Origin of the sequence: Lactobacillus sp. ESL0791 (assembly GCF_029433255.1) — a bacterium.
Lineage (GTDB): Bacteria > Bacillota > Bacilli > Lactobacillales > Lactobacillaceae > Lactobacillus.
This window is the reverse complement of record NZ_JAQTHU010000001.1, coordinates 1556523-1614193: the sequence shown is the minus strand read 5'-3', so window position 1 is coordinate 1614193 and position 57671 is coordinate 1556523. Positions and strand designations below refer to the sequence as shown.

46 protein-coding genes, 2 pseudogenes and 1 CRISPR repeat array (1 of these 49 only partly in view) are annotated in these 57671 nt (G+C 35.7%); of the genes and pseudogenes, 44 read left to right on the top strand and 4 right to left on the bottom strand.

Annotated features, from left to right (window positions below):
* The first annotated feature begins 156 nt into the window (after positions 1 to 156).
* The 5 genes and pseudogenes from PT285_RS07820 (at position 157) to PT285_RS07800 (ending at position 6539) form a co-directional block, all read left to right on the top strand.
* Positions 157 to 2091 (top strand): P-loop NTPase fold protein, encoded by a 1935-nt coding sequence (locus PT285_RS07820; RefSeq protein WP_277149383.1) that lies wholly within the window; start codon positions 157 to 159, stop codon positions 2089 to 2091.
* Between the two features lie 50 nt (positions 2092 to 2141).
* Positions 2142 to 3491: a 23S rRNA (uracil(1939)-C(5))-methyltransferase RlmD gene (gene rlmD / locus PT285_RS07815; RefSeq protein ID WP_277149382.1), complete on the top strand. Its 1350-nt coding sequence runs from the start codon at positions 2142 to 2144 to the stop codon at positions 3489 to 3491.
* 153 nt (positions 3492 to 3644) lie between these two features.
* Positions 3645 to 4984, top strand: a pseudogene (locus PT285_RS07810) (transposase).
* A 270-nt stretch (positions 4985 to 5254) separates the two neighbouring features.
* Complete coding sequence (locus PT285_RS07805; RefSeq protein ID WP_277149380.1) at positions 5255 to 5386, top strand: hypothetical protein; 132 nt, start codon at positions 5255 to 5257, stop codon at positions 5384 to 5386.
* Positions 5387 to 5624: 238 nt separating this feature from the next.
* Complete coding sequence (locus PT285_RS07800; RefSeq protein ID WP_277149378.1) at positions 5625 to 6539, top strand: LysR family transcriptional regulator; 915 nt, start codon at positions 5625 to 5627, stop codon at positions 6537 to 6539.
* 43 nt (positions 6540 to 6582) lie between these two features.
* Here the strand turns inward: PT285_RS07800 and PT285_RS07795 are convergent, their stop codons facing one another.
* Complete coding sequence (locus PT285_RS07795) at positions 6583 to 7767, bottom strand: NADH-dependent oxidoreductase (protein WP_277149376.1); 1185 nt, start codon at positions 7765 to 7767, stop codon at positions 6583 to 6585.
* An 889-nt stretch (positions 7768 to 8656) separates the two neighbouring features.
* Between PT285_RS07795 and PT285_RS07790 the strand changes: the two genes are divergently transcribed.
* The 4 genes from PT285_RS07790 (at position 8657) to PT285_RS07775 (ending at position 17032) form a co-directional block, all read left to right on the top strand.
* Positions 8657 to 11620, top strand: coding sequence for a hypothetical protein (locus PT285_RS07790; protein WP_277149374.1), 2964 nt, complete (start codon positions 8657 to 8659; stop codon positions 11618 to 11620).
* Positions 11617 to 14484 (top strand): DEAD/DEAH box helicase, encoded by a 2868-nt coding sequence (locus PT285_RS07785; protein WP_277149372.1) that lies wholly within the window; start codon positions 11617 to 11619, stop codon positions 14482 to 14484. The genes PT285_RS07790 and PT285_RS07785 overlap by 4 nt, the downstream gene beginning before the upstream one ends.
* Positions 14481 to 16298, top strand: a complete 1818-nt coding sequence (locus tag PT285_RS11385; protein WP_277149370.1) for a helicase-related protein — start codon at positions 14481 to 14483, stop codon at positions 16296 to 16298. Before PT285_RS07785 ends, PT285_RS11385 begins: the two co-directional genes overlap by 4 nt.
* A gap of 461 nt (positions 16299 to 16759) precedes the next feature.
* Complete coding sequence (locus PT285_RS07775; protein ID WP_277149368.1) at positions 16760 to 17032, top strand: type II toxin-antitoxin system RelB/DinJ family antitoxin; 273 nt, start codon at positions 16760 to 16762, stop codon at positions 17030 to 17032.
* An 86-nt stretch (positions 17033 to 17118) separates the two neighbouring features.
* Here PT285_RS07775 and PT285_RS07770 read toward each other — a convergent pair whose 3' ends face one another.
* Positions 17119 to 18306, bottom strand: a complete 1188-nt coding sequence (locus tag PT285_RS07770; RefSeq protein ID WP_277149366.1) for an NADH-dependent oxidoreductase — start codon at positions 18304 to 18306, stop codon at positions 17119 to 17121.
* Positions 18307 to 18767: 461 nt separating this feature from the next.
* On the opposite strand from PT285_RS07770, the gene PT285_RS07765 reads away from it, so the two are divergent.
* The 17 genes from PT285_RS07765 to PT285_RS07685 all read left to right on the top strand — a co-directional run bounded on the left by PT285_RS07765 (position 18768) and on the right by PT285_RS07685 (position 39062).
* Positions 18768 to 19610, top strand: coding sequence for a MurR/RpiR family transcriptional regulator (locus tag PT285_RS07765; RefSeq protein WP_277149365.1), 843 nt, complete (start codon positions 18768 to 18770; stop codon positions 19608 to 19610).
* A gap of 2 nt (positions 19611 to 19612) precedes the next feature.
* Positions 19613 to 21049 (top strand): 6-phospho-beta-glucosidase, encoded by a 1437-nt coding sequence (locus tag PT285_RS07760; RefSeq protein ID WP_374211470.1) that lies wholly within the window; start codon positions 19613 to 19615, stop codon positions 21047 to 21049.
* Complete coding sequence (locus PT285_RS07755) at positions 21030 to 22325, top strand: PTS sugar transporter subunit IIC (protein WP_277149361.1); 1296 nt, start codon at positions 21030 to 21032, stop codon at positions 22323 to 22325. The genes PT285_RS07760 and PT285_RS07755 overlap by 20 nt, the downstream gene beginning before the upstream one ends.
* A gap of 561 nt (positions 22326 to 22886) precedes the next feature.
* On the top strand, positions 22887 to 23618 hold the full coding sequence (locus PT285_RS07750) for a gamma-glutamyl-gamma-aminobutyrate hydrolase family protein (protein ID WP_277149359.1): 732 nt from the start codon (positions 22887 to 22889) through the stop codon (positions 23616 to 23618).
* Entirely contained in the window at positions 23619 to 24896 is a 1278-nt protein-coding gene (locus tag PT285_RS07745; RefSeq protein ID WP_277149358.1) for an APC family permease, read from the top strand.
* A gap of 103 nt (positions 24897 to 24999) precedes the next feature.
* Positions 25000 to 26181 (top strand): amidohydrolase family protein, encoded by a 1182-nt coding sequence (locus PT285_RS07740; RefSeq protein ID WP_277149356.1) that lies wholly within the window; start codon positions 25000 to 25002, stop codon positions 26179 to 26181.
* 197 nt (positions 26182 to 26378) lie between these two features.
* Positions 26379 to 26957: a hypothetical protein gene (locus tag PT285_RS07735; protein WP_277149353.1), complete on the top strand. Its 579-nt coding sequence runs from the start codon at positions 26379 to 26381 to the stop codon at positions 26955 to 26957.
* A 560-nt stretch (positions 26958 to 27517) separates the two neighbouring features.
* Positions 27518 to 28222, top strand: a complete 705-nt coding sequence (locus PT285_RS07730; RefSeq protein WP_277149352.1) for a hypothetical protein — start codon at positions 27518 to 27520, stop codon at positions 28220 to 28222.
* Entirely contained in the window at positions 28219 to 28965 is a 747-nt protein-coding gene (locus tag PT285_RS07725) for a hypothetical protein (protein ID WP_277149350.1), read from the top strand. The genes PT285_RS07730 and PT285_RS07725 overlap by 4 nt, the downstream gene beginning before the upstream one ends.
* A gap of 27 nt (positions 28966 to 28992) precedes the next feature.
* Positions 28993 to 30375: an AbiH family protein gene (locus PT285_RS07720; protein ID WP_277149348.1), complete on the top strand. Its 1383-nt coding sequence runs from the start codon at positions 28993 to 28995 to the stop codon at positions 30373 to 30375.
* Positions 30375 to 30983, top strand: a complete 609-nt coding sequence (locus tag PT285_RS07715) for a hypothetical protein (RefSeq protein WP_277149346.1) — start codon at positions 30375 to 30377, stop codon at positions 30981 to 30983. Before PT285_RS07720 ends, PT285_RS07715 begins: the two co-directional genes overlap by 1 nt.
* Positions 30977 to 31312, top strand: a complete 336-nt coding sequence (locus tag PT285_RS07710) for a hypothetical protein (protein ID WP_277149344.1) — start codon at positions 30977 to 30979, stop codon at positions 31310 to 31312. The genes PT285_RS07715 and PT285_RS07710 overlap by 7 nt, the downstream gene beginning before the upstream one ends.
* Positions 31313 to 31389: 77 nt before the next feature.
* Positions 31390 to 34050 (top strand): DNA methyltransferase, encoded by a 2661-nt coding sequence (locus PT285_RS07705; protein ID WP_277149342.1) that lies wholly within the window; start codon positions 31390 to 31392, stop codon positions 34048 to 34050.
* A gap of 18 nt (positions 34051 to 34068) precedes the next feature.
* A complete protein-coding gene (locus PT285_RS07700) occupies positions 34069 to 34794 on the top strand; it encodes a hypothetical protein (protein ID WP_277149340.1) in 726 nt (241 codons plus the stop codon).
* 10 nt (positions 34795 to 34804) lie between these two features.
* Positions 34805 to 36754, top strand: coding sequence for a DEAD/DEAH box helicase (locus tag PT285_RS07695; protein ID WP_277149338.1), 1950 nt, complete (start codon positions 34805 to 34807; stop codon positions 36752 to 36754).
* The gene (locus PT285_RS07690) at positions 36747 to 37943 is read left to right on the top strand and encodes a GIY-YIG nuclease family protein (RefSeq protein WP_277149336.1); all 1197 of its coding nucleotides are present in this window, start codon (positions 36747 to 36749) and stop codon (positions 37941 to 37943) included. The genes PT285_RS07695 and PT285_RS07690 overlap by 8 nt, the downstream gene beginning before the upstream one ends.
* Positions 37944 to 38135: 192 nt before the next feature.
* Positions 38136 to 39062, top strand: coding sequence for a hypothetical protein (locus PT285_RS07685; RefSeq protein WP_277149335.1), 927 nt, complete (start codon positions 38136 to 38138; stop codon positions 39060 to 39062).
* Between the two features lie 89 nt (positions 39063 to 39151).
* On the opposite strand, the pseudogene PT285_RS07680 reads toward PT285_RS07685, so the two are convergent.
* Positions 39152 to 39382 (bottom strand): annotated as a pseudogene (locus PT285_RS07680) (transposase); the annotation flags it as partial.
* 24 nt (positions 39383 to 39406) lie between these two features.
* On the opposite strand from PT285_RS07680, the gene PT285_RS07675 reads away from it, so the two are divergent.
* A complete protein-coding gene (locus PT285_RS07675) occupies positions 39407 to 39730 on the top strand; it encodes a hypothetical protein (RefSeq protein WP_277149333.1) in 324 nt (107 codons plus the stop codon).
* A gap of 42 nt (positions 39731 to 39772) precedes the next feature.
* Positions 39773 to 40729 carry an HNH endonuclease family protein gene (locus tag PT285_RS07670; RefSeq protein WP_277149332.1) on the top strand — a complete coding sequence of 319 codons (957 nt, stop codon included), beginning with the start codon at positions 39773 to 39775 and terminating at the stop codon, positions 40727 to 40729.
* A gap of 36 nt (positions 40730 to 40765) precedes the next feature.
* Here PT285_RS07670 and PT285_RS07665 read toward each other — a convergent pair whose 3' ends face one another.
* Complete coding sequence (locus PT285_RS07665) at positions 40766 to 41527, bottom strand: phospholipase D-like domain-containing protein (protein WP_277149321.1); 762 nt, start codon at positions 41525 to 41527, stop codon at positions 40766 to 40768.
* A 415-nt stretch (positions 41528 to 41942) separates the two neighbouring features.
* Between PT285_RS07665 and PT285_RS07660 the strand changes: the two genes are divergently transcribed.
* The 16 genes from PT285_RS07660 to PT285_RS07585 all read left to right on the top strand — a co-directional run bounded on the left by PT285_RS07660 (position 41943) and on the right by PT285_RS07585 (position 57178).
* Entirely contained in the window at positions 41943 to 42581 is a 639-nt protein-coding gene (locus PT285_RS07660; RefSeq protein ID WP_277149319.1) for a 3-keto-L-gulonate-6-phosphate decarboxylase UlaD, read from the top strand.
* Between the two features lie 73 nt (positions 42582 to 42654).
* On the top strand, positions 42655 to 43536 hold the full coding sequence (locus PT285_RS07655) for an L-ribulose-5-phosphate 3-epimerase (protein WP_277149317.1): 882 nt from the start codon (positions 42655 to 42657) through the stop codon (positions 43534 to 43536).
* Between the two features lie 12 nt (positions 43537 to 43548).
* Positions 43549 to 44244 (top strand): L-ribulose-5-phosphate 4-epimerase, encoded by a 696-nt coding sequence (locus PT285_RS07650; RefSeq protein ID WP_277149315.1) that lies wholly within the window; start codon positions 43549 to 43551, stop codon positions 44242 to 44244.
* 140 nt (positions 44245 to 44384) lie between these two features.
* Positions 44385 to 45899 carry a PRD domain-containing protein gene (locus tag PT285_RS07645; RefSeq protein WP_277149313.1) on the top strand — a complete coding sequence of 505 codons (1515 nt, stop codon included), beginning with the start codon at positions 44385 to 44387 and terminating at the stop codon, positions 45897 to 45899.
* Between the two features lie 81 nt (positions 45900 to 45980).
* Positions 45981 to 46436: a transposase family protein gene (locus PT285_RS07640; protein ID WP_277148811.1), complete on the top strand. Its 456-nt coding sequence runs from the start codon at positions 45981 to 45983 to the stop codon at positions 46434 to 46436.
* Positions 46433 to 46819 (top strand): transposase family protein, encoded by a 387-nt coding sequence (locus tag PT285_RS07635; RefSeq protein ID WP_308203026.1) that lies wholly within the window; start codon positions 46433 to 46435, stop codon positions 46817 to 46819. The genes PT285_RS07640 and PT285_RS07635 overlap by 4 nt, the downstream gene beginning before the upstream one ends.
* Positions 46785 to 47285, top strand: coding sequence for a PTS sugar transporter subunit IIA (locus PT285_RS07630; RefSeq protein ID WP_277149311.1), 501 nt, complete (start codon positions 46785 to 46787; stop codon positions 47283 to 47285). The genes PT285_RS07635 and PT285_RS07630 overlap by 35 nt, the downstream gene beginning before the upstream one ends.
* A 23-nt stretch (positions 47286 to 47308) precedes the next feature.
* The gene (gnd, locus tag PT285_RS07625; protein WP_277149309.1) at positions 47309 to 48199 is read left to right on the top strand and encodes a phosphogluconate dehydrogenase (NAD(+)-dependent, decarboxylating); all 891 of its coding nucleotides are present in this window, start codon (positions 47309 to 47311) and stop codon (positions 48197 to 48199) included.
* A 318-nt stretch (positions 48200 to 48517) separates the two neighbouring features.
* Positions 48518 to 48970, top strand: a complete 453-nt coding sequence (locus tag PT285_RS07620; protein WP_277149307.1) for a PTS sugar transporter subunit IIA — start codon at positions 48518 to 48520, stop codon at positions 48968 to 48970.
* A gap of 2 nt (positions 48971 to 48972) precedes the next feature.
* Positions 48973 to 49290, top strand: coding sequence for a PTS fructose transporter subunit IIB (locus PT285_RS07615; RefSeq protein ID WP_277149305.1), 318 nt, complete (start codon positions 48973 to 48975; stop codon positions 49288 to 49290).
* Between the two features lie 34 nt (positions 49291 to 49324).
* The gene (locus tag PT285_RS07610; protein ID WP_277149303.1) at positions 49325 to 50398 is read left to right on the top strand and encodes a PTS fructose transporter subunit IIC; all 1074 of its coding nucleotides are present in this window, start codon (positions 49325 to 49327) and stop codon (positions 50396 to 50398) included.
* A 186-nt stretch (positions 50399 to 50584) separates the two neighbouring features.
* Positions 50585 to 51502 (top strand): PRD domain-containing protein, encoded by a 918-nt coding sequence (locus PT285_RS07605; RefSeq protein WP_277149302.1) that lies wholly within the window; start codon positions 50585 to 50587, stop codon positions 51500 to 51502.
* A gap of 97 nt (positions 51503 to 51599) precedes the next feature.
* Positions 51600 to 53486 (top strand): beta-glucoside-specific PTS transporter subunit IIABC, encoded by a 1887-nt coding sequence (locus PT285_RS07600; RefSeq protein ID WP_277149300.1) that lies wholly within the window; start codon positions 51600 to 51602, stop codon positions 53484 to 53486.
* A 5-nt stretch (positions 53487 to 53491) separates the two neighbouring features.
* Positions 53492 to 54541, top strand: coding sequence for an alpha/beta hydrolase fold domain-containing protein (locus PT285_RS07595; protein WP_277149298.1), 1050 nt, complete (start codon positions 53492 to 53494; stop codon positions 54539 to 54541).
* A 368-nt stretch (positions 54542 to 54909) separates the two neighbouring features.
* Positions 54910 to 56376 (top strand): DASS family sodium-coupled anion symporter, encoded by a 1467-nt coding sequence (locus tag PT285_RS07590; protein WP_277149295.1) that lies wholly within the window; start codon positions 54910 to 54912, stop codon positions 56374 to 56376.
* 385 nt (positions 56377 to 56761) lie between these two features.
* Positions 56762 to 57178, top strand: coding sequence for a GNAT family N-acetyltransferase (locus PT285_RS07585; RefSeq protein ID WP_277149293.1), 417 nt, complete (start codon positions 56762 to 56764; stop codon positions 57176 to 57178).
* A 249-nt stretch (positions 57179 to 57427) separates the two neighbouring features.
* A CRISPR array of direct repeats spans positions 57428 to 57671; the repeat unit is 29 nt; unit sequence GTGTTCCCCACGAGTGTGGGGGTGATCCT (it continues 2044 nt past the right edge of the window).

Here is a 57671-nt window from a genome sequence, read left to right as displayed (position 1 = left end):
TTCAATGTTTTATTGATATCGTGTATTTTATTGTCACTTTTATGATGACTATTAAAAATCTATCTTTATGTGGAAGCAAGAATTCCAGAGTAAAATTAAGGAGTAAATAATTATTGCAAATTTGGTTTACATTTTTAGTTGAATGGAGGAGTAATTTTGTCAAAAAATTCAATGATTGAAAGCCTGAGAAACTATGTCAATGGTAATGATGATTTTGCTATTCTACTTAATGGAGAATGGGGTACTGGAAAAACTTATTTTTTAAAACATGAGATTGATAATAAGGAAGAATCTAGAATTTTTAAGGATAAGATACCAATATATCTTTCTATTTTTGGCTATGACTCATTAGATAGTTTGAAAAAAGATATTACTGACAAAATATATATGTCTTGTTTTAATATGGGTAATAAAATTGGTAAGGAACTAAAAAAAGTACTAAAACCGATAAGAAAAGAATTAAAAGCTATGGCTGGAAATCATGGTGATTTATTTGATATTGGTAATAAATTGCTCGCAGATATAGGCTCTACTTTTATGCGAAAACGAATTGAAGAAAGAGCGGGGAAAATAGTTGTTGTCATAGATGATATTGAAAGAATAAGTGAAGAAATTAAATTAGTAGATTTTTTAGGTTACATCTTAACAGATTTAATTGAAGATTTAAAATGTCGGGTGATTTTGGTAGGTAATGTTTCAAAAATTCAAAATGTAAAAAATGATTTTAATAAGATAAGTGAAAAGATAGTCAGTAGAGTTATACCTTTTAGTATTGACTTTTCTACTATAAAAGATAGTTTTCTAGATAAAAGCGATAATCAATTTGTTAGAGCTAATTCTGATTGGATTGGGAAAGTATTATTGATACAATTTAAAACCTCTACTTTAAATTTACGAACACTTAAGTTTATATTCTCTACTTTTGAGATTGTTGATCAAGAACTACGAGAATATTTTGAAAATCATAAAGAGTCAAGTGATGATAAAGTAAATATTGAAAGATCCGCGTTTTTAAATATATTTGTCATAGCAATAGAACATAGAGAAGGAAGATTAACTAAGGAAAATCTGCAAGAATTAAGGCCATTGATGAATACCAGAAATTTTATTCGATTTACTTTAAATAAAGGTATCTGGAAAAATTCATCTACTAATACAAAGAATAATGATCATCTTGCAAAATATATAGTAAAAAAATATCATTGTATCAATAGGGCATGCTTTGATGATTATATTTTTTATGATGAACAAATAAATCATATTATTTTTGATCTTACTTTTGATAGTGTGGCTTTTATAGATGATTGGTACAAATTATTCAAGAGTGACATCAAAGCAAGCCAGGTTTTGGTAGATAAAACAAATTATTTTAGAGATATTGATGATGATGAATTTGAAAATTTGCAAATTAAGGTTTTAAAAAATATAGATGAACATAAAATGTCGTTTGATCAATTAATTAATGTGTACGACAATTTTGATTATTTTGAAAAAATTAATCTGCTAATGATACATGAAGATTATCAATCTAAAATATTACAAGAAATAGAATGGATAATAACGAAAAATTGTAAAAATTTTGAAATATTAGATGATTATCAGGAAAAATGGGAGATGAAGAAAGACATTGGGCTTATTTCAGTTGATATACAGAAAAAAATTGATGAAATATTTAATAAGTTTGATGAAAAAGCAAATAGAAAAAGGAAATTAGAATTTTTAACTAGCATTTTTGAAGGTAATTATAGAAGAACAGAAGAATTGTCTGGAGTGAATACAGGAATTGATTTTTTTGAAACCCTTTTGGATTCTGGTCTATTACAAAAATATGTTTTAACTGCTCATCCTAGATCTGAAAAGTTTACACAGTATATATATAATCATTTTGTCAATAATAACTATAAAAAAATATATCCCTATAAAGAAAAGAACATAACAAATCTATGCGAGAAAATTAAAGAATTTATGCGTGAGAATAATAGCTTAGGCAAGATAGGTATGTTTAATTTAAATGAATTAATTGATAAACTAAACTTGCTTATAGAAACTGATCAAAAAGACAAGATGAATAGCAATTACTTTTTCCCGTAATTTCCTGTAAAATAGAATAGTTAATTAGTGTTTGTAAAAAAGGACGAAAAATGGAAAAGAATCAAATTATCGATTTAGAAATTACCGACTTGTCTTATGAAGCGATGGGCGTTGCCCATCACGAAGGCATGACGGTTTTTGTTAATAATGCTCTGCCTGGCGAAATTGTCAGTGCAAAAATCTTGAAGGTTAAGAAGAGCTTTGCCTTCGCTAAGATTGAAGAGATCAAGAAAGAAAGCCCGGATCGGGTGGATATCAAGCTCAACCAGTGGGTACAGACGGGCCTGGCTTCGCTTGCGCACATTAAATATGATAAGCAGCTTGAATTTAAACGCAATCAGGTGGTGAATCTGCTTAAAAAGGCTCATCTTGAAGATAAGGAAGTTGGGCAAACCTTGGCTAGTCCGGAAGAAACAGGCTACCGCAATAAGGCGCAAGTGCCGGTGCGGGAAGTTGATGGTCAACTGGAGATTGGCTTTTTCAGACGGCATTCCCATGATTTGGTGCCGCTCACTAATTTCTTTACCACTGATCCGGAAATTGATCGGGTTTTGGTTGCCGTCCGCGATATTCTGCGTGCGCACCATGTTCCTGCCTATGATGAAATTCATAATCAGGGTGAGGTGCGCTACCTGGATGTTCGCCGTAGTAAAGACAGCGGCGAAATTATGGTGATTTTGGTTTGTTTGCACAAGGACTTTGACCAGTTGCCAGCCGTTGCCGATGACATTAAGAAGATTGACAAGGTGGACAGTCTGGTTTTGAACCACAATCCAAAAAAGACCAATGTAATTTTGGGTAAAACCGATTATCTGATCTTTGGTAATCCGCAGATTGTTGACAAGATTGGTGATGTTAAGTTTCGGATCTCACCTGAAAGTTTCTTCCAGATTAATTCGCTGCAGACTCCGCGTCTGTATGACTTGGCAATCAAAAATGCGGATCTAAAACCAAGTGATGTGGTTGTTGATGCCTACTCCGGGATCGGGACAATTGGTTTAAGCGTTGCCCGGCATGTGAAGAGTGTGCGCGGGATTGAAGTTGTGGGGGATGCGGTCAAGGATGCCAACGCCAACGCTGAACTCAACGGGATTTCTAACGCCAAATATGTAACCGGTAAGGCCGAAAAGGTGATGCCGCGTTGGGCCAGTGAGGGTATGAAAACCGATGTCATCTTTGTTGATCCACCAAGAAAAGGGTTAACCCCGGAATTTATTGATGCGGCTGTAACGACAGGTCCCAAGAAGATCGTGTACATTTCCTGTAATCCGGCAACGCTTGTGCGTGATCTGCAGGATTTCCAAAAGCACGGTTATGACTTTGACCGCATTGATCCGGTGGATATGTTCCCGCAAACCCCGCACGTTGAGGCGGTCACGGTGTTAACAAAAGAAAATTAACAAGCGTTAAATCTTATAAAACTGAAACTTGAAAGCTAGAAATTACGCAAAAAGGGCGTGATTTCTAGCTTTTTTAGTACAAAAATAAAAACGCAAGACCTCCCTGCGTTATACTTTAAGTGTCAAAATCAAAGTTAAAGGAGATCTCACGCTATGAAAAGTATATTGCAAATCAATCAAGAAAAGGATACTTGTTCTTTAATTTCTGCTTTTGCTAAACTAATTGGTCTAGCTGATCTGAGCAAGAAAGTTAACTTTAAACGTCATCCCTTAGTTAGCCTGCTCATGGTGATTAATTGGATGATCCAATCACGCTTTGCCAGAAAGTCTCTGTATCGTTTCGATCAACCTGCAGAATTTATTCTAAAACTGGCAGAAATGTTCTCAATGATGGTCGCATCAACTGGCAAAAACTGCTTTGCTTAGCTACTGTCAATTTGATTACTGCGCTCAAACCCGCAATTGATAAGCGTAGAAGATTAGCCTTGATCGTTGATGATACTTTGATGTCACGCTCCTATTCTAAGAAAACGGAATTGCTTGCTAGAGTTTATGATCATAATGAGCATGAATATGTTAATGGTTACCGTGGCCTAACTGTTGGCTGGAGCGATGGCAATACTTTTTTGCCAGCAAATTTTGCTTTAATGTCAACTAAGAACAGACAAAACATGATTGGCAGTAAAGCCATTACTACTGATAAACGTTCCATTGCAGGCAGAAGAAGAAATCAGGCTCAAAGACAGATGAATGATGTTACAGTTGAATTAATCAAACAAGCTTTAAACGAAGGCATTCCAGCGAACTATGTGCTGTTTGACAGTTGGTTTGCATCACCCAAAATGTTCTGGCGGTTAAAACAGCTAGGATTGAACAGCGTATCTATGCTTAAATTAAGCAAAAAAGTATATTATCGGTATCGTGGCCGGCTCTATGATGTAAAAAGTCTGTACGAAAGATTGACGGCATCGAAGATGAAGTTAAAAAACGATTACCTTTATAGCTGCGTGGTAGAAGCTGAATATCAAGGAAATAGCTTTCCGCTCAGATTAGTATACGTTACTAAGCGCGGTAATAAGAGAAAATACTTGGTTTTGGCCACTACAAGATACCAGTTGCAGCCAAAAGAGATTATTCAGCTTTATGGCCGTAGATGGCAGATAGAGACTTTCTTTAAAGCAACCAAGCAGTATCTGGCTTTAGATAAATCACAGATCCAAAACTATGACGGGCAAAGTGGCTATTTTGCCATCACTGCCTTAACTTATGAGCTGCTAGCTTGGCAGGAAAGACAAGCAGTTGATGAGCGAACAATTGGAGATTTGTTCTACTTAATGAATGACGCGTTGCCAGATTTAGCTTTCGAAAAAGCATTGGTCTACCTGTTATCGGCATTGGAAGAAGTCAAGGAGCAAATTACAGAAGAGGTAGACCAAATAATAAGCAAATTTATTAAGCTATTACCTAGCTTCATTCAAAAATATTTGGCATGAACCAAATAAAACACAAGTGGGCATTAAAAAAGTCAGAGCCCACAAGGAATTTGACTAGTTTTATTGCTTTCAAGTTTCAGTTATAAAAGTTGAAAGTGTGCTTTTTACCTGCATCTGTTGGGTGAAGAGTATACTTTTTTACTTGAGATTAGTTTTAAATAGTCCAAACAGTGAATTTTTAGATAAGCTAAGTCTATATATTAATCAAGATTTTCCCTTTTAAAAAATCACCTATCATTATATACTTATAAATATTAAGGGGTGATTTTTATGTTAACACAAGGACTTGATAATCCGTGGTTAAATGGTGAGTATGATAAAATTGACTTTCAATCCGAACTAGCAGATGTTGGTAATTATGCGAATGATAAAGCAGTTGGAAAAGAAAAAGTTGAATGGTAATTTTGCGCTAATACGATTTAATATATATTGATGCTGAATTACATGCTGGTCATGAAGCGGGTAGATATGATTTTAAAGCGCGACATGGCAAAATTATTGGACATGTATCTCAGAATATTCTTAATGAACTAGTTATACGTGCAAAAAGTATTTTTTAATTTTCAAATTTACTAGAAAATCTAAAAGTTATAAAATAGCAGTGGAAAAACATTAGCCTGGACTAGTAAGCGGCGTAATTATGAATTTTGAGCAATTACTTTATACTGAAGTTTTATCACATTATAGTTCTCTGCAGGAAGCGGCCGATAATCTGCATATCAGCAAGTCGGGCCTGAGCCTTGCACTCGATAATTTGGAAAAAGAGCTGGGCGTTAAGATCTTTGAGCGAACAAGCAGGGGAACTAAACTTACACCTGACGGCCGGCAGTTATTATCGTCAATATCAGATATTCTCCGCTATAAAAATAAGCTTGAGACTACGGCTGCGGTGCTGGCCAACCCTGGGCATCACCCAAAAATCACCCTTTATTACATGAATACGATGCTCAAGCCGTTTATTGATGTGTTTTTAGCAAATTATAAGCAGGATTATCAGGATACAGAATTGGATATCAGCTGTCATGAATTTGAATCGATTGTTCAGCGGGTACGCAATCAGGAAATTGATGCGGGCTTTGTTGCCACCAATGATATTAATGATAAGGAGTTTGCAAACCTAACTTTTAAAACTGTTTGCACTAGTAAATTGATGTTGCTTTGTTCTCCCGAAAATCCACTGGCACAGCTTAAAAGAAAAGTTACTTTAGCCGATCTCAAACAGCAAAAATTTAGTCTGTTCAATGATCATTTCCATGACATGTTTTTTGAGAGGCTGCAGTTTTTAACTGGCCCCTTGAACCTTGTTCTGAGGGTAGATGATCCGTGGGCGATGAAAGAGGCAATTATGAATCTGCACACTGTTTCGTTTGGCCGCTTGGTTCAGGATAAGTTTGCCAGTCATGATGCTTTTAAAAAATTGGTAAGGATTGATATTGGTCATTTGCTTGATGATCACTTTGTTTTGGGCTGGTTAACTAACCCTAATCATATGAGGTCTGACAAGACGACCGAATTGCTTAGAGCGATTGATGACACAATAAAAAGGGGATGCTGAAAAGCATCCCCTTTTTCATAGTGGACTTGGACATTAGTAAATATTATTTTGTACCATCGTGGGTAACAACGTCGTCTAATTTAACGTTTGATAAAGACTTGAGGTAATCAATTCCTGGCATATCAAAATACGGTGTGTTTGCCAGTAATTCAACCAGTCCTGGTGTTAGGTGTCCTTCCTTGACGGATTCTTCATCAAATTTAAGGTGAATATCTTTGGCCTGATTGTTTAAAATTTTGTAGGCGATCCGGGGATCAATCAGGGTGGCCCGGCCTAAGCCAACAAGGTCAACGTAATTAAGTGCATCATTCATCTTTTCGACGGTATGAATGTCACCGGAAATCAACTCTAATGTTGGTGCTTGGATTACTTTGCTTAACAACTGGGCATAATTTTGGTTAGAATCCTTTGGTGTAGCCTTGTAATTGTTGGTTGAAATGTTAATGTAGTCAAATTCAAAGTCTTCCGTTAACTTCTTGAGCAATTGCTGTGATTCGTGCCAAGTATAACCGATATTGTCACCGTGAATTTCTTCTGGGCTAATCCGGTAACCGATGATGAAGTCTTTAGGTGCGGCCTCTTTAACGACTTTGAAAACTTCTTTAGAGATTTCCAAGGCAAAGTTCATCCGTTTTTCCAAGCTGCCACCCCAGTAATCGGTCCGCTTATTGGAAAAGGCAGAGAAAAATTGTTGGATTAGGTAGTGGTTGGCGCCATGAATTTCCACACCGTCAAACCCGCAGTCAATTGCCCGTTTAGTAGCAGTACCAAAGTCCTTAACGATTTGCCAAACTTCATCTTCTGTTAGTTCGTGAAGCGGGTAGTCAATCCACGGGAAGTTCATTTGTGATGGCACCTCAACTCTGCCGCCGAGAGTGTCGCGGTATGCTGCTTCACGTCCCGAATGTACTATCTGTAAAATGGCTTTGTTGCCGTCTTTTTTCAATGCAGTTGCCACTTTGGTTAAGCCTGGTTTAAAATCATCGTTGTAGATTGCTAATTGCTCACGATCAGGAGCCCACGACCGTGATGGCCCGCCGTTCGGACTAACGCTGGTATATTCTACAATCACCATTCCGGCTGACTGTGAACGTGCTCCGTAATAATCAACTGTGTCCTGCGTTGCTTTCTCATCTAAGCCGCTGTTAGTGAGCATTGGTGATTGAACAATTCTTGTCTTAATTTGTGCGCCATGGCGCAATGTGATGTTATCTGTTAACTTCTTCATAATAAAACTCCTCTCGCTTGTAAAAATTAATTTTGTTTACGTTTACAAGTATATCATTTCACAAGCATATGGGAATTTCGCAAAAATCAACGCACTGTTGAGTTTAAGTAAACAAATAAAACAAGCTTTATAATAGTCTGTGAGACAATAATTTTAATTTTGCTTGTTAATGCTCAATGGATTACAAATTTAATAATTAAGATAAAATTATTATTGATTATTTGATTGAGGATTGTCTTATAAAGATGAATTATTTTTATAATATGATAAAATAAATTAAAATTTTATGAAAGATAAGTAATGTTATGAAGTCGCTTGATGATGTTAGAGAAATTTTTTATCAAAAAAGAATCAATGAAAGGTTGAATAAAGATGATTACATATGTTTCATATTCGAAGAACAGCTAGGCAAAAATTGAAGAGTTTGCTTGGAAAAAATTCTAGATAAATGTTTGGCGAAGTTGGAATGATGGGTTGTTGTCATGAAAATCTTTTTAACGCGTTTTGTGATTATGGAAAAATTTCCATTTGAAACTGTAATAGTCTAGGATCAGTTTGATGAAAAAACGCGGCAGCTATACAAAAATATTTTAAATCATTTAATATAATAATATACATAGTTATTTTGCTTGCTTATGTTAGAAAAAAATCGAAAGTACAACGGAGTTTGGACATTCTTGGATAATTTTAAGTGATGTGGAAAAGCTTACTAATTCTCGTGTCAAGCAAGGGAAATAAAAGGTATGGTGTAATATGCAGGATTTATTTGAGCAAGGTCAATAATAAACTTTTTCGAAAGTTAAACATGTTTATATTAAGATTCGTTGGTTATAAGAAACTTGATTTTAGGTAATTACTGAAGAAGTTTAATACAAGAGGGGGTGTCATCATGCAAAATATTTATGAGCTGCTGGGATTAATAGAAGATATAAACTTTGACGATGTTGCTAATGAAGAGAAAATTCATGAACTTTGTCGGTGGGTTAAAGAAAATGGAGATATTATTCGTAGACGTGAACACGGTGAAGAAATTCTAGACAAAGTAAAAAGTATCCTTAAGGATGGTACAGTTACAGAAAAAGAACAAGGTCACTTACTGAGCTTATTAAAGAATATAATTCAAGGTGCACAGCTAAAAGTAAAAATAGAATATTTAAGAGACAAAGTTAAACATCATCAAAACATTGGCCTTGACTTGATAGATATTTTGGATAACGAAAATGCGATAAACGTAATCCATCATGAAGCAAAGCAACAATTAAATTTAGCTCTGCAATCATATACCGGCTTTCTGATGAATCCAGAAATAGTATTCATATCACTATGTCTAATTGGAATGCTGCAATATAATGGTAATTTTTACGAAAACGTGCGAATAACCTATAAAAGTTTATACGTTAGATATTCGGAGCAAAAGATTGAAGGTACTATAAGGTCTATATTAAGTGAGTATCGTACGAAAAAGGAAAACAGACAAGGCAAATCAAGAATAATAAATGTTGTACTTTCGAATGCAATTGTGCCTGTGTATTACCTTCCTGCATTTTTTGATTTTATTTACGATATATATAAATTAAATTTTGAATATGATCTTCCAGAGAATCTTTCAAAGGAATTTAGATTTGTTTATGAAGGCCTTCGTGACGTAATGCTTTCCGAGGGAGATGATATAAAGGTAAATGTTACCAAAAAAAGTTATAAGTTGATTAAAACAACAAAGCAGTTAATAATAAATGAAAACTATTCTGATGTCGTTATCGGACTCAGCATAATCATTGTCAAACTTATTGATAAACGGGTATGGAATAAGAAAATAAAAATATTTAATCCTTATTTAAAGATAGGTTTTGAATCTTGGGAAAAGACGTTTCGGGATGCTTCTGAAGGAAAAAGTCACCGAATTGTTTCATCAGAATTTCGCTCAAGATGGGAACCTAAATTTAAACTATACCAAAATAAACTTTATCTGGTACCACCTATTCATCGTGTAAAATCCCAATATAACTACTACGATATAAAAATTATTCTCAAAAATGGGAAGCATGTTCTATACACTAATGATCAGCCTTGTATCAAAGAAATTATTGGAGGCTATCAGGTTTCACTCAATAAAATAAATTTACTTGATCCTCTAGGCAAATTACAGTATTTGCTTATTGCTGGAGACGAAATCATATACGATAGTAGAAGAAAGTTATATCGCGATTATCTAGTATTTGATAATGCTGGAAATGAAATATCGAATAATACAGATTATAAGGGGACTGCAATTTTATGCACGTCTGGGGCAGATAATAGAGGAACTGTATTTTTTAAATCAAATACATTTATTCTTTCATCGTTAACTGTAGATTATGATGACACCCTTTTTTTGAGCGGAGATATATTTAGCTTTTCTTCCCTTATGAGGCCAGGGATATTTGGAAATGAATTACAGCATCAATATCTTAAAAAGCCTGAAAATGATGAGCTGATACCTGTATTTTTGGAAGTGAAATTTCTTGTTTTTGAGAGTGTAAATGATACGGAAAAATATGAGTTTGATATTAACAGTTATTTATATAAACTTTCTGATTTTAATTATACTAAGTCTGAGAGGCATGCAGCTTGGAAATATGTTGTTGATTTAAATATTGATAATCCAGGTATATATTTTATTTCTGTATATGAGTGGTATAAAGGAAAGCGAACTAAGATAGCTACTTTTCAGTTTGGATATGATCCTTCTTATAACAGTAAAGTGTCAAAAATAGATGATTTTAATTATGAACTGATAATCAACTCATCATTACGTTCTGGTACTGTACATAGTAATATTAATATTGAGTCTTATTCTGAGGACTGGTTAAGAATTCAATTAAATAATGAAGAATATATATATTACCTTTCGCTAAATTTAGAGATGTATCGGCTTCAGGGAAACGGATGGAAATCATATAGAGATAATTTATGGATTGGAGATATTGATCAGGATTCAGTGCTCGAAACGTGCGCTTTTGATTATGATAGGTTGGACGTTTGTTCTAGTTCAGGCCAACTGTTACAGGAAGATGTTCCGATTAACGACTGCAAAAATCATATAGAAGTGTCTATTGGATTTTTGCAGTCGTTTAAAGAGGCAAATGATTTTGTGATCTTGCTCTTTTCGAAGAATGGACTAATTAAAAAAGGTATATATTGTTATAACCGCTGTGTAATTGATAAAGGAACTACAGAAATTTACTTTGATCCAGTTAGCAAAATTTTGTCTGTAAGACCTCAATATTTTGGAAAAGGCAATGTGATTTTTGAAATTATGAATGAGAATGGGAAGTTGGTTTATAGCAGCAGTCAGATAAAATCCGGCGCTTGCTTTAAAGTGAGAGGTCTTGAATCTTTCATCAAGTATCAGTTTTTCTTTTATGAGAAATCTAAAGGATTGGTTATAAAAAAGGCGAGAGAGCTTATGAAGCAAACGTCAATATTTTATGCGCTTGATGATTTTGTAGGTAGATATTTTAAAATCAAGGAAGTTTTGTACGATCAAAGAGTTCGCGGAGAATTTTTGAGAAAAATGCAATATTTTAATAGAGTGTATATTTATTTTACGGATAGAGTATCTAATGACATCTTTAAAGGAGATATTATTATAAAAGCAGGGGCTCGGCCTTTTAGGTTAGCAAACGTTAATCCGGTTGAAATTGAAATATGTGGAAATATTGTTAATAATGAACTTGAACTGGCAATAACAAAAGCTGGAGATGGGCTCCTTTTAGATTTTAAGCATCACGGGATAATGAATACCTTAGATGATAATAAAGCAATAGATATTTATTCATATTTTATAGACATAAATGGAAGGAAATCTTTATGACAAAATTAAATCCGATTGAACGTTCGAAATATATTAATGCGCGATACAAAGAATATTTGAGGTCCACCTTTCAGTTTGGAAATGGTGAATTGCAAACTTTGTTTGAGAACGAACTTAAAAAAGAAACCTTGTTTAAGGGGCCTTATGTTGCGTTAACTCTCCCGTTTCAGAGGGGAAAGAGCGTCAAATCACTTATTAAAGAGGGCATAGTTTGTAAATCGTTTGCTAAACTTGATGATGTTAACTTTGAGAGGCCACTTTATTCTCATCAGGAAGAAGCAATTAGGAGAATTGGGGCGGGACACAGCGCAATTGTAACTACAGGTACCGGGTCGGGAAAAACGGAGTGTTTTCTGTATCCGATATTGAACGATTTGATGAACGATGTAGAGGGTGGTAATAACGAAGTTGGAGTCAGAGCTGTTTTCCTTTATCCAATGAATGCTCTTGTAAATGATCAAATTGATCGTGTTCGTAAAATTCTTCGTAACTGTCCAGATATAACTTTTGGGTTCTTTACCGGAGATACAAAAGAAACAGTTCCGCAAAATTACAGAGAAAAATATAATAAAGAAACTAGCGTCTCCATACCAAAAAATGAATTAGTCTCCAGAGAAGAAATTCGACAACACCCACCACACTTATTATTTACTAACTATTCGATGCTAGAGTACCTTTTGATTCGACCCAATGACTATGAAATTTTTTCACCAGAAAGACTTCGTAATTGGAAGTATGTGGTGCTTGATGAAGCTCATACGTATTATGGTTCTCTGGGAATTGAATTATCAATGCTAATGAGAAGATTCACCGCATTAGCGGAAAAAAAGCCAAGGTTTATAATAACTAGTGCTACTTTGGGCAAGCAGGGAAAATCAGAGCAGGATATTGTAGATTTCGCCAGAAATTTGACTTCGACCCACTTTGACAAGAGAGACATTATTTTCTCAAAGAGAGTTCCTTTGACTCAGGATAGTAACATATCAGTTGATGGGGCAGACTACATAAAGCTTAAGAAGAACAGCAATAATTATACGTTAGTTAAAGAAGTGTGTGGTAGATATGACATCAAATCAGGGAGAAATGTATCAGAATTACTTTATCAGCTTCTTTGCCATGATGTACATGTTCATAAAATTTATAATCTGTTAAAGAAAGAAGCAAAAAATTTTTCAGATATTTTAGAAAACATTTCTGATCTATCGGACAAACAACTGATCGCTCTTATTGATTTGATAAATCTTGCAAAGAAAGATGGCACTGGAATTTTTGATTTAAAATATCATTCTTTTGTAAGGCCTTTGTCAGGAGCTTTTGTTACACTTGGAGTGCCTCAACAACTTAGCTTAACTAAAACTAATAATATAGGAAAGCTAAAAGCATTTGAAGTTGGAAACTGCCGCTTTTGTAATGCACCATATATTATTGGAAAAATACAACATAATTTAAATGATCAGTTGGACTATTTATTTCAAAATAAAGAAGTAGATATTTATGAGAATTATGGAAATAATGAATTTATAAGAGTTGACTATTTTCTTATGAAAAACACTATAAACGAAGACGAGGTAGAAAAAAATTCACTTGAAGAATATTTCTTGTGTGCTAGGTGTGGGGCAATCTATCATGCAGCAAACTTAAATGCCAGGAAATGTGAGTGTGGAAACGCTTATAAACGAATAGTGTTCAAAGTAGTTCAGAGTAATAAAGGCGATGAATTAGAGACTTTTAATAACATAAATCAGTGCCCATACTGTGGTCATAAAAGCCATAGTGGCGTAGTAAAAAGCCTGAATTTAGGGAAAGATGAAGGTACTGCATTAATAGCGCAAACCCTTTATGAAGCAATTGACGAAGGAGTATATACTCCGCAACACACAGGAAAATTATCTTTAAAGTTAGGCGATAAAAAGCGGCCTATAAAAGAGTCTGAGGAGAAGGTTAAACAGTTTCTTGCATTCTCTGACAGCCGTCAGCAAGCAAGCTTTGCAGCTGTTTTCTTCAACTCAAATCATGTTAGGATGTTAAGAAAGCGTCTTATCTGGAAAATTATCGAAGACCAGAAATATCGTTCAATTACTGTTGATGAACTTGCTTCATATCTGACTGCTCTGATAAAAAACAGAAATTTATTTCAGAACGGTTTAACTGCGCATAAGAATGCATGGATCACCCTATTAGTGGATCTATTAAAGGTTGACGGTTCATATGATGGAGAAGGTTTGGGACTATACTATTTTGATCTGGATCTTTCTGAAATTATGAATCAAATAGACGAAGCTGACGTTAAAACGGAATTTGGAAAGTACGGTCTGACTAAAGCAGATCTTGAAACGTTGATGCACGTTGTTTTTGATATTTTCAAGGTAACGCCAGCAATTAAATATGTTAAGTCTACACTGACTCCGGATGAAAAACTTGAATATCTAGATTTCAGAAGATTTGATAACTATGTCATGTTTAATTGTGCAAAAGCAATCAATGGAATTAGGAGCTTTTTACCTGTCAAAGGAAAAAACATGGTTGTTAGATATGTTCAGAAGGTCTGCAAGTGTGACGAAAATGAAGCAAAGGAACTTCTGGATGTTGTTTTCAATAACCTTGCTATTGAAGGTGGTATTCTGAAAAGAGATCCTACAAAAAATGCTTATCAAATTGATGCAAGCAGCTATGTAATCAAAAATTACATGAATAATAAATATTATCGTTGTTCAAAATGTGGCCGGTTGACACCATACAATGTGCATAATGCTTGTGTACAAGATAAATGCAATGGAACATTGAAAAAAGTTGATCCGGACGTTGTCCTTGCGCATAACTATTACAGAAATCAATATAAGACAAAAAAATTGAGAGTATCGTGATTAAGGAGCATACAGCTCAGCTTGATCGGAAAACAGCGAAACGGTATCAGCAAGATTTTAAGAACAAAAAGATAAACATTTTGAGTTGCTCGACAACTTTTGAAATGGGAATAGATATTGGTGATCTTGAGACAGTCTTTATGAGAAATGTGCCACCGACACCGGCTAACTATACTCAAAGAGCAGGACGAGCAGGACGAAGAAGTGATAGCTCTGCATATGTTCTTACATATTGTGGAACCGGCTCACATGATTATACATATTTTATGACTCCAGAGAAAATGATCTCAGGAGTGATTAATCCTCCGTATTTTAATGTTCTCAATAAAAAGATCATTGTTCGTCACCTTATGGCTTGTTGCTTAGGATTCTTTTTTAGAAAGAATCCGGCTTATTTTAAGACGGTTGATGGCTTAGTGTTCGGTGATGGAATAACAGCATTTAAAGATTATATTTTAAGTAAACCTACTGATTTGAATCATTATATTGATGACAGAGTTCTTCCAGAGAATATTTACTCTGAATATCATAATTTGAAATGGTTTGATGAAATGGGCGACAGCGACGAAAAGTTAATGCACTTTGTTGAAGAATTGCGGCAGATGAACAAGGAGTTCGAGGATGCTAAGACTGAAGCTTTAAAGGAAGAAAAGTATTCTGATGCTGATTATTATACCAACCAGATAAAAAAACTTCACAAGGCAAGAGTAATAGATTCGTTATCCAAATATTGTGTCATTCCTAAGTATGGCTTTCCGGTTGATCTTGTGGAACTGCAAATTTATAACAAGGGGATACCTGATAACAGATACGATCTTAGTAGAGATCTGAAGATAGCACTTAGTGAGTATGCACCAGATTCAGAAGTTATTGTGGATGGAAAGAAATACACTTCAAAGTATATTTCTTTACCTATAGCTTCTAAATTTGCTAAACACTATTTTTGTATGTGTCCTAACTGTAAAAAGGTCAATATCTATTTGAGCGGAGGAGATACAAAAATTTGTAAGTATTGTGGCGAATCTGTCACTACGAAAGCAATGGAATATTACATTGAACCTGTAAACGGTTTTAAAACAGGTATAACGAAAGAAAGCTCAAGAATGAAGCCTAAAAGATCGTATTCAGGAGAAGTTTCATATCTCGGTGGGGGAAAGATTGATCAGGAGCATGCAGAAATAGGCAAGAGATTAATAGTTGAGACCAGTACTGACGACGAATTGCTCGTGTTGAACCGCTCTAGTTTTTATATGTGTTCGGTTTGTGGATATAGTAATATAGCAAAAGGCAATGTATTAGCACCTAATAGATCTGTTAAGCATAAAAACTTTAGGCAATATGATTGTCAGAATGAGGAATTAGAAGAATTGAGGATAGGTCATAGCTTCCAAACAGATGTGGCGCGGGTTACAGTTCCAATGCTTCAAATGAAGTCTAGTGAAAGTTATTCCCAGGCATTGTCATTTATGTATGCTTTTCTTGAAGGTATTAGCAATGCCATGGAGATTGAGCGTACAGATATTGATGGTATTCTGGAGATGAATTTGAAGTTGGGAAGCTATGATATACTGATCTATGATAATGTGCCGGGTGGTGCTGGACATGCTAAGAGACTGTTAAATAAGGAGTCGATACTTAAGTCTTTAAGAGCAGCATTAGCAAAGGTTTCTCAGAATTGTTGTGATGAAAATACATCTTGCTATAATTGCTTGAGAAATTATTATAACCAAAATTATCATAGCAGACTGCGCAGAGGCTATGCTAAAAAAATACTGCAGGCGCTTTTGGACGAGATTAAATTTCTTAAGGTTTGATAAATAGTGATTAGGTTGTATCGTTTGCGCACAATTTTCAAAGAACCTATTTTTGGGAACTCTTTATCTAATCATTATTGGACATATAGAGACACTCACAGTATTGATGAAAAGATGAGAATAGTCTTATAAATATGGATTATCTTTATAATGTGATAAACTAACTTAAAGATTATGTAAGACAATTAATATTATGGGAGAGGTAGTGATAACATTATGAAGTAGAAAAGGCGATGCTTGTTGCTAAGGTTTAAGAATTAGGCTGATACAAGTGAAACAGTTTCTAGTATTAGCGATTTACGTAAACGTTGGTCGAGTAGATGAAATATGCTGTCAAACTTGAATTTGGCAGTTTTCCTAATATTAGTAAGAAAATTTATGTACAATTAAAATGTGGAATAATGAGAGCTTAGTGGTGTAATTTTAGCTGATGTATATAAATTAATTTAAGGAGTGAGAACATGGCAACAGTACAAATTGATGATCAATTAAAAAAAGACGCAGATAGAATGTTTGGCGAAGTCGGAATGACAACGGAAGCTGCCGTGGGAATCTTTTTGACGCGTTTTGTGACTACCGGAAAATTTCCATTTGAAATTGCAATGACCGAGGATCAATTTGATGAGAAAACGCGGCAAGTATACAAGAATGCTTTGAAGCTCCATGATGGTGAAAATATCAGCAGTTATTTCGCACGCTTGCGCAAAGATGCAAATGAGAAAGATCCCACTTAATTTAAAATCTGATAAGTAAAGAAAAAATGCTCCTAAGTGTTAGTCTGATGACTAAACGCTAGGAGTATTTTTTGTGATTTTAAAAATTATTTTGCACCGTCATGGGTGACCGCGTCGCTTAATTTGGTGGTGGAAAGGGACTGAAGATAATCAAGCCCAGGGATGCCAAAGTACGGCGTGTTGGCCACGACCGCAATAATCCCGGGCGTCAGATGGCTCTTTTTAACAGAGGCTTCATCAAATTGCAGGTGGATCTGGTCTTCCAAATTATTAGCCAGCTTGTAAGCAATCTGCGGATCTGCCAGAGTAGCCCGCCCTAGGCCGACAAGATCAACATAATTAAGTGCGTCCTTCATTTTGGCAACCGTATGAATGTCGCCGGAAATTAATTCTAAAGTTGGAGCCTGAATAGCCTCGCCCAGTAGCTGGGCGTAATTTTTCGCAACATCTTCCGGTCCGCCCTTGTAATCCATTGTCGATAAATTAATATAATCAAACTCAAAATTTTCGGTGAGTTTTTTTAATAGCTGCTGAGACTCGTGCCAAGTATAGCCAATATTATTTTTGTCGTCAGTTTCCTCGGGACTGATGCGGTAACCGATAATAAAGTCCTTTGGCGCATATTTGTTAACGACGCGGAAGACTTCTTTTGCTACTTCTAGCGGGAAATTCATCCTTTTTTCAAAGCTGCCGCCCCAATAATCTGTCCGCTTATTGGAAAAAGCCGAGAAAAATTGTTGGATCAAGTAATGGTTGGCGCCATGAATTTCAACACCGTCAAAGCCGCAGTCAATTGCCCGTTTAGTGGCGCTGCCGAAGTCTTTGACAACTTGCCAAACCTCATCTTCGGTCAGTTCGTGCAGGGGATAATCAATCCAGGAAAATTTCATCTGTGAGGGCACGTCAACCCGGCCGCCGAGTGTGTGGCGATATTCGGCTTCGCGTCCGGAATGAACCAGTTGCAGGATGGCCTTGTTGCCGTCTTTTTTCAAAACTTTGGCAAGTTTAGTTAGTCCAGGTTTAAAATCATCATTATAAACTGCCAACTGTTCGCGATCCGGCGCCCATGATCGCGACGGACCGCCATTTGGACTGACATTAGTATATTCTGTGATTATCATGCCGGCTGATTGCGAGTGTGCCCCGTAATAGTCAAGTGTATCCTGGGTCACTTTCTCGTTTAGGCCGCTGTTGGTCAGCATGGGTGACTGAACAATCCTGGTTTTGATTGTGGCACCATGCCGAAATGTGACGTTATCGGTTAAAGTTTTCAATCTGAAGATCCTCCTTTATTTAAAACAAGTTAGTAATTTATATAATAAGTATAGCAGTTTATGATTAAAAAATCTTTTAGAGAAAATTTTTAATTGGTAATGAATAATGGGGCTGTATCAATCGCAGCCTTTAGTTATAAAAATTTATTGCAGGATGAATAGGCTTTATGTAGACAAAGAAAATTAGGGTTATCCTTTTTGAGATATATAAATTTTAAAAAGATATGTTAAAAGGGAAATAATTATTTATAAAATAGCAGTTATTAACTTTGTGATTGTTACTTTTTGTAGTTCTGCAAATTTTTAATGATTGGAACGTTTTTTCAAAAAAATGATTTTTTGTAAGTAAGTTTGGTACCGCTTACCAATTTACTTGAAAGCAATTGTGGTTAAATGAGTAATTGCATAGAATATAGGAGAATCAATTGATTCTACCGATTTGACGTCAAAGGAATTAATAAATGATTTTAGATGAAATGAAAGCGATCAGTAATTTAACACCGCAGGAAGAAGCAGTATTAGCATATATTGAAAAATATCCGCGCGAAGTTTTGGTAATGAGTATTAAGCAGCTGGCCAAGGCTAGTTATACGAGTGCGGCAACAGTTGTGCGTTTGTGTCAAAAGGCCGGGTTCAAAGGTTATTCCAGTTTTAAGTATACTTTTGCTTCGGAACTACCGAATATTTTAAAGTTAAGTGCTGATTTAAAAGTGAATCCACTGCAGCCTGGCTGTTCACCGACGGAAGTTTTCCAGCAGATAGGATTAGTTCACCGGCGTTCGATCGAATACACACAAAGCTTACTTGATAAACAAGAAATTGCACGGATTGCTTCTTTAATTAAGGCAAGCAAGCGTATCGAAATTTATGGTGAAGGACTAAATTATGAATTGGCCCGGCAGTTTTGCCTGGAATTTGAAGAAGTGGGTTGTGTTGCTAACGCATATAACTCGCTCAATCCAATGAGTGCGGAGCTGTCCCGTGAGCAGAAGGTTCCGGTTTTGGCCTTTATTCTTACCCATACGGGCAATAATGAGCACATGTATTCCATTGCGCGTTCGTTACAAGAAAAAAATTACCATACGGTGGTTATTTGCGACAGCGCGCAGAGACGAATTTGCAAAATTTGTGATGCTTTTGTAGTGATTATGACCACCAAAGGTACTTTGGAACTAAGCAACTCAGTTTATATCTCTTCTTTGCAGTATCTGTTTGATGCTTTTGTATCGTTAAAAATGATCGCTGATTATCAGCGCATCAAGCGCATTTCAACTAAAGTAGATCAGGAAAAGAAAGAGGATTGAATGTGAAAAAGGATTTTCTATGGGGTGGTGCAGTAGCGGCCAACCAGTATGAGGGGGCGTGGAATGCCGGTCATAAAGGTGTGAGCGTTTCCGATGTGATGACAAAAGGAAGTGTAGATCAGCCGCGCAAGATTACTCAGGGCGTAATTGCTGGTGAAGATTATCCCAACCATTACGGGATTGATTTTTATCATCATTATCAGGAAGACATTAAGTTAATGGCAGAAATGGGCTTCAAGTGTTTCCGCTTGAGCATTGCTTGGACAAGAATTTTTCCTAATGGTGATGAGGAGCAGCCGAATCAAGAAGGCTTAGCTTACTATGACCGTGTGTTTGATGAATGTCATAAATATGGTATTGAACCGGTGGTTACCTTGTCGCATTTCGAAATGCCCTACCACCTTGCCCAAGCTTATGGCGGCTGGCGCAGCCGAAAAATGATTGACTTTTTTATTAAGTATGCCACGGTCTGCTTTAAGCACTATGCGGCAAAAGTCCATTACTGGATGACTTTTAATGAAATCAATAATTTGATTGACACCGATAATCCTTTTAATGGCTGGACCGGCGGCGGAGTTTTATATCATGAGGATGAAAATCCTGAAGAGGTAATGTATCAGGTTAGTCACTATCAATTTGTCGCCAGCAGTTTGGCTGTGCAAATTGCCCACCAGATCAATCCTGAAAATCAGGTCGGCTGCATGCTGCATTTTGGTCCTATTTATCCTTATTCCTGCAAACCGCAGGATATGATGGCCAGCGTGAAAGCGATGGATCGGCGCTTCTTTTTCAGTGATGTTCAGGTAAGAGGTCATTATCCGGAATATGCGAAGAAGTTGTGGCAGAGAAAGAACTATCATTTTGATATTACGCCAGCTGATTTGAATAATCTTCAAAACGGCTGTATTGATTATATTGGCTTTAGTTATTATAAATCAACGACAGCTCAGGCAGCCGGCCCCGAAGAATTTGTTGAAAAACCCAATCCTAACTTGAAAAAAAGCGACTGGGGCTGGGCTATCGATCCGATTGGCCTGCGTTATATCTTAAACGTGGTTTATGAGCGCTATCATTTGCCGTTATTTATCGTTGAGAACGGTTTTGGTGCTTATGATAAAGTCGAAAATGGTGAAATTAATGATCAATACCGGATTGATTATCTGCGGGATCATGTTGTTGAAATGATGAAGGCGATTGAACTCGATGGCGTTGATGTCATGGGCTATACTCCCTGGTCTGCAATTGATTTGATCAGTGCCTCGACCGGTGAGGTTGAGAAACGCTACGGCTTTATTTATGTTGACCAAGAGCAGGTTAATCAGGGCAAGAGCGGTCGAATGAAAAAAGCGTCGTTTTATTGGTATCAGAAAGTGATTGCCAGTAATGGCGCCTGTTTAAGAGAAAGTGGAGGGGAAAAAGATGAAAAAATTTCTGAATGAAAAAGTAATTCCCATTGTAATTAAGTTTACGAATTTAAAAGCAATTCAGGCCTTAAAAGACGGGATGATGTTTGTTTTACCATTTTTGATTGTTGGTTCATTGTTTTTACTGTTAGGCAATATTCCGATTCCGGCAGTAGCCAAGGCAATCACTGACTGCGGACTGGCAAATGTGTTTAACCAGATTTACAGCAACTCTTTTGGCTTGATGGCCTTCTTTGCGGTTGCGGGGATTGCGTATACCTACTTAAAAAATGATAAGGTTGAAACAGCGTTTGCCGGTAGTATGGCAGCACTGGGTGCATTTATCTTATTGATGCCTTACCAGATTCAGGCTGGCAAAGGCATTGTTTTAACCAATGTGATCTCGCGGGACTGGACCGCCGGTCAGGGAATGATTTCTGCAATTATTATTGCCCTCGCCAGTGGCTGGATTTATTCGTTTTGTGTCCGGCGGAATTGGCAGATTAAAATGCCCGATAGTGTTCCGTCTGCGGTTGCTAATTCATTTACTTCACTGATTCCGACTGGTGCAGTGCTCATTGTGGCAGGAATTGTCTACGCAATCTTTAAGTTTGCGGCATCAACCAGTTTTTCCGAGATTATCTATTCGGCCATTCAGACACCTTTGCAAGGAGTAACCGACTCATTTGGCGGCGTTGTTTTGATGGCAACCCTAATGTCGCTGCTTTGGTGGTGCGGTGTCCATGGCGGTTCAATTTGTGGTGCAATTTTAACGCCAATTCTGCAGTCAAACATGTCGGCCAACCAGGCAATTATTGCTTCGGGTCGCAAATTAACGTTGGCTAACGGCGGTCACATCTTTACTCAGCAGTTCTGGGATAATTATCTGTGCATGAGCGGTGCTGGAATTGTTATTGGCTTGGTCATTTACATGACATTCTTTGCAAAATCGGACACACTGAAAGAATTGGGTAAGCTGTCAATTGTTCCCAATATCTTTAACATTGACGAGCCCGTAATTTTCGGGATACCGATTGTGCTCAACCTATATTTGATCGTTCCGTTTGTGCTTTTCCCAGTATTGGTTGGAGCTGTTAGTTATTTGCTAATGGCTGCCGGAATTTTGCCGTTGTTTTCCGGAGTAATGGTTCCGTGGACCACACCGCCAATTATTTCGGGTTTTCTGATTGGCGGCTGGCGCACGGCTCTTTGGCAATTGGTAGTCATTGTTCTGTCAACGATTGTCTATTACCCATTTATTAGAAAAATTGACTTGGATATGTACCGCAAGCAGCAGCAAGCGGCTGAATAAAAAATTTAACTGAAAATTTTTATTTTTACTACTTTGGATTATGATAATTTAAAGTAGTATTTTTGTTGAAAAAATTAAGTCGGAATAAAAGAAATTGAGGCACTAAAAATGAAAATACCCCGAAATTTAGTTGAGTTTGAAGCAACCTATTGTTATAAAACCGACAGCTTTGTGTAAAAAATTCGGGTTGTTCACTGTCGGTACTAAGGCTGAACTGCATTTTCTACTTGTGGGCATATTTTTCCGGAATGATGTCCAAGAAAATCAACGTTAAGCGGGAAAGCACTTTTAGCAGGACACTAAAATGTTCCAAAATTTCCCTAGATACAAAATTTGTGGTTGCAGGTCTGAAGTTTAATGATAAGGTGCGGCAATTTTTTACGAAAGAACTGGAAAAGAAATAGTAAGCAAAATAGTTTTTTTTCATGTACCAACTAGATCGTAATTGATCTATGCTGGTATTTTTTTCGTTGAAATTTATGGTTGCAGATAGAATTAAGAAAATATATAATATTTACTATTAATTTTAATTAAAAACTAATATTGAAAAGAGTGGTAGTAATGAAAATTGGAATTACGGCAGATATTAATTTGGTGCCGACTGAGGTGATTAACTTACGGTTGGCTAATTATTTTCCTAAGCAGCTGATTGATGTCTTGCAAAAGCATGACATTGTTCCGCTGCTGCTGCCGGTTGCGCCGGAAGAAATGGCTAAAGAGCTTGTAAAAAGTGTTGACGGGGTGATTATTCCCGGTGGGCCGGATATTGCACCGTATTTGTATGGTGAAGAACCGCTGGAAAATATTGGCAATACTTACTACCAGCGGGATCTTTTTGAAATTGCGTTGATTAAGGAGACACTTGCTCAGCGCAAACCGCTGATGGGAATTTGCCGCGGAATCCAGATTATCAACGTTGCACTTGGCGGCACGCTTTATCAGGATTTGGCGTCACAGTATAAAAGCGACAAGCTGATTCAGCACGCGCAAAAGTCGCAGGGCTTTCTGCCGACGCACCACGTTAACTTGCAGCCAGGCAGTTTTCTTTATCAAGCCTTGGGCAAACAGAGTTTGGTTAATTCGCGGCATCATGAGGCAGTGAAAAAAGTTGGCACTGGCTTGCACGTGACGGCCACAGCACCGGATGGTGTGATTGAGGGCATTGAGAGTGATGACGGCCTGATTGTGGCGGTGCAATGGCATCCGGAAAATCTGTGGCAGCACCATGCGGACCAAGAGCAATTATTTGTTAATTTTTTTGCCAAAGCGGCGGCGCAGAAGGAGCGTAAGTAGATGAAAAATAAACTGGGTTTTTGGAGTATTGTTCTTTTAGGCATTAACGGCATTATTGGTTCCGGAATCTTTTTGCTACCGGGACAGGGAATGACGCTGTTTGGTCCGGCCAGCATTCTGGTCTTGGTCTTTGATGCAGTTTTGGCGTTTACCATTGCCTTATGTTTTGCGGAGTGTGCCAGCTTTTTTGATAAAACCGGTGGCGCATATTTGTACGCTAAAGATGCCTTTGGTGATTTTGTCGGCTATGAAGTCGGCATGATTTCGTGGGCGATCCGAATTATTGCGGAGGCGACCATTTATGTTGCGTTTGCGACGGCGATTGGCGGTATTTTTCCCGCACTAGCGTCAACTTTCGCGAAAAATGTGATCGTCACGGTCATCGCAGTGCTGCTGATTATCATGAATGTTTGCGGGGTGAAGGTAACGTCGATTGTGAATAATACAATTACCGTGGGCAAGTTGCTCCCAATTATTTTTATTATTGTTGTTGGCCTCTTCTTTATTAAGCCAGCTAATTTTCAGCCATTTTTTATTCCCAGCCTGATGACCAGCCATAACTTTGCGGCAACTGCGATCACCATGTTCTATATTTTTACCGGCTTTGAAAGCCTGGTTGTAGCAGCCGGCGAAATGAAAAATGCGGAAAAGAATCTACCGCGGGCACTGGTTTTAATCCTGACGGTGGTAGCTGTGATTTACATTCTGGTCAACGTTGTCAGCATCGGTGTCTTGGGGATGCGGCTGATGGGCTCGGCTGTCCCGCTCAAGGACACGGCCGTGAAAATCAGCGGCAATGTCGGCAACGTAATTATTTCGGCGGGGATGCTGCTGTCAACCGGCGGTATCTGCATTGGTTCTTCATTTATCACACCGCGTTCATGTGTTGCTCTGGCTGAAAATGGGATGATGCCGCGGATTTTTGCAAAAACCAATAAGCATGATGCGCCGTATATGGCGATAATTGTTTCAACCACCATTGCTTTACTTTTGGCCTATTCCGGCAACTTTTCTTCACTAGCGCAAATTAGTGCTGTGTCGCGTTTTGCGCAGTACATTCCAACTTGTATTGCGGTTCTGATTTTTCGCCGCACCAAGAAGCGGCAGGCGGGCAAGTTCAGGATTCCCTTTGGGCCACTGGTTCCGATCCTGGCCCTAGTCGTTTCAGTATGGCTGCTGTGTCAGATCAGTATCTCGAATCTGATTTGGGGCTTAGGTGCGTTTGTCATTGCAGCACCGTTTTACCCGTTAACAAGAAGAAAGAAAAAGAATGCATAAGAGCTTGAGAAGTTTTGCTTATTTACTGGAAAGCAGAGCTTTTTTTGATTGTTCTCGGCAATAAAACGGCATAAAATATAAGTGGTTAATAAAGGAGAAATTTATGAAAACGATATATCAAAATTGCAATTTATATGATGGCGAAATTAACCAGATTCAGGAGAATGCTTGGCTGGAAGTAGATGATGAAAGCGGCAAGATTACCGCTATCGGCACTGGCAAGGCGCCACAAGGCGATAATTGGATTGATTTGCAGGGCAAGTATGTGATGCCGGGCTTGATCAACTGTCATGACCACATGGTGATGGATCCAACCGATCCGCGGGGCGTAACGGATTTTGACGTGGTTGAAACGTCAATCAATTCCGTGCAAAATCTGCACACGATGCTCAAGTCGGGTGTGACCTATGTGCGTGAATGCGGGTCGACTTTTGACATTGACCTGACGATTGCCAAGATGATCAATAAAGGTAAAATCACTAAAGTACCCGAAGTAATGCCATCCGGACGCCCATATTCAATGTCCGGCGGTCATGGTGATATCCCTAATTTTGGTTATATTGTTGATTCACCGGATGAAATGCGCAAGGCGGTTCGGCAGGGGATGGCCCGTGGTGTCAAGGCCGTTAAGCTTATGACCACTGGCGGCATCATGACCCAGCGTGATTCGATGGACGATCCGCAGTTGACGGTTGATGAGATTCGCGTGGCGGTTGAAGAAGCTCACAACAAAGGCCTGATTGTGGCAGCGCACGCCGAAGGAATTGCCGGGATTATGAACGCGCTGCATGCCGGTGTTGATTCGATCGAACACGGTTACTATGTCAATGATGAAGCGATTGATTTAATGCTTGAACATGGCACTTACCTGACGCCAACGATCATTGCCGCCTGGGCTTTTCCTGAATATGCTCAAGAGATTGCGCCCGACTGGGAAATGAAGAAGGCCAAGAAGGCATTGGCGGATTTAAAGAAAAATATCGCACATGCCAAGGACCGCGGTGTCAAAATTTCTTTGGGTACCGATGCCGGCACCACTTTCAACGGCTTTGACAAGACGCCAGTTGAACTGCGCTTAATGGTTGAGGATGGCTTTACTAATTTTGAGGCCCTGCAGACCAGTGTTAACTCCGCAAAGTTGATGAAGATTGACGATGAGTACGGCACACTCAAAGCTGGCAAGTATGCTGACTTCCTAGTCTTAGATGGCAACCCGCTTGAAGATATCAAGGCGGTTGCCCAGGAAGACAAGGCTGTTTATAAGAAGGGTAAGAGAGCATATTAGTTCTTAATTTAGGATAAAAATGTCGGTGAAAAGCTCGTTTTTCACCGGCATTTTATTTTTTAGCCATTTATTTTCTGAATTGCTTGTAATAATAAGTATTGGGTGACATGTTTACAATGGTTTCCTGTAAAATGAAAAGGTAATTAGCATTTGCAAAGTTGCTGGAAAAGATAAAAATTATTTAGTTGGGGAAAGATATGATTATTTATGCTACTAAACAAACTTTTGATCGTTATAAAATAAAGGAACCTGCAAAGCTCAGACCACCAGTGAACGAACTAGCACAAGCTGTAATTAAAGCGGAAGCTGGTGATGAATTACTTGAATGGGGTGCCAAGCTTTTTTACTTTGAGCGCAAGAAGTGCCTGCAATTAGTAAACTTTGCCAGCAAGTTCACGTTATTTTTATTCGATATCAAAATGGATGACATGGAAGAATTAGGCGAGTATATTAAGACATATTTGCTTGAACTTTATAAGGATGATGCCCAGATGATTGCAGCACTAAATAAAATGTTTGCGGCAAGTCCAATTCTTTGTTTTGATCGACTCAAGAATCGCAGCATAATTGCGACTCTTAACCATACGCAGCTGGACTATGCTGATGATGGTTATGCTTTCTATGACTATCTCAGAGATGGTGTTCTGCATACAGTTGAAATTAATAAAAGAGTAAATTTTGAGTGGATAATTCGGATGAAGGTTAATGGTAAAACTGATTATCATTATCCAGGTGAGCGCTTTAGGAAAATTGTGCTGGCAAGATTTGGTAAGTAAAAAATTCTGCGAAGGCTTCAGTAAATTCTCGATGAATGGGAATAGCGATAGCTTCAGATAAATTATTATGGTTTAAGGCTGCGAAAAATGAATATGGAAAACTTTCTGAAATGTAAAAAATTCAAGTTAATAAGGGTCTGCTAAAATAGAAGAACGCGGTATGCTAGCTGGCAAACAGTTGAATAAGAAAAAATATGATTTATCTTCATGCCGTGAAATTAAGATGAGACGACTAAGTTTGAGAATAGTTTTTCTGCAAAACGGTTGGGCTTACAATAAATACGGATAATGTAATTAGGAAAAATCATAACGAAATAAGGTGCTCCATAATGTTAGGTATAAAACTAACAGTTAGGAGCACTTTTTGCATGATTAAATACTTTAATTATGAATGATTTTGAACGAATTTGAACAATTATGAACGATTTTGATTTTTTTGAGGTACTAGGTGTATGGTTGGACACTACATTTATTTACTACTACGCAGAAATTTTTTAATGAATTGTACTATAATATTCTTAATTAGATTACCTTATGAAGCAATAAAATAGAGGTGAAAAATGAATTATTTGGAGAATGTCTATGTTTTTGCTAAAAGTTGGCTTGAGAAGTTTCGGGTAAACACTAATCAATTTAAATTGTTCCTCAGTGATAACTTTTATGATGAATGTGACATGCTGGGTTTTCGGATGGACAATGCTGAATTTTTTACCAAATATGGTTTTGCAGACAGTGATTACCTTGAACTTGCAAAAATAATTGAAAAAGTATCTGATATTCAATTGCTGGGTTCAGCGATTTTTGCTAGATGGCATTATTTTAAGAGCAGTACAGATGAAGCAGCAATTTTAAAAATAGAAAACAGAATTTGGTTTGTTTTGGCACTTGGCAGATTAGCTGACCTAACTAAAAAAAAACCGAATGCTTTTCCACAAGGGATCAAACAGATGCGTTTAACTACCAATCTTATTTCTTTTGGGATGCGGCCTAACGAGGGAGACGAAATAGAGCAGCAGTTAATGATTGATGAAAATGGCAATGTGACATTTACGGGTTATAACTATCATCGTTCGGCAATTGATTATGAAAAGGGTCGTAGCAAATCTGAAAAAATTGCAGCTGATAAAGCGCAGAATTTGCTAAAGGTAGTTAGCAATTATTTTTTTAACCAATACACGGTAAAAGATGTAACAGATACTGGCTATTGGCGGCTAGAAATGCTTGGTACAGACGAGATACAACTTATTATTTTAAAGGATCGTTGAAACCAAGTTATCAGGTTAATAACGCTGATTTGTCAGAAATGGTGCGGGCAACCGTGCAAATGTCATATCTTTATGTCTTTAACACATGCCCGCAACCAGAAAAAATAATGCAGATCAGATTTAACTATTGGAAAACTGATATTTTGGGTACTTGCAGAGAAAAATTGTTAATTGATCGCGCAACTAAGACTTTTTCTTATAATCAGTTTTTACCGAATGGCAATGAAATCAAGCAAAGTTATGTTTTAAAAACTAGTGTTGCTAATTTTTTGGATAGCTTGGATTCTGCAGAGTTATTGTGCGAAGGAGAAGAAGAATCTGAGGGAGAGATCAATTATGAATTGACGATAACTTATGATGAAGCTCCTTCTTTGGAATTTGCGGGGCACTTTGATTTTGATGGCTTACCTGATGATTATCCTGATTTTGCGAGCAAGCTGCTTCATTTTATTACGCTTCATAGTAAGGGGCAGATACTTGAACCAGATGACTTTGAGTATGAACTGGCAGATACTGATAGTTATGTTTACTGTAGTGTTAAACTTGAGCGTGGCGGTCGCAGTTATTATTACATTTCGGATGGTAACAAGGTTAGTCTTGGCGACCAAGTAATTGTGCCTGTTGGGGATGACAATCATCACTTGCGTGGTGAAGTCGTCAAAATTGGCGTTTATTTTACTGACGACGTGCCTCTGCCGGTAGATGAGACAAAGCATATTGTTAGGAATTTAGATGAAGAGTAAGCTTTTAAATGAAAATTGAGGTAATGCATGAAACAAGTTTTAATAATTGGCAATGGCTTTGACTTGGCGTGTGGATTAAAAAGTAGTTATAGTGATTTCTTTGATTGGCGTTTTAAAGGATTGTTTAAAGTAATGACTGGCGAGTCTGAATTTGTTTGGTTAAAGCGTAAAGTTTTACAATTTAAAAAGGCAAACGAAGATAATTGGCTTGAATTCTTTGAAGATGAATTTTTATTTTTAATTGAGCAAAAAGTAGACTCATTAGAGAAAATGAATCAATTAAATGAATCAGTAGATATTCAGAAAAAATTATTAGATTGGTTTTCTTTCCAAAAAATCACAATCTGGGATTGTCTATTTTTACTTGCAAGATTTTATATAGCTGATGATCAATTAGTACAATGGACGGATATTGAAAATATAATTTATAACATTGTTTCTATTGCATTGGTAACTGACTTTAAGTCTAACTTGAAATATAGTAAAAAGGAAAAAACGATAAGTCATATAGATAAGTATTTTAACGAAGATGATGCACTTAATGCCTTAAGAGCGCCTTCAATTAAAAGTAAAGATACATTTATTCAATATGTTAAGCTGATGGTAGTTGCTCCTTCTAAAAGTAAAGAGGATATTGCTAATGCATTGCTTAATAGTTTGTATGAATTCGAAGATATATTTGCAGAGTTTATTAAATCTTGTGTTGATGATAAAAAAATTGGTATTTATAATTATAAAGAGTGTGCAAAAGATTTGGTTGCAGCCATACTAAAGACAGGAAGTGATGATACAATTCCCCCAAATTTATCGGTTGATGTTTTATCTTTTAATTATACGTTGTGCTATTTTAAAAATAAATATAAGAATAATTTTAAAATGAATTCTTGGCGTAATATTCATGGAGTAGCACAATATAAAGAAATTAATAAGCTTAAAGCACCTTTTGATAAAGTTAGTGCACCAATTTTTGGAATAGATAATCATGACATTCTTAATGACAAGATTGATAATGATTTAAGAATTATGTTTACTAAAGCATATCGATTAATAGATAATGATGTAAATAGCATCAATAACGATGCTGGTTATGGTTACAATAAAACTGATGTGATTACAGTTTATGGACATTCACTTGGGAAGGCAGATTATTCTTATTTTGAAACCATTTTTGACGAGAACAATTTGTATGATTCAAATACTAAGTTACAAGTATATTATCACGCTAAGCGTGACGAGAATAATATTGAAAGTAAACATAATTGTATAAATGCTGTTGTAAATTTACTTAATAATTATGGTCAATCACTTGGTGACGCCCATGGAGAAAATATTGTTAACAAAATGATTTTAGAAAATCGTTTAGAAGTGTTACCTAGTACAAATTTGAATATAAATTTTGGAGGCTTTTAATGAATGAAAATTTAAAACTATTTAAAGGTGGGAAATTAGAAATTACTCAAGATAAAAACTTATTTAATGAAAATATAAAAAAATTTGATAAACTTAAAAATAAAGTAACATGTGAAACTTCTGTTGATGAATTAAAAAATGAAGTAGAAAAATTGGCTGAAATTACAAATACTCCATTTCAATCTAGTAACGGATTAAATATGCGAATACAAACAAGACCATGTTTAACTTTAGCGTATACTTTAAAAAAAGGCTCTTTTTTATATCGATTGGTTTCGTTTCCTGTGGATAAAGAAATCACAACTAATTTATTTTCTATCCGTTCAAAAAAATGGAGTAAAAATAATAGATCATATGGTAGATTAAATTCTCCAGATGCACCAATGTTATATTTGTCGGCAAATCCAAAGACTGCCTATGATGAGGCAAATTTAATTAATGATCAATTAGTTTACATGGCAAAGTTTCAAGTAAAAAAAGATATCTTATTAAAGTCTATTTTTGTTAATGAAGATCCATATACTGGAAAAAAATTGATACAATGGGAATTTTCAATGCAAAAAAACATGAGAATGATTATTTTTATAATAGTGTTAAAAGAATGGTAGAAGAAACTTTTTATATACCAGACTTAAAGGATAATAATAATATATATAAATTGACATTGGCTGTTGCTAGAGCGTTCTTTGAATTGCATGTAGTAAAATCAGAAAAACCTAAAAAAGTTATAGAGTATAAAGGATGGATGTATCGATCAAGTGCTTCCAAACTTGGTATTAATTTTGCACTTAATAGAAATGGTGTTTCTGGGTTACGTTTAATTAAAGTAGGTCTCCTTGGCAATGCAATGTTAAAAGAAATATTTGTTCCTATAGGAAAAAAGAAAAAAATGAAAAGAATAGAGGTTAAACAGATAGAAAAAATAGAAAATTTTTAGAAGTAATGCCTTATACAAATTGTTACTAATATTAAATGTAACAGATATAATATTTTATACAGAAGTGGTGGCTGATAATGGCAATAACTGAAATAGAAGACAAACTTGCAGAAATCATAGGTAAGAATGATCATGCTAACTTTATCTATGATTTTTTAGGAATTTACGATATTCCTAAGGCAACAGTTACTAAGCTTCGTAAGGGAATTAATAACTTAGCCAAAGATCAAGGAGAAGTTTATTTAAAAAATAAGTTGTATTACAAGGTAATATCTATTGATGACGACTTAATGCAAGCTTATACAAATATTAAGGATAAAGTTGATCAATTGGGTTCTAAACCAAGATATATTATTGTAACTAATTTTGAGCATTTATTGGCTTGTGATACTAAAACAAAGGATACATTAGATATACCATTTAAGCAGTTACCACAAAAATTTGAATTTTTTTTGGCTTGGAATGGTATTGAAAAAGCTGACTTTGATAAGGAAAATCCTGCTGATATTCGGGCAGCAGAACGATTTGCAAAATTATATGATGTGATTGTGAAAGATAATCCTAAAGCCACTAAAGAAGGATTAGACTTATTTTTAATTAGACTATTATTTTGTCTATTTGCTGAAGATACAAATATTTTTCCTAAGAATTTGTTTACTAATCGAATTAAAGAGTTAACTAAAGATGATGGTAGTGATCTTGATGATTTTGTTAATCAATTATTTAGTGTATTAAATTATCCAAAATCAAGGCGTTCAAAAGAGATACCAAGTTGGTTAAATGACTTTCCATATGTTGATGGTGATTTATTTAAAGCAAGCCATGAATCGTTAACATTCACTAGGAAGTCTCGTAAGTTAATTGTTGATGCTGGAGAACTACTTGAATGGGATCAGATTAACCCTGATATTCTTGGTTCAATGATTCAAGCAGTAGCAAGTGAGGATAATAGAAGTCATTTAGGAATGCACTATACCTCTGTTCCTAATATTATGAAAGTTATAAAACCACTGTTTCTTGACGATTTAAGAAAATCATTTGAAGAAGCAAAGGGTGATGAACAAAAATTGCAAGAGCTATATGACAGAATAGGTCATATCAAGTTTATGGATCCTGCATGTGGTTCTGGCAATTTCCTAATTATTACTTATAAAGAATTGCGACAATTAGAAATTGATATTATTAAAGAATTAAATAATATGGGAATTTCTACAATGTACATTCCTTCGGTTACTTTAGATCAATTTTATGGAATTGAAATTGACGATTTTGCCTGTGATGTAACTCGACTATCATTATGGATAGCTGAACATCAGATGAATGTGAAGTTACATGAAGAAATTAAAGATGCAGTTCGTCCTACACTACCTTTGCAACATGCTGGTGCAATTGTTTGTGGCAATGCACTTAGATTGGATTGGAATAAAATATTGCCGCATAAAACTGATGATGAGGTGTACTTGTTTGGAAATCCGCCATATTTAGGATCAAGCATTCAAAGCAAGGAGCAGAAAAAGGATCTTAACATAGCCACAAACAATTGTAAGGGAATGAGCTCTATGGATTATGTATGTGGTTGGTTTATAAAAGCATTTAAATATATTAACTATAATAATAGCAAATTTGCATTTGTTACTACTAATTCAATTTGTCAGGGTGCACAAGTATCTCTTTTGTGGCCAATAATGTTGCGATATAAAGAAAAAATATTTTTCGCTGACAATGCATTTCGTTGGAATAATAATGCAAGAAACAATGCAGCAGTAATTGTTGCAATTATAGGTGTAGACAATGCACACGTCGTGGAAAATAAATTTATTTATAATCAAGATAAAAAATTATTAGTTCAAAATATTTCACCATATCTTACAAACTCTGAAAATATTTTTATAAAGAAGAAATTTAAAAGTGATACTTTACCAGAAATGCTTTTAGGATCTAAGCCGACAGATGGTGGATTTTTGATATTAAGTGAAAGTGAATTTAAGAATGTAAGTTTTGAAGTAAAAAAATATGTAAAAATATTTTTGAGCTCAGCTGAATTAATTAGAGGAGGGAAAAGGTATTGCTTATGGCTATATAACAAAGATAATGGCTTTGAAAAAATTAAATATATTACTGATAAAATGGATTTAGTTAAAAACTTTCGCTTGAAAAGTAAGAAAAAAGCAACTAGATTACTTTCAGCTCATCCAGAACTTTTTGGAGAAGTAAGGTGGAAAAAAAGTGATTTTACAATTTTGCTTCCAGCTGTTTCTTCTGAAAATAGATATTACGTTCCGATGATTATAGTTGGCGAAAATGTAGTATCTTCAAATGGAAATTATTGTATATATGAAGGATCTTTTTGGCTTTTTGGACTTTTAGAATCTAGAATGCATATGACTTGGATGAAAGCTGTTTGTGGTAGGTTAGGAACAAGTTACAGGTATTCAGCAACCTTAGTTTATAATACTTTTCCTGTACCAAATATTTCTACTAGAAGAAAAAATGAAATAAAAGATAAAGTTTATGAAATTTTGGATATTCGAGAAGAAGAAGGTGGAACATTAGCTGATTTATATGGTTCACCACTAGCTGCTAAAAATCCTAAACCTATGAATGCTAGGCTACTGAAAGCACATCAAGAATTAGATCAGATTGTAGATAGAGCATACAGTGATCATGACTTTAAAGATGATAATGAACGATTAAGTTTATTACTTAAAATGTATCAAGAAAAAGTAGCTAAAAAATAATTTTCGGGAGAAACTGGAATGGAAAATGAAAATTTTGATTTTGCTTTAGTTGATGAGATTCAAGATAGGTTGGCTAATACTCTTTCGGCAAATCGAATTATTAGTTTACTGAAATTGTTTGCAAATGATTATGGGTTAGATAATCTTCCAATTTGGATTAGGTATTCTACGGAGGATTCGTATGAAAATAAATTAGAAATTTTATCAGATAATTTAACTTCAATGTATAGTAGTCAAATTGTAGATTTTTTACTTGGGGTGAGAAGTTGTACTGAAGTAAAGTCTGACGCAGTTCTTCTTCAAAAAATCAATCAGCTTGATGAAAATTATGATGAAAAATCGTCTCGTTTTAAAATGTCTCAATTATTACTGGATTATCCTAAAGATATTCAAGAAGTTTGGTCTAAATGTTATTCATTATTTGATAATGGTAATAATAGAGAAGCTCTAGATTCGGCTAGATTGACAATTGAATTATTAATTAAGTATCTTGTGAAAAATGACAAATCATTGGAAAATCAAACTAATAATTTAGGAAATTGGCTAAAAGAACATAATTGCGATATTGAAATCAGAAATTTGTTGATTCGTAGTTTGGATATTTATAGTAAAATTCAAAATCATAATGTAAAACATATTAATAATAGTAAAGCTATAGATAATTTAGATGGATCCGAAAATCGATTTATTATGAATCTAAGTTATACAATTTTAAAATTCTTAATTGATTGTGATAAAAAATAGGATATAAGTCATGAAAAATAAAGATGTAGTTTCAATAAATTATCATCAAACTGGCAAAAGTACCAGTACTGATGAATTAGGTATGCGTGAAATGCAGGCTCGTGTGTATCAACACCGAAATTCAAAGTATATTTTGGTTAAGGCACCACCTGCTTCTGGTAAATCCCGTGCTTTGATGTTTGTTGCATTAGATAAACTGGCTAATCAAGGAATAAAAAAAGTGATAGTTGCTGTACCAGAACGTTCAATTGGTCGATCTTTTAAAGATACTAATCTTACTGCTCAAGGATTTTATGAAGATTGGAAAGTTGATTCTGAGTATGATTTAACCTTACCTGGTGGGGATGCTGGTAAAGTTAAAAAATTAATTAAATTTCTAAGTTCTGATAACAGCAAAATTTTGATTTGTACACATGCAACTTTACGTTTTGCTTATGAAAAAATAGCGGATGATCATAAATTCGATAATACTTTAATTGCTATTGATGAATTTCACCATGTTTCTTCAGAAGATAGTTCGGTTTTAGGCAATGCGTTAAAGAATATTATGCATAATTCTTCTGCTCATATTTTGGCCATGACAGGTTCCTATTTTAGAGGAGACTCAGCTCCGATTCTCTCTCCAGAAGATGAGCAAGAATTTGATAAGATTAATTATACATATTATGAGCAACTCGATGGCTATAAATATTTAAAGTCATTTGGCATTGATTATAAGTTTTATCAAGGAATATATTTAGATGCATTAGATGAAGCATTGGATACAACTAAAAAGACAATAATTCATATTCCTAGTGTTAATTCTGGTGAATCAACTAAAGATAAGTATGATGAAGTTGACGAAATTATTGATGCGATAGGAATAATAATTAATCGGGATGAAAATACTGGTATTTATACGGTAAAGGCTAAGACGACAGGCAAAATTTTAAAAGTAGCAGATTTAGTTAATGAAGATGGTCGTGACAAAGTTCAAGAGTATCTGAGAACTTTGAGTAGACCAGATGACTTAGATATTATTATTGCTCTTAATTTAGCAAAAGAGGGTTTTGATTGGCCCTGGGCTGAGCAAGCTCTCACAATTGGTTATCGCCGGTCGTTAACTGAAATTGTTCAAATTATTGGAAGAGTTACGCGTGATAGTTCGAATAAGACTCATGCACAATTTACTAATATGATTGAGCAGCCTGATGCTAAAAATAGTGATGTTCAGTATGCAGTTAATCAGATTCTTAAAGCAATTACAGCTTCCTTATTAATGGAGCAAGTTTTGGCACCAGAAATTCATTTGAAGAGACGTAAGCATCCTCACCAAAAAGCTGAAAATGGTGCAGATATTATTATTGGTGGCTTTAAAGAACCATCGACACCACGTGTTGTAAGTATTATTGAAAATGATATGCCTGATTTAAAAGCTGCAGTTCTGCAGGATGATAAGGTAAAAGAAGGAATTGCAGTAAATACTTCTGCTGAAACAATGAACAAGGTTCTTATTCCTAAAGTCATTATGAAGCGTTATCCAGATTTATCTAACGAAGAGGTGGATGAAGTTCGTCAGCATGTCGTAGCAGACACTGTCTTACGTCATGCTAAAGTGGATCAGACTCAAGATAGTCAAGGTAACACTAATCAATTTCTGCGAATGGCGGACAAATTTATTAATGTTGATGATTTGGACATTAACTTAATAGATAAGATTAATCCGTTTCAGCGTGCTTATGATGTAATGTCTCAAAATATTGATTCGGAAACATTACGTGTTATTGAACGCTCAATTGATGCTCATAAATATGATTTTGATAATGATGAATTAGTTTACTTATATAATAAAGCAAAAGAATTTGTTGCCAAAAATAATCGAAAGCCTGATAAAAATTCAAAAGATGATTTAGAGGTCAGAATGGCATATGCGTTAGCAAAATTAGCAGATTTGAAGGCAAGAAGGATACAAAATGACTAAAAATTTGCTTCGTTCATTGGATGATATATTTAATGATTCAGATTTTGATAAATTAGTTTTATCTAAGCCTAAAAAAGAAGAAGTTACTTATGATCCAAAAATTGAGGATTTTATAGAGCTTGAAGATTGGGTTGCTAAATATAACAGGGAACCTGAAAAAACAAAAGATGTATCAAGGTTGAATGAACGAAAGTTGGCAAGTCGATTGGCCGGAATTCGTGGAGATGAGGAACGTATTGCATTCTTGAAGCCTTATGACAAGCAGGGGTTGTTAAAAAATAATTCTTCTCAAAATGTTCGTACTCAAATAAAAAAAGAAAAGCAAACATTTAACAGTTTAGATGAGATTCTTAATGATGATTCTGTATTATTTTCTGATAGTCGGAGTTCAGGCAATCAAAAACTATTTGATACTAAAAAATTGAATGAAGTAAAACGTGAACGAGAAAATGAACCAGATAGAATTTCTCAACGAAAAACAATGGAAGAATTTTCTAAATTTAAACAATTATTTAAGCAATTGCAAGCTGATATTTCTTCTGGTAAAAGGCAATTGTTGCCTTTTAGAAATAATGAATTAGTTGAACATGGTTTTTATGTATTGAACGGTCAACTTCTCTATATAGAATCTATTGGAGATGAATTTGAAGAACATAATAAAAGTAATAGGCGAACAAATGCTCGACTTCATGTAATATACGATAACGGAACTGAAAACTTTCCTTTACGAAATGGATTGATGGCTTCTCTTTATGGACGTCACGGTAAAGTAATAACTGAACCTGATGACACTTTTAAGTTTACTTCGGATGATCATGTTACAGGTTATGTTTACATTTTAGAATCGAAAAGTAATAATGCTGTTGTTAAACAAATTCAAGCAAATCATTCTCTTTATAAAGTAGGATTTACAAGTGGATCGGTACAAAAGCGAATTGCTAATGCTGAAAATGAATCAACATACCTTTATGCTCCAGTAAAAATTGTGGAGGAGATAAAAATTGTCAATCTTAATCCTGAATCTCTAGAAACTGCGATTCATCATGCTCTTAGTGAATATCGTTTAAATGTTGAAATTCCCGCACCAAATGGAAAAATGATTCAACCAAGAGAATGGTTTGTGATCGATCTTATAACTATTGAAGACGTAGTTAATCAAATAATTTCTAAGTTAAGAATAGCAGATTGATAACTGAAAAGAAAATTCTGAATTTATAATTTTCAAAATTGAATATTGTTAGTATAAGTGCTATACTGTAAATACGAACGTTCGATAAAATCACCTGATAACACTTTATAATTGTTAATTGAACACAATGCACATTAAAACACATATATTTATAATAAATTAAGCAAAAAAGTTCAGATAAGGAGGCTGGCGATGAAGATAATAAAAAAACATATAAGAAAAGTTGAAAATTATTTATCTGATATGAATCAAGATTCTAAATTTATTTTAGGTGTTAGATTAAACTCAAGAGTATCGAATATAATTTTTAGTCAATTTGATTCACTAAATGATAATAAATTGTTTATTCCTAAACCATATATAGGTAAAATTTCTCAGCGAAATACTATTGGAGAATTTGTACCTGATAAAAGTAAGCCAAAGGAAATAGCTTATAGAGCACATGAATGGACTTTAAAAGACTGGGGTGGAAACTGGCATTCGGGGATAAGCGAAGATCCATATAAAAGATATCCTAGAATATTTAAAAAACCAAAAAATTTAAAATTTAGGTATATTAGCGAAAAAAACATAAAACTTTTCATTATTGATAAAAAATTTATAAATAATAAAAAGGAGTATGACGATATAAAATTTGCAATTAATTTATTTCTCGAAATATTTGCTGAAGTTGAAACTTTTGTAATTAATCAAGAATCTCAAAAAATAGAACCGATTAAAGAAACAGTTAGTTGGAAGATCCTTCCAAAGGGAGAAAGGATTTGGGAAGTGACAGTTAAGGGAAAAAGTCACAAACTTGTTTCTAAAAGCGAAAGTAAGAAAATAAATGAGAGATTTGAATATATAAAAAGATTTAAGCCTGATACAATTTATCAAGGGTTGGGAGGGTATACTGGATATTTAGTATTTGAATTCAAAAAAGAAAAGATTTATGTATTTGATTCTGTAATGTATGGTAATGCAACTTATATTTTTAATAAAGTATGGAAAGAGGTTTCAAAGCTGACAAAAAAGGAAATATTAGAAGGTCATTTAGAAGAGAAAAGGATTATTCATTCAAACAATTGGAAAAATAAATTAAAAGATACGTTAGAAAAAGAAAATATTATTTTACAATAATTTTAATAACAAACTCTTTTAATAATCAAAATAAGAATGGCTCTCCGTCAAGTGCTGTTGATGAAAAATTATATTTAGTTTTAAATGCTTTAAGCAATCTTGCTTAAAGTGTTTTCTTTTAGCACACTATTTTTTGATTCCAGCATAATTTTGGTTACCAGATTATCAAAGTTTCGATAGCCATATGCAGTCCGCTTTATCTGCTTAATCTTGCGGTTAGTTCCCTCAACACAGCCATTGGCATAATTAGAGCTTGCGGCATTCAGAACGGCCGTCTGATTGCGTTTGAAGGTTTTAATCGTAGTCTTCATTTGTCCGCCTCTGATTTAGTGCGTAATTTTTTATTGATGGGATTAAACCCTAATGAACAAAAGCGGCTTTACCAGGAATACTGGTTGAAGATTGAAGCATTTTTCTCAACCAAAATATTTACGGAATTTTTACGTCATTACCTTATTATGAAATTGCATCAAGTCGTTAATCAAAATCGGGTGTATGACACATACAAAAATTTTTATTATCATAGTAAATTAAATCCAGCCGCGGCTTTAACCGATTTGAACAAGTTTGCAATGTTCTACAATCAACTTTTGCATGCTGCAACAAGTTCTAAAAAGCTGAACAGGCTTCTGCTGCACATTAATGTGATGGATAGCAGGGTTATCTAGCCTTATTTACTAAAACTATTGGACTTATTAGCAAGTCAGCAATTGTCCAGCGAGGAGGTTATTAATCAAGTCAAGGTTTTGGAAAATTATTTATTCCGCCTTAAAATTTGTCAAAGACCGACAAATGGTTTAAACAGGATTATTGCTGCATTGTGCTCAACAGCAGGAAATAGCATTGCAAAAGAGTATCAACTTTTAAGCGGGACTTTTCCGCGTGATCGTCTATTTAGGGAAAGCCTTCAAAAGACGAATTTATATAAATTGCGTAATAATCTGACAAAGCTTGCGCTGGTTTCACTGGAAGAAAAGCGGACTAAGGAAACCATTGATTTTGAAGATGCTCAGGTTGAGCACATTATGCCGCAGCATTTGACGGCAGATTGGCGTTTGCAAGTGAAAAATGCAGATATCGTTAATGAACGTTTGGGTGGTACCCTAGGTAATTTAACTTTAACCAAATATAATCAAGAGCTAAGCAATCAAGTTTTTGCGAAAAAGAAAGCTTATTATAAAAATTCAAATATTACTTTGACACGAGACGTTGCTCGTAATTTTTCTGAATGGGATGCTAATGCAATCACAGCACGGTCTAAAGAACTGAATGACGAACTTATTAAGATTTTTCCTAAACCTGATTTTGATAAGCAGAATACTAGGGAAATTGCAGGTGAGTACAGTATTGCTGATGAGGTCAGCGCTACCGGAACAAAACCGAGAGTAATGGTAGTGGGCGATACAAAGCAAGCAGTTAAGACATGGAAAGGTGCCTTGATTAGTTTGCTTAATGCTTTGTGGGATATGGATAGTAGCAATATCATATCTGTAAAAAACGATCCGGTTTTAAATAAGAAGCTCTTTTCAAGCTCACGCCATTTATCTGGGCTAAAAAATGGGATGCAAATTGAAACAAACTATTCCGCAAATGATATTTTGGCAATTATGACTAAGGTCACTGAAGTATGTGGTATGACCGATCAAGTGAGTTATATAATTAAATAATTTATTCTAATTTTGGGGCTACAGCTCACTACTTAATTAATATCCCTTCTTATACTTTCCTTTACTTACAAATTCAATTAATCCGATATCTCTCAAGTTTTGCAAAGTTTGTCTAATTTTGGCTTCAACATTATGATTATCAGGATAGATTTGTTTGAGTGAAGACTTGTAGTTATAAACTTCTTGCAAGGTAAACTCATCTTTAGTAATTTTTTCATTAATAATTTGAAACACTAGTGCATTCCAACCAGTCAATTGCCGGAGCAGATCCGTACCTAGTGTTTTTTGTTTTGCCTTTGCAGCATTATATTTAGCCTTGATTTTGTTAGCTAGTAAATCTGTTTGCTCAAGATTTTCTATGGTTACTAAACCTGTCAGTTCATCTGCTTTTAGAGTCGTAATTACTTGGTCAAGTTGCCTTATCAAATTTGGCTCATCAAATAAGACACTTGCTTCGTAGTTATGATGAAGACCGCCATTTGTGAGATTAGCAGAAGTTACAATTCCGAATTTTTGATCAAAGAGATACATTTTGGCATGAAGATTGGTGCGATTGTATGTTATTCCATTCATCTTTAGGCAGTATTTAATTGCTTGTAAGTCTGTCGCGCCTGCAATAGCGTTATGAACCGTCATGCTGGTCACCAATTCAATGCTGGTTTTCTTAGATTTCACCTGACCGATTTCACGGAAAATATTTTCTTTTAAATACGGTGAAACAAGCTGAATGCTGGATTGAGCATTGCTGCATGATTGCATAAATTGATGGTAAATGTGATCATTGGAAATAGTTATCATGATGAACCTCAACTGAAATAATGAACTTTTTAAAGGTTATTATACATTATTTGACTGGTAAAATTAGATGGGTAAAAGGTAAGTGTAAGTTCGTTTAAACTGAAATGTGGAATTTTGAAAGATTCTTTATTTCAAAAGCGAAACCTAACTTTGATAGTAGGACCGAAGAAGATTTTAAGTCTTTATCGGTCTTATTTTTATGCACTTAATATTGAAAATAACTAGCACCTGATGTGAGAAGCTAGTGTTCGGGCTTAATATTAGTCTCTACAATGGTGTTTTAAACCTGTAAATGCATTATAAACTAAAGATGTCGGAGCTGAGAGTATGAAATTTTAACTATAACTGATAAAGCTAAAAATAAGATTTCAGACATTTCAACTAGTTTTATAGTTTAAAAACAAAGGAGATAAATATGGTAGTTCCAAAATTGCAAATTGCATTAGATAGCGATAGTACTGCAGAAGCTATTAGTGTTTTAAATAAAGTTAAGGATCTGATTGATGTTGTAGAGACTGGCACTATTCTTATTTGCCGTGATGGCCTAAATGCTGTCAGAGATTTACGCGCTATGGCTCCAGATAAGATAGTTTTAGCAGACGTGAAATGTGCAGATGCTGGGACAAAATTTGGCAAATCCTGTAAAGATGCTGGTGCAGATTGGATGACTTGTATTAATGCTGCAACGGTACCTACAATGAGTAACGCTCAAAAGGAAATAGAAGTTCAAGTAGAGCTTTATGAGGGTTGGGATGATAAAGATAGAATGCAAGAATGGCTTGATCATGGAATTCATCAAGTTGTTTATCACCAAAGTCGTGATGCTAAATTTGCAGGTCAAAAGTGGTCTGAAAAAGACGTTGAAAATGTTAAAAATTTAATTCAAATGGGCTTTAAAGTTTCCGTTACTGGTGGCGTTCATCCCGAAATTCTTAAGTTATTTAAGGGCGTTCCTGTTTATACTTTTATTGCTGGACGAGCAATTAGGGGAGCCGAAGACCCTCGCGCCGTTGCCAAACAATTTAAGGATGAAATTAATAGGATTTGGGCTTAATTTGTAATCAAAAGGGTACTAATGAATTATGTTCATTTTTATCCTTTTATTTTTAATTGATTAGGGAATAAAGATGACAATAAATTCGTTAGGTATTTATGAAAAAGCGTTACCGCAAAATTTATCATGGAAAGAAGAATTTCAATTAGTACATGACCTAGGTTTCAATTTCTTAGAATTTTCAATTGATGAAAGTGATAAACGATTAGCACGTTTAGATTGGACACGAGAACAAAGAAAAAGTTTTCGCGATTTAATGTGGGAAACTGACACACGAATAAATAATTTGATGTTATCCGGTCATCGCCGTTTTCCGTTGGGTTCAGCTGATCTGGAAATCCGAAAAAAATCATTGGAAATGATGCAAAAGGCGGTCGATCTTTGCGTTGACTTAGGCATCCATAATATTCAGATGGCAGGTTATGATGTTTATTATGAAAAGAAATCGGTTACTTCAAGAGAATATTATGTTGAGAATCTAATCAAATGTGTGCATATGGCAGCCAAGAAGAACATTATGCTTTCAATTGAAACAATGGACGATCCTTTTATTAATAATCTGTCAAAGATTAATCATTATCATAACTTGGCTAAAAGCCCCTGGCTGCAAGCTTATCCTGATTTAGGCAATTTAAGTGCTTGGCCGGAAAATGATGTGTCAGCAGAAATTGAAAATCATATTGACAAGATTTGTGCCATTCATCTGAAAGACAGCAAAAAAGTAACGCCTAATTTTAAAGGACAGTTTAAAAACGTAGAATTTGGCACAGGCTGTGTAGATTTTACAGGATTACTGCGAGAATTGGTTCGCTTAGACTATAACGGCAGCTTTACGATTGAGATGTGGTCCGGTGATAACGGTGACGTTAATGCACTTGATGAAGTTAAATCTGCGAAGGCATTTTTTGATCAAATATTTGCTCAAGTTGGTATTAGACAAGAAACGGTCAAGTAGGAGGAATAAATAATGCTAGAAAAATTAAAGGAAGAAGTTTATCAAGCCAATATGATGCTTCCTAAATTAAATTTAGTGACATTTACTTGGGGAAATGTTTCAGGAATTGATCGTGAACAAGGGCTGTATGTAATTAAACCATCAGGAGTGCCGTACGAAGAGCTGAAGCCGAAAGATATGGTTGTGGTTAATTTACAAGGAGAAATTGTGGAGGGAGATAAGAATCCGTCATCAGATACCCCCACACATACTTATTTATATAATAAGTTTCCCAAAATAGGTGGAATTGTACACACCCATTCTCCCTGGGCTGTGGCCTTTGCAGCCGCTAAAATGGATATTCCATCATTAAATACTACGCATGCAGATACCTTTTATACGGATATTCCAGCAGCAGATGCTTTAACTAAAGAAGAAATTGAGGAAGATTATGAAGGCAACACAGGAAAGACGATAGTTAGAACATTTAAAGAGCGTGGCCTTGATTATGAGGCAACACCAGCTGCTTTGGTTAGCCAACATGGTCCTTTTGCATGGGGGCCACGGCCAGAAACAGCAGTTTACAATGCAAAAGTTTTAGAAACAGTAGCAGAGGAGGATTACCATACTTTGCAATTAACGCGGCAAAACTCAGAACTGCCACAATATTTGCTTGATAAGCATTATTATCGAAAACATGGTCCTAATGCTTACTATGGTCAAAATTAAAATAAATATAATTTAATTTTGCTTACAAAGTTATAAATTAATAAATAATTTTACCTTATTTTGAACTTAATATTAGTGCCTACAATGGTGTTCTAAAACTGTGAATGTATTTTATAATAAAATTGTCAGGAGGTGAGAATATGGAGGCTGAACCAAAGGATTCGACATCAGATGTTCTTCGCTTAATTTCTTTTTTATATACGCACAATACAGTTCACTACCCTAATTTAATGTCCTTTTTAAATGTTTCTAGAAAAAAAGTCAAATTGTATTTGGATCAAGCTTCTGCCCTGCTTGCACCGCAAAACATTCAAATAGTTAGGAAACGTAATAAGGGAATTTATTTAGATGGCAACTTAGAACAAATTACTAATAGCCTAGGGAAAAAGCAAAAGTATCTTAGCTTTGATGCTAATGAAAGGCGCAATTTAATTCTTTTTTATTTTTTAATGAATGATAAGCCGATTAATCTGGAAAAAGTTTGCGAAAAATTTTTTATTAGCAAAAGTACATTAGATCGTGATATTAAAGCAATAAAAGACCTATTAAAGGGTCAAGATATTAGTTTTAAAAGCACCAAAAACGGCATCGTTTTAAATGGCAATGAGCGCAGAAAAAGGGACATTGCAAGTACAATTGTTAGTCAGTATACACAAGAATCCATTCAAAATAATAAGCGAATAATTGATATTCCTACAGAATTTACAGATTTGTTAGATAAAAATGATCTTATCAAAGTACAGTATATTCTGAATCAAGTTCAAGCAGAAACCAAGATAAGTTTTACTGAATCTCAATACCAATCATTGCTGCTGCATATTTGTATTTCGACGGTACGAATTAAGGGAAAAGAATATCTTCAGACTTCTAATGATAGTGTGACACAGATCGAGCCAGAAACAAAAAAGCTCGTTCAATTACTTGAAAAAGCTTTTGATATATTTATCCCAAAAAGTGAAGAAGATTATTTAAATATTCATATTTTAGCTGCAAAGCAAGGCTCAATTATATTTACTGATGCGCAAAAAACTCTAACCACAAATGATAATCCCCAAAGTATTGCGGATTTCTTGAAGCATAATATTTATAGCTATGATGAAAAATTGATTGAAGATCTAACGGTCCATTTGAGTTCATCTATGGGAAGGCTTAAATTGGGATTGCGAGTTAAGAATCCCTATACTAAAAAGATTATTAGGTCCTATCCACAATCTTTTGAATTAGCATATAATCTCGGTCGTAATATTGCCAGTTTTTATCTTGTGGAATTTGATAAGGATGAAATTGCTTATTTAGCTCTGCATTTTCAGGCTTATTTAGAACGAAAAAAGAAGCTGGAATATAATACAAAATTAAAAATAGTTATTGTTTACAGTACAGGAATGGGAACTGCACGGTTGTTGTCGCAGCACATTACAAACACGTTTGGTGAATTAGTAGAGATTACGAACATTCTGTCAGTTTCAGAATTATTTGAAAAAGTAAATTCACTTAATGAGGATTTAATCATAAGTACTGTGCCAATTGAGATTAAAGGTCGCCATGTGATTACAATGGAACCATTCTTTTCTGATCAAGAAAAGATTATGTTAGAACAACAAATTAAAACTCTTCTTTCAGAAAAAAGGATAGCTAATACACAGTTTATGGATTAGACTTCTTCGATAATTAGTAAATTTATCCTAGCTAATCTATCTTATTTTGCGATAAAATACTTTCATGGAGTGTGAAGCCTAATGTTATCCTATCAAGAAGACTTTAAAAATTTATCCGCTAAGGATTTTAAACAGTTAGTTGGTGTCAAACCTGCTACTTTTTCCGTTATGTGTGACCTGGTTAAAGCAGATTATGACCGCAGTCATGCGCATCATGGCCGTAAAAGCAAGGTTTCAATTGAAGATAAAGTCTTAATCATGCTTAAATACTATCGTGAATATATCACAATGAAGTCTTTAGCTGTCAACTTTCACTTAGCAGAATCAACTGTTCATGACATTATTACTCATACTGAAGAAGTTTTAATTAAAAGCGGTAAGTTCAACTTACCCGGTCGTAAACAACTGGTTGGCAGCGATATGGAGAGTGATTATCTAATCGTTGACGGGACCGACTCCCCAATTCAAAGGCCTAAAAAAAGCAAAAAGAATACTACACCGGTAAACATAAAAAGCATGCACTCAAAACGCAAATAGTAATTGCTGCCAAGACAATGCAAATTATTGCTATTGCTTTTGCCAAAGGAGCAGTTCATGATTTCAAGTTATATCAAACTTCATTAGGTAAGAGAGTAACAGGCAACCACTGTATAATTGCCGACAGTGGATATCAAGGAATTAAAAAATTACACTTTAACAGCACAACCCCGATTAAGAAATCAAAGAAACGGCCATTATCCAAGACAGATAAAGAGTTCAACCATGAATTATCAAAAGTCAGGATTAAAGTAGAACAGATTAATGCTAAGTTCAAGACATTTAAAATAATGGCAGAGAAATATCGCAATCGGCGGAGAAGGTTTAAATTAAGAGCAAGTTTAATTTGTGGGCTTTGTAATTATGAATTGCCAAAACTCTAAAACAATTTCCGAAGAAGTCTATTATATTGCTCCAGATAATATTCTATTTGAATTTAATACGATCAATCGTAACACGGCGCTAAATAAAATTGGTCATCACCTTGTTAAAAATAATATTGCCAAAAGTGGAGTGGTAGGTTCAGCTATTGAACGTGAAAAAACATCATCTACTTTATTGGAAAACAAGTGGGCAGCTATTCCACATGCAGAAACAAAATATATAGACCGTTCGCAGATATCATTATTAATTGCACCTAAAGGAATAGATTGGGGAACCGGCCTTGCGCGTTTAGTTTTTTTTATGGGTTTTACCCAACAAGAAATTCAAAATATTTCAATGAACAAAATTTATCACGAATTTAATGAGCTTTTAGAGCAAAAGTCTGTGATGGAACAGTTGGTAAATTCTAAAAGTAATATGAATGCAGAAAAAGTGCTGATGAATTTCTTTCTATGTAGAAAATAGAAAAAATATTAAGGAGGAAAACTATGAAGTTATATATGATTGGGCTAGGTAAAATGGGCTATAGTTTGGCAGAAAATGCTATAGAACATGGTCATGAAGTTGTTGGCTATGATACAAATCCAGCCACTATGAATAAGGCAGTTAAGGACGGAATTAAAACTATTGATTCAATTGATTCGTTAAAACAAGTTTCTTCTAGAAAAGCGGTTTGGGTAATGCTTCCAGCCGGTAAGATCACAGATTCTGTTTTAAAAGAATTAGAAAATGTTTTAACGCCAAACGATATTGCGATTGATGGGGGTAATTCTGAGTATACTTCTTCGGTTCAAAGAGCCAAAGAATTTAAAGAAAATGGCATTTATTTTTTGGATATAGGAACTTCAGGCGGAACATATGGTGCAAGACATGGAGCAAGTTTTATGGTTGGCGGGGAGCCAGAAGCTTATAAATTTGTTGAGCCTTTATTAAAGGATATGGCCGCAGAAAATGGACTTTTGTATACTGGCAAATCAGGCTCGGGACATTACTTGAAAGTTATTCATAATGCTATTTTACATACTGAGTTGCAAGTATTAGGAGAAGGCTTTAATTTATTGCATGCAAGCGAATTTGATTACAACTTGAAAGATGTGGCATTTAATTGGAGTAAATCTGCAGTTATTCGCGGGTGGCTAATGGACTTAATGTACGATGCATTTTCTAAAAATATTAATTTAGATGATGTTGATACGGTTATTCATTCAAGTTCAGCCGCTGCTGATGCGATTCGCGCAGGTTTACAATATAACATTCCAGTTCCAACTATTGAAATGGGGCTCTTAATGCGTCAATATACCCAAGAAAATGATACTTTTCCTGCACGTGTAATTAATTCGCTGAGAAAAGAGGTTGGAGGATATAAACCACAAGCATAGATTATGGTATTGGTATTCTGTAAAAAAAGACAAACACGATATTGTTTATGAATGGAATCCAATAATTAGTTGGATAAGGATAATATTGCTTGTTATGGGTCTTCTTTCTGCAGCTACTAATCACTGGGTTATTGCTTTAATCATAATTATTACTTATTTACTGATGTATTTTTTATATTTAAAGCAAAATGCAAAACTATTGTTAGATTTTAAAAATGATAAGAAAGTGCGATTAGTTACCGGTAATAGATATTCGTTTACTAATCCATTAAGGTATCACTTAAGGCATGGATAACTTCAATAAAGGCAGGTGATAAAATGATCGATTTAATTGGAAAGAATATCGATCTTAACTCTCAAGTTAAAACTAAAACAGAAGCGTTAAAAGCACTTTGTAAGAGTCTACAGCAAAATGGCGTTGTTAGTGATAAAGATCTATTTTTTCAAGATGTACTTAATAGGGAAGCAATCGGAGCAACCGGCATGGAAAACGGGATTGCAATTCCACATGGAGAATCTGAAGCAGCCAAAAAGGCTACAATTGCGGTTTTAAAAACTGCTAATAATCTTGAATGGGAAAGCCTTGATGGGAAACCAATACATTTAATTTTTCTTCTTGTGGTGCCAAGCAAAAATCGAAACATTAATCATTTAAAAATTTTGGCAAAGTTATCGGCTGCATTAACCCATAAAGATATACAGCAAAAATTGTTGAAAACAGATGATGTCAAAGAATTTAAATCAATTTTAGAAAAAGCAGGAGGTTTTTAATTATGAAGATTGTTGGCGTAACAGCATGTACTGTTGGAATTGCGCATACGTATATGGCGCGGGAAAAGTTAATTGAAACTGCAAAAGAATTAGGCTATGAGCCAGCTTATATTGAAACGCAAGGAACGGCGGGTGTTGAAAATAAATTAACAGACGAACAAATTAAGAATGCGGATGTAGTTATCTTGGCTGCGGATGTTGCTACAACTGGTAATGAGCGTTTTGCTGGGAAACCAGTTGTAAAAGTACCGACAAATACAGCCATTCAGACGCCTAAGAGCCTGCTAGAAACAATTGAAAAGAAGTTAAATACTAATTGAATATCGTAAATATTAATATAAAGGAGGTAAGCAAATGCTTAACGATTACAAAAAAATCTTTACGGGTCAAGCTCTGAAAAATGAATTTTTGAGCGGCTTGTCGTATATGATACCTGTAATTATTATGTCTGGGTTCTGCACGGCCATTGGGCGTATCATCGGAAAGACAGATGTAAAAGGTACCATTGGCTTTTATTTACTTAATGCAGGTAATGGCGGTTTCGCAATTATGATTGCCGTTTTAGCCGCTGGAATCGGTTATTCTATTGCTGGTAAATCAGCTATTGCACCAGGATTACTTGGCGGCTATCTTTCGACGCAAGTCAATGCAAGTTTTATTGGCGGTATTATTGCGGGAATTATTGCAGGAATGGTAGTTATATTTTTTAACAATTTAAAATTGCCTAAAAATGTAAAATCAATCGTTCCTCTTGCCGTTATTCCGCTTGTTGGTGGAATTATTGAAGTCTTAGTTATTAACTTTGTTATTGGTCCGCCTCTTGCAGCATTTACGGCCCTTGCCGTTAAATTCTTTATGAATATGAGTACGGGATCGAAGTTCTTATTAGGCTTTATTCTGGGTGGTATGACCGGTTTCGATATGGGTGGTCCAGTAAACAAAATTTCTTTTGCGATCGTAACTGCCTTTGCTGCATCAGGCACCTGGGGCCCAGCCGCTGGTAAAAATGTTGCAGCTATGGCACCGCCTTTGGGAATTGCACTCTCAGTTTTAGTTTTTTCACCAAGTAAATACTCTAAAGCAGATCGAGAAAATGCTAAGGCAGCAATTTTAATGTCATTATGTCAAGTAACTGAAGGAGCATTACCTTTCGCTTTTGAAGATCCACTTCGAGTTGTACCAGCCGTTGTTCTTGGCTCAGGAATTGCTGATGGGCTAATCTTAAGTTGGGGCGTTACTATCCCACTTTTGTCTGGCGGCATCTTTACATTCCCAGTTGCAAGTAATCCAATTTTATATATTGGTGCCTTGTTAATAGGTGCATGTATTACAGGAATTGTTTTATCGATACTGAAACCAAAAGTTAAGAAAGAAGAGAAAAAAGAAGAAAAGGTTCATGATTTAGATATTGATATTAATATTGGTTAAATAATTGATTTATTAAGCATACGCAAGGTGAAATTATCTAGTGTATGCTTTTTAAGTACATTACCTTTTATTCGGTTTAAAATTCCATCAGCCTTAATTTTCCTATTTATGTATCAAATAATATTGACAGCGTTTTCCGATTAAGCTAAGATTATCTTAGGCTGATATGCATACTAGCTGTTAGTAATGGGATTGTCATTGCGCAAGAAGCGTGAGCATTACCCTGTAGTAATGGTTAAGCAGACTGTAGGTGGATTTCATTTGAAAGTTGTTAAGAAACTAAATAATAATGTAATCATCGCCTTCAAAGATGGAAATCAGGTTGTTGCTTTCGGTAAGGGAATTGGTTTTAACTTAAAAGGCGGAGAAACGATTCCTGATGATAAAGTTGACCAAATTTTTTGGAGTAAGCAGCCAGTTCACTCCGATGAATTTGATGCTTTGTTGAAAAATACCCGGGCTGAGTATTTTGAAATTTGCAATGAAATTGTTAAAGAAGCTCAAAAGGAATTAAAGCAAACCTTTGACGGCAATTTTTATTTTGCTCTCTTGGATCATATCAAGATGGCGGTCAAACGGTTTCTTGATGGAGTTGAACTTCCTAACCTAATGTTAGGTGATATTCGTCGCTTTTATCCGCAAGAATACCAAGTGGGACTCAAGTCGCTGGCAATTATTGCTAAATATTTAAAGATTGAATTGCCCGAAGATGAGGCTGGTTTTATTACCTTTCACATTGTGAACTATGAAGACGGCAGCAAACAGGTTGGCGCGCAAAAGGCGGTTACCTTAATTCGGGAAGTTTCCAATATTGTTAAATATGAATTGTTGTTAGATATTGACGAAAACAGCTTTGAATACCAACGGTTTTTGACGCATTTGAAATTCTTTTCGCAGCGCCTGTTAAGCTCTGCTGAAGTTACGGACGAGCAGGTGGACCCGAAGATTTATGAATATGTTAAAACTGCTTATTCCGAAAGTTTTGCGTGTGCGAAAAAGATTGAAGAATTTATTAGCAAGAAGTATCATAAGAAAATTTCCAAGTCCGAGTTAGTTTATTTAACAGTTCATATTCATAAGATTTATACAAGCGCAAAAAAGTAAATTTGGATTGTAACAACACATTGATGTTGGCATGACCAAACGATTATTTTAGTATTTCTAAAATAGTTGTTTGGTCTTTTTTTGAAAGGAAAAGGTTATGGCAAAAAGAGATATTCCCAAGATCGCCCAAGAAGTGATTGCGGGTGTTGGCGGAGCAAAGAACATTGATTCAATCGATCATTGCTCCACAAGGTTAAGAATCTATTTGAATGATAAAAGTAAAGCTGATTCTTCTAAGTTAAACGATATTGACGAGGTGGTCGGCATTGATGACAGCACCAACCAATACCAAGTGGTTATTGGAACTTACGTTGAAGAGGTGTGTGACGAGATTAAAAATGAAATTGGGGCTGGCTCCGGGAAAGCACCCGCTAAGGAAAAGGTGAGCCTGAACCCGCTTAAATTGATTGGCAAGTTTATGGAGCTGCTGGCCAGAATTTTTGCTCCAATTGTTCCTGCACTTTCCGTTGCCGGTTTCGTGAAGGTTATTCAAATCTTGCTGCAGTTAACGGGCGTGATTACGGCCCAAAGTTCAACGTATTTAATTTTGAATACGTTGACGGATGCGGTCTTTTACTTCCTGCCGGTTTACCTGGCCATTACGTCGGCCAAGCTGTTTGGCACCAATGAAATTTTGGCGGTAGTTTTGGCCTGCCTGATTCTGCATCCGGAAATGACGACCTTGATGGCGTCACACAAGGCACTGACACTGTTCGCAATTCCGGTTATTAAAACGACTTACAGCAGTTCGGTTGTGCCGATTATTTTATCGGTCTGGATCATGAGCAAGCTGGATAAGTGGCTGAATAAGATTATTCCGGAATTTTTGAAGAACTTTTTGAAGCCGCTGAGTTTGGTTTTGATTATGGCAGTTATTCTGTTGACGGTAACTGGACCTCTAGGACAAGTTCTGAGTAACTGGATTTCTGTCGGCGTTCAATGGCTGTCCAACAACGCCGGTGCGATTGCGGTACCGATTATCACGGCCGTTGGTCCGTTAATTTCCATGGGCGGGATGCACCTTGCCCTGGTGCCATTGGCAGTACAGTCAATTGCCCAGGTTGGTTACGATAAAATCATCAATGTTTGGTTCCTGTGCAATACTGTTGCTTCTGGTGGTGTTGCCCTAGCTGTCTTTTTGAAGACGAAGAAAAATAAATTAAAGAATGTTGCCGGTCCGGCAGCCTTGGCTGGCTTGTTTGGCGGCATCAGTGAGCCTTCGCTTTACGGAATTGAGTATAAAATGAAAAAGCCGTTTGTTGCCAAGATTATCGGGGCAACGGTGGCAGCTGTTTATGCCGGCTTCACAGGATTGAAGGCTTATGCTTTCGGCGGTTATTCGCTGACAGCCTTAGCAGTTTACTATGGCAATGCTCATAATGTTACCAACTTTACTAATGCCTGTATTACCGCGGGAATTTCCATTGCTGTTTCCTTTATCATGACCTGGATTTTGGGTTTTGATGATTCAAGTTTTGCTGAAAAGGAAAATAATGAGCAAACGGAAAACGAAACTACAGAAATTAAAAGTGAGGAACTAGGCGCTGTTGCTCAAGGTACTTATGTGCCAATGAAAGACATTGCCGACAAGGTGTTTTCAGAGGGCACATTAGGTCAGGCATATGGCGTCATTTCTGATGATGGGAAAATTTATTCACCTTGCGACGGTAAGGTAACAATGGTCTTCAAGACCAAGCACGCAATTGGCATTACTAGCTTTGACGGTGCCGAAATTTTAATTCATGTTGGGATTGATTCGGTTAACTTGAATGGCAAAGGTATTACCAATTTTGTCAAGGAAGGCCAAGAAGTTAAAAAGGGCGACCTGGTTGCAGAATATGACAAGCAGGTATTTGCAGAAAATCACATCGATGATACAACAATTGTTGCCATTACCAATACCGATAAATATCAATCAATTAATTTTATGCCGCAGGCAGATAAACTATCTGTTGGTCAAGACGTGATAGCAATGAAAGGGTGATAATTGTGAAAAAATATGCTGCTTCATTGGTGTCTAAGCTGCACGAACAAACAGAAGTTGTTGAGCAAGATGGTGTTCAGTTACTCTGCAAACCCGTTCCAGACACGGATGAACGGGATGTGCTGGATTCACGCGTACGAGAAGTGATTGTTAAGAAAAGAGCAGTTAAAAACCCTTCTTCCGATTTTTCGCTGTTCCATACCAGAAATAGGCCGGATAAGGTAAACTATGATATTTCTCATGAAGAAATTGATGAACAGGAAACCCTAGTTGAAATTACTGATGACCATTACATCGATGTCTTTATCTTTAAGGCAGAAGATTATATACCGGATAAACCATTAATAATTTATGTTCATGGCGGCGGTTTTACCGCGGGCAACATTTCTCTCTATCGAAATGAAATGCGTTATCTTGCCGAGGTAACAAAAGGCATTATCGTTTTTCCTGAATACCGCCTGGCACCGGAGAATCCTTATCCGGCTCCGGTTGATGATTGTCTTGATGTACTTAAGTGGACTAAAAACAATTGTCGGAAGCTGGGTGCGGCAAATGACCGAATTGTGATGATTGGTGATAGTGCTGGCGGCAATCTGATTAATTCCTGTTTGGTGAAAAACGATTACCGCGATATTGATTTGATAATTGAGCTGTATCCGGTGATTGACAATCAAATCAGCAAGCTGGAGATAGCGGATAATTTTAAGATAGCTGCGGTCGATCGGGATGCGGTGCTGGCACGGTTAAATAAGATGAAGCATTCGCAGGATATCAATTATTATTTGTTGGATAAAATTTCTGCAGCTGATCCGTTGGTTAATTTAGATCAGATTGCAGATTTTACCCGAATTCCGCAAATGACAATTATTTCCAGTCAGTTTGATCTGCTGAAGATCGGCAGTGATAAGTTTATTAGAGATGCCAAGAAAAATGGCAAAGAGATAAAATCAATCCGATACCTAGGCTGTGATCACGGCTTCTTTGACTTAATCGGCATTGCCCCACAGGCAGAAGAGGTTTGCCTGGAAATTGCTGATGAAATTAATCAATTATAGGCGCAAAGTTTTTATTTAAATTATTTGCAATTTTGCTATGTCCACGGGCTTCTTGCCATCCTGGTTTGCAAGCTGTTTGAGTACAAAAAGAAGATTCCTTTCTGTTGTGATTTTTCTGACACAATCAGATAGAACTGGAATCTTCTTTTTTATGGTGTCCTTTTTTTGACTTCGTATATATTAAATCTTAATTGTATGCAGGATCGCGATACACAAAAAATAATTTTTTAATAAATTGTTGTAAATAGCAGTAAGCTATTTTATAATATCCGATATATTTTATTATAAAATACTGAAAACAATTATAAACTATCCTAAAAATAAAATTTAATTATTTTGCGGTATTGTTTTGTAAAAAAGGGAAATTTATGAAGACTTTAGAAAAATTAAACTACAAGGGTTTTGTTTGGCCCTTGATTATTGGAATTGGGTTGTACTGTTTAACCCCTTGGCGGCCAGCGGGGCTTACACCGCAGGCGTGGGAAATGTTTGCCGTTTTTGTTGCAACTATTGTTGGCTGTATTACTAAACCGCTGCCGATCGGCGGTACGACATTGTTGGGTTTGGTTGCCATGGTTCTGCTGGGGTTGTCACCAATAGATGATGTTGTTAATCTTAAGACAGGAGTAATTACTAAGGGAATTCTGAGTGCTTTTAGTAATTCTGCTGCTTGGTTGATTGCGATGGCTTTTATTATGGCTTACGGAATTACCAAAACCGGTTTAGGAAACCGGATTGCGTATTGGATGATTGAACGTTTCGGGAAAAAATCTTTAGGGATTGGTTATGCACTTACGGGCCTAGAATTAATTTTGGGTGCTTTGATTCCTTCAAATAGTGCGCGTACGGGCGGCGTGGTTTGGCCTTTAACCGAATCAATTTCAGAAAGTTATGATTCCAAACCTAATACACCTTCGCGGAAAAAGATCGGTTCTTACCTTGATATAGTGGCCTTTCACGCTAATATTTTATCAACGGCCCTATTTCTGACGGGTGCAGCAGCAAATGTGGTTGCACAGCAAATGGCTGCACAAAAGGGTTATCAAATAACTTGGGTTAGCTGGTTTGTCGCCGCCGTAGTGCCGGTATTTCTTGCAGCCGTTATCGTACCGTGGGTTTTGTACAAGATTTATCCACCAGAAATTAAAGAAACACCAAATGCAAAACAGTGGGCCAAGGACAATTTGAGTAAAATGGGTGCAATTAGTGTTCCAGAGAAGATCATGGCTACAGTGTTTACACTCGCAATTGTGTTATGGGTTCTGTCTGGTATTTTTAAGGTAGCGCAATTAGATGCAACATTCGTAGCGTTTTTAGCTGTTGCATTGTTACTCTTGACTGGAGTTTTAACGGTTCAGGATGTCTTTAGCCAGAGTGGGGCCTGGAACATTTTGGTTTGGCTCTCCATTCTAGTGTTTATGGCCGGTAAGTTAATTTCTTTCGGTTTTATTAGCTGGTTTTCAAAAACAATTCAGGCAGGCTTACACGGCATCAGCTGGGGTATTGTTTTAACAATTCTTGTCCTGGTAATGTTTTATACTCATTACTTCTTTGCCAGCGGGACAGCCCATGTTACCGCGCTGTATCTGCCATTTTTATCTGTTGCGGTTGCAACTGGGGCACCACTTGGCTTAGCGGCAATGCTGCTTGCATTTACAACGGTAATTAATAATTCTTCAACTCATTATGCTAATCCTTCGGCATCAATTTTAGCGACGACAGGATATGTAACACAGGGCGAATGGTGGAAGAATAACTTTATTTTGGGTCTGATTTACCTGTTTATTTTCGGGGTAATCGGGACTCTCTGGATGAAAGTTATTGGTGTATGGTAAAATTCAGAAGAAAATTTGAATGCAGAAACTAAAAAATAAATTATCCGTGTATTGGCAATTGAAGAGGGACTCTTGCCAGATGAAGGCACGGTAATTAGTAATCCGTAGCAATATTTTGCTAATTAAGAATAATGATAAGGCTTACATGAATTACTTTTTATTGAATAAGCTAAAAACGACTGCATGTTTATGTTAAAGTGGAGGTTAAACATGTAATTCGTCTTACTAAAATATGTGGATGATTAATTATTAATAGAAAGCTAGGATATTTATTTTACAGTTTAAAAATGTTAAATGGGAGTCACATGATTATCGTCAAGTGAAAAGTCTGTATTTTTCGGCTTTTCCCAAGACAGAGCGCTTTTCGCTGCTGCAGCTGGTCCTAATGACTTTGCATAGAAACATCCATCTTCAGGCAATTTACGATAAAACGGAGTTTGTCGGGTTAGATTTTTTAGTGGAAGGCAAAACCGAAGTTTATCTAGGTTATCTGGCAATTGTGCCGGATAAACGCGGTCAAGGCTACGGCAGTCGGGTATTAAAAGTGCTTGAGCAAAATTATTCTGCTAAACAGCTTGTGTTGGATATTGAGCCGGTGACGCGCAAAGCCGAGAATTACAAGCAGCGCAGCAGCCGCCTGCACTTTTACCAGCATAATGGCTTTCACCGAACTAAGAAAGATCTTGTTGATGACGGTGGTGAGTATGCGATTTTAACAACAGCCAATAAGTTCAATCCTGCGGTCTTTAAGCATCTGCTAAAATGGATGAGTTTTGGCTTGTATCGCTTCAAGATTGAATAAGAAAAATAAATTTATTCAGTTGTATTTTATTTTGTTGCCGAGTTTATAATTTAAGTGTGAAATTTGAGTTAACAATTTAACATTTGACAATTAATTTAATAGATGGAGTTCGATCTACAGTCGAATAATTTTGAATAAATTATTATATTCTTTAGCTTTATAAATTAAAATATAGGCTCTTGTATACAAAGTAATGAAAAATGGTAAAATTAATATTTAGGAATATTGGTGTAATAGGATTCTTTTACTGTGTTCCCCACGAGTGTGGGGGTGATCCTATTATTATGAGTTTATTATCAATGGGTATAGAGTGTTCCCCACGAGTGTGGGGGTGATCCTATTTTGTGCAATCCACGGATAAGGAGCAAGCAGTGTTCCCCACGAGTGTGGGGGTGATCCTGAACTTTTCAGTATTTTTGTGACTTCACAAGCGTGTTCCCCACGAGTGTGGGGGTGATCCTAATTTAATTGTGTTAATATTAATATATACATT

Bases quoted from the DNA above. Each gene is read 5' to 3' on its own strand.
- PT285_RS07645 (WP_277149313.1), top strand. From the start codon at position 44,385: ATGGAGGCTGAACCAAAGGATTCGACATCAGATGTTCTTCGCTTAATT.
- PT285_RS07640 (WP_277148811.1), top strand. From the start codon at position 45,981: ATGTTATCCTATCAAGAAGACTTTAAAAATTTATCCGCTAAGGATTTT.
- PT285_RS07720 (WP_277149348.1), top strand. From the start codon at position 28,993: ATGAAACAAGTTTTAATAATTGGCAATGGCTTTGACTTGGCGTGTGGA.
- PT285_RS07685 (WP_277149335.1), top strand. From the start codon at position 38,136: ATGAAGATAATAAAAAAACATATAAGAAAAGTTGAAAATTATTTATCT.
- PT285_RS07700 (WP_277149340.1), top strand. From the start codon at position 34,069: ATGGAAAATGAAAATTTTGATTTTGCTTTAGTTGATGAGATTCAAGAT.
- PT285_RS07650 (WP_277149315.1), top strand. From the start codon at position 43,549: ATGCTAGAAAAATTAAAGGAAGAAGTTTATCAAGCCAATATGATGCTT.
- PT285_RS07800 (WP_277149378.1), top strand. From the start codon at position 5,625: ATGAATTTTGAGCAATTACTTTATACTGAAGTTTTATCACATTATAGT.
- PT285_RS07600 (WP_277149300.1), top strand. From the start codon at position 51,600: ATGGCAAAAAGAGATATTCCCAAGATCGCCCAAGAAGTGATTGCGGGT.
- PT285_RS07710 (WP_277149344.1), top strand. From the start codon at position 30,977: ATGGTAGAAGAAACTTTTTATATACCAGACTTAAAGGATAATAATAAT.
- PT285_RS07785 (WP_277149372.1), top strand. From the start codon at position 11,617: ATGACAAAATTAAATCCGATTGAACGTTCGAAATATATTAATGCGCGA.
- PT285_RS07610 (WP_277149303.1), top strand. From the start codon at position 49,325: ATGCTTAACGATTACAAAAAAATCTTTACGGGTCAAGCTCTGAAAAAT.
- PT285_RS07695 (WP_277149338.1), top strand. From the start codon at position 34,805: ATGAAAAATAAAGATGTAGTTTCAATAAATTATCATCAAACTGGCAAA.
- PT285_RS07665 (WP_277149321.1), bottom strand. From the start codon at position 41,527: ATGATAACTATTTCCAATGATCACATTTACCATCAATTTATGCAATCA.
- PT285_RS07585 (WP_277149293.1), top strand. From the start codon at position 56,762: ATGACTTTGCATAGAAACATCCATCTTCAGGCAATTTACGATAAAACG.
- PT285_RS07735 (WP_277149353.1), top strand. From the start codon at position 26,379: ATGATTATTTATGCTACTAAACAAACTTTTGATCGTTATAAAATAAAG.
- PT285_RS07730 (WP_277149352.1), top strand. From the start codon at position 27,518: ATGAATTATTTGGAGAATGTCTATGTTTTTGCTAAAAGTTGGCTTGAG.
- PT285_RS07765 (WP_277149365.1), top strand. From the start codon at position 18,768: ATGATTTTAGATGAAATGAAAGCGATCAGTAATTTAACACCGCAGGAA.
- gnd (WP_277149309.1), top strand. From the start codon at position 47,309: ATGAAGTTATATATGATTGGGCTAGGTAAAATGGGCTATAGTTTGGCA.
- PT285_RS07660 (WP_277149319.1), top strand. From the start codon at position 41,943: ATGGTAGTTCCAAAATTGCAAATTGCATTAGATAGCGATAGTACTGCA.
- rlmD (WP_277149382.1), top strand. From the start codon at position 2,142: ATGGAAAAGAATCAAATTATCGATTTAGAAATTACCGACTTGTCTTAT.
- PT285_RS07715 (WP_277149346.1), top strand. From the start codon at position 30,375: ATGAATGAAAATTTAAAACTATTTAAAGGTGGGAAATTAGAAATTACT.
- PT285_RS07740 (WP_277149356.1), top strand. From the start codon at position 25,000: ATGAAAACGATATATCAAAATTGCAATTTATATGATGGCGAAATTAAC.
- PT285_RS07615 (WP_277149305.1), top strand. From the start codon at position 48,973: ATGAAGATTGTTGGCGTAACAGCATGTACTGTTGGAATTGCGCATACG.
- PT285_RS07655 (WP_277149317.1), top strand. From the start codon at position 42,655: ATGACAATAAATTCGTTAGGTATTTATGAAAAAGCGTTACCGCAAAAT.
- PT285_RS07745 (WP_277149358.1), top strand. From the start codon at position 23,619: ATGAAAAATAAACTGGGTTTTTGGAGTATTGTTCTTTTAGGCATTAAC.
- PT285_RS07590 (WP_277149295.1), top strand. From the start codon at position 54,910: ATGAAGACTTTAGAAAAATTAAACTACAAGGGTTTTGTTTGGCCCTTG.
- PT285_RS07790 (WP_277149374.1), top strand. From the start codon at position 8,657: ATGCAAAATATTTATGAGCTGCTGGGATTAATAGAAGATATAAACTTT.
- PT285_RS07605 (WP_277149302.1), top strand. From the start codon at position 50,585: ATGGGATTGTCATTGCGCAAGAAGCGTGAGCATTACCCTGTAGTAATG.
- PT285_RS07755 (WP_277149361.1), top strand. From the start codon at position 21,030: ATGAAAAAATTTCTGAATGAAAAAGTAATTCCCATTGTAATTAAGTTT.
- PT285_RS07775 (WP_277149368.1), top strand. From the start codon at position 16,760: ATGGCAACAGTACAAATTGATGATCAATTAAAAAAAGACGCAGATAGA.
- PT285_RS07705 (WP_277149342.1), top strand. From the start codon at position 31,390: ATGGCAATAACTGAAATAGAAGACAAACTTGCAGAAATCATAGGTAAG.
- PT285_RS07690 (WP_277149336.1), top strand. From the start codon at position 36,747: ATGACTAAAAATTTGCTTCGTTCATTGGATGATATATTTAATGATTCA.
- PT285_RS07805 (WP_277149380.1), top strand. From the start codon at position 5,255: ATGTTAACACAAGGACTTGATAATCCGTGGTTAAATGGTGAGTATGAT.
- PT285_RS07750 (WP_277149359.1), top strand. From the start codon at position 22,887: ATGAAAATTGGAATTACGGCAGATATTAATTTGGTGCCGACTGAGGTG.
- PT285_RS07620 (WP_277149307.1), top strand. From the start codon at position 48,518: ATGATCGATTTAATTGGAAAGAATATCGATCTTAACTCTCAAGTTAAA.
- PT285_RS07795 (WP_277149376.1), bottom strand. From the start codon at position 7,767: ATGAAGAAGTTAACAGATAACATCACATTGCGCCATGGCGCACAAATT.